This window comes from Pedobacter psychrodurus, from assembly GCF_004331735.1.
Classification (GTDB): domain Bacteria; phylum Bacteroidota; class Bacteroidia; order Sphingobacteriales; family Sphingobacteriaceae; genus Pedobacter; species Pedobacter psychrodurus.
Map to the genome: position 1 here is coordinate 288357 of NZ_SJSO01000002.1, position 57671 is coordinate 346027.

52 protein-coding genes and 5 tRNA genes (1 of these 57 only partly in view) are annotated in these 57671 nt (G+C 37.3%); 36 read left to right on the forward strand and 21 right to left on the reverse strand.

Annotated features, from left to right (window positions below; genetic code table 11):
- The first annotated feature begins 109 nt into the window (after positions 1 to 109).
- From rpsU to EZ456_RS03120, 23 genes are all read left to right on the forward strand, one after another.
- Positions 110 to 304 (forward strand): 30S ribosomal protein S21, encoded by a 195-nt coding sequence (gene rpsU, locus EZ456_RS03010; protein ID WP_025143268.1) that lies wholly within the window; start codon positions 110 to 112, stop codon positions 302 to 304.
- 160 nt (positions 305 to 464) lie between these two features.
- A complete protein-coding gene (locus EZ456_RS03015) occupies positions 465 to 1349 on the forward strand; it encodes a tyrosine-type recombinase/integrase (RefSeq protein WP_131527197.1) in 885 nt (294 codons plus the stop codon).
- Between the two features lie 14 nt (positions 1350 to 1363).
- Positions 1364 to 1711 (forward strand): ribosome hibernation-promoting factor, HPF/YfiA family, encoded by a 348-nt coding sequence (gene hpf / locus EZ456_RS03020; RefSeq protein ID WP_131527199.1) that lies wholly within the window; start codon positions 1364 to 1366, stop codon positions 1709 to 1711.
- A 512-nt stretch (positions 1712 to 2223) separates the two neighbouring features.
- Positions 2224 to 2296: transfer RNA gene (locus EZ456_RS03025), tRNA-Thr, on the forward strand.
- A gap of 39 nt (positions 2297 to 2335) precedes the next feature.
- Positions 2336 to 2418: transfer RNA gene (locus EZ456_RS03030), tRNA-Tyr, on the forward strand.
- A gap of 81 nt (positions 2419 to 2499) precedes the next feature.
- Positions 2500 to 2575: transfer RNA gene (locus EZ456_RS03035), tRNA-Gly, on the forward strand.
- Positions 2576 to 2655: 80 nt separating this feature from the next.
- A tRNA-Thr gene (locus EZ456_RS03040) sits at positions 2656 to 2727 on the forward strand.
- Between the two features lie 127 nt (positions 2728 to 2854).
- Positions 2855 to 4042 (forward strand): elongation factor Tu, encoded by a 1188-nt coding sequence (gene tuf, locus EZ456_RS03045; protein WP_123205454.1) that lies wholly within the window; start codon positions 2855 to 2857, stop codon positions 4040 to 4042.
- An 82-nt stretch (positions 4043 to 4124) separates the two neighbouring features.
- Positions 4125 to 4198, forward strand: a tRNA-Trp gene (locus EZ456_RS03050).
- A 90-nt stretch (positions 4199 to 4288) separates the two neighbouring features.
- On the forward strand, positions 4289 to 4486 hold the full coding sequence (secE, locus tag EZ456_RS03055) for a preprotein translocase subunit SecE (protein WP_029279332.1): 198 nt from the start codon (positions 4289 to 4291) through the stop codon (positions 4484 to 4486).
- Positions 4487 to 4495: 9 nt separating this feature from the next.
- Positions 4496 to 5035 carry a transcription termination/antitermination protein NusG gene (gene nusG, locus EZ456_RS03060; protein ID WP_025143263.1) on the forward strand — a complete coding sequence of 180 codons (540 nt, stop codon included), beginning with the start codon at positions 4496 to 4498 and terminating at the stop codon, positions 5033 to 5035.
- A 404-nt stretch (positions 5036 to 5439) separates the two neighbouring features.
- Positions 5440 to 6528: a hypothetical protein gene (locus EZ456_RS03065; protein ID WP_131527201.1), complete on the forward strand. Its 1089-nt coding sequence runs from the start codon at positions 5440 to 5442 to the stop codon at positions 6526 to 6528.
- 128 nt (positions 6529 to 6656) lie between these two features.
- Positions 6657 to 7193 carry a hypothetical protein gene (locus EZ456_RS03070; protein WP_131527203.1) on the forward strand — a complete coding sequence of 179 codons (537 nt, stop codon included), beginning with the start codon at positions 6657 to 6659 and terminating at the stop codon, positions 7191 to 7193.
- A 208-nt stretch (positions 7194 to 7401) separates the two neighbouring features.
- Positions 7402 to 7845: a 50S ribosomal protein L11 gene (rplK, locus tag EZ456_RS03075; protein WP_010601094.1), complete on the forward strand. Its 444-nt coding sequence runs from the start codon at positions 7402 to 7404 to the stop codon at positions 7843 to 7845.
- A gap of 20 nt (positions 7846 to 7865) precedes the next feature.
- Positions 7866 to 8564 (forward strand): 50S ribosomal protein L1, encoded by a 699-nt coding sequence (gene rplA / locus EZ456_RS03080; protein ID WP_116250007.1) that lies wholly within the window; start codon positions 7866 to 7868, stop codon positions 8562 to 8564.
- A gap of 2 nt (positions 8565 to 8566) precedes the next feature.
- A complete protein-coding gene (rplJ, locus tag EZ456_RS03085) occupies positions 8567 to 9088 on the forward strand; it encodes a 50S ribosomal protein L10 (RefSeq protein WP_029279314.1) in 522 nt (173 codons plus the stop codon).
- 64 nt (positions 9089 to 9152) lie between these two features.
- Entirely contained in the window at positions 9153 to 9530 is a 378-nt protein-coding gene (gene rplL / locus EZ456_RS03090) for a 50S ribosomal protein L7/L12 (RefSeq protein ID WP_029279312.1), read from the forward strand.
- Positions 9531 to 9687: 157 nt separating this feature from the next.
- A complete protein-coding gene (gene rpoB, locus EZ456_RS03095; protein WP_131527204.1) occupies positions 9688 to 13491 on the forward strand; it encodes a DNA-directed RNA polymerase subunit beta in 3804 nt (1267 codons plus the stop codon).
- A gap of 74 nt (positions 13492 to 13565) precedes the next feature.
- Entirely contained in the window at positions 13566 to 17852 is a 4287-nt protein-coding gene (gene rpoC, locus EZ456_RS03100) for a DNA-directed RNA polymerase subunit beta' (protein WP_131527205.1), read from the forward strand.
- 98 nt (positions 17853 to 17950) lie between these two features.
- Positions 17951 to 18187 carry a hypothetical protein gene (locus EZ456_RS03105; protein ID WP_131527206.1) on the forward strand — a complete coding sequence of 79 codons (237 nt, stop codon included), beginning with the start codon at positions 17951 to 17953 and terminating at the stop codon, positions 18185 to 18187.
- A gap of 406 nt (positions 18188 to 18593) precedes the next feature.
- Complete coding sequence (locus EZ456_RS03110; RefSeq protein WP_029279713.1) at positions 18594 to 18905, forward strand: DUF3467 domain-containing protein; 312 nt, start codon at positions 18594 to 18596, stop codon at positions 18903 to 18905.
- A gap of 77 nt (positions 18906 to 18982) precedes the next feature.
- Positions 18983 to 20206, forward strand: coding sequence for an OmpP1/FadL family transporter (locus tag EZ456_RS03115; RefSeq protein WP_131527207.1), 1224 nt, complete (start codon positions 18983 to 18985; stop codon positions 20204 to 20206).
- An 11-nt stretch (positions 20207 to 20217) separates the two neighbouring features.
- Complete coding sequence (locus EZ456_RS03120) at positions 20218 to 21519, forward strand: SGNH/GDSL hydrolase family protein (protein WP_131527208.1); 1302 nt, start codon at positions 20218 to 20220, stop codon at positions 21517 to 21519.
- Between the two features lie 44 nt (positions 21520 to 21563).
- Here EZ456_RS03120 and miaA read toward each other — a convergent pair whose 3' ends face one another.
- The 4 genes from miaA to EZ456_RS03140 form a co-directional block, all read right to left on the reverse strand.
- A complete protein-coding gene (miaA, locus tag EZ456_RS03125; RefSeq protein ID WP_131527209.1) occupies positions 21564 to 22478 on the reverse strand; it encodes a tRNA (adenosine(37)-N6)-dimethylallyltransferase MiaA in 915 nt (304 codons plus the stop codon).
- A gap of 70 nt (positions 22479 to 22548) precedes the next feature.
- A complete protein-coding gene (locus EZ456_RS03130) occupies positions 22549 to 23199 on the reverse strand; it encodes an IS1096 element passenger TnpR family protein (RefSeq protein ID WP_131527210.1) in 651 nt (216 codons plus the stop codon).
- A gap of 99 nt (positions 23200 to 23298) precedes the next feature.
- On the reverse strand, positions 23299 to 24705 hold the full coding sequence (locus EZ456_RS03135) for a CCA tRNA nucleotidyltransferase (RefSeq protein ID WP_131527211.1): 1407 nt from the start codon (positions 24703 to 24705) through the stop codon (positions 23299 to 23301).
- A 99-nt stretch (positions 24706 to 24804) separates the two neighbouring features.
- Positions 24805 to 25371, reverse strand: a complete 567-nt coding sequence (locus EZ456_RS03140) for an L-threonylcarbamoyladenylate synthase (RefSeq protein WP_131527212.1) — start codon at positions 25369 to 25371, stop codon at positions 24805 to 24807.
- 321 nt (positions 25372 to 25692) lie between these two features.
- Here EZ456_RS03140 and EZ456_RS03145 point away from each other — a divergent pair, with 321 nt between their 5' ends.
- Positions 25693 to 26250: a DUF4136 domain-containing protein gene (locus EZ456_RS03145; RefSeq protein ID WP_131527213.1), complete on the forward strand. Its 558-nt coding sequence runs from the start codon at positions 25693 to 25695 to the stop codon at positions 26248 to 26250.
- A gap of 378 nt (positions 26251 to 26628) precedes the next feature.
- On the opposite strand, the gene EZ456_RS03150 is transcribed toward EZ456_RS03145, so the two are convergent.
- The gene (locus EZ456_RS03150) at positions 26629 to 27828 is read right to left on the reverse strand and encodes a glycosyltransferase family 4 protein (RefSeq protein ID WP_131527215.1); all 1200 of its coding nucleotides are present in this window, start codon (positions 27826 to 27828) and stop codon (positions 26629 to 26631) included.
- Positions 27829 to 27843: 15 nt separating this feature from the next.
- Positions 27844 to 28662 carry a 2,3,4,5-tetrahydropyridine-2,6-dicarboxylate N-succinyltransferase gene (locus EZ456_RS03155; protein WP_205945013.1) on the reverse strand — a complete coding sequence of 273 codons (819 nt, stop codon included), beginning with the start codon at positions 28660 to 28662 and terminating at the stop codon, positions 27844 to 27846.
- 186 nt (positions 28663 to 28848) lie between these two features.
- On the opposite strand from EZ456_RS03155, the gene EZ456_RS03160 reads away from it, so the two are divergent.
- The gene (locus EZ456_RS03160; protein WP_131527219.1) at positions 28849 to 29250 is read left to right on the forward strand and encodes an RNA-binding S4 domain-containing protein; all 402 of its coding nucleotides are present in this window, start codon (positions 28849 to 28851) and stop codon (positions 29248 to 29250) included.
- On the opposite strand, the gene EZ456_RS03165 is transcribed toward EZ456_RS03160, so the two are convergent.
- On the reverse strand, positions 29251 to 30024 hold the full coding sequence (locus EZ456_RS03165; RefSeq protein WP_131527221.1) for an EcsC family protein: 774 nt from the start codon (positions 30022 to 30024) through the stop codon (positions 29251 to 29253).
- Positions 30025 to 30134: 110 nt separating this feature from the next.
- Here EZ456_RS03165 and EZ456_RS03170 point away from each other — a divergent pair, with 110 nt between their 5' ends.
- The gene (locus EZ456_RS03170) at positions 30135 to 32060 is read left to right on the forward strand and encodes a redoxin domain-containing protein (protein ID WP_131527223.1); all 1926 of its coding nucleotides are present in this window, start codon (positions 30135 to 30137) and stop codon (positions 32058 to 32060) included.
- A 51-nt stretch (positions 32061 to 32111) separates the two neighbouring features.
- Here EZ456_RS03170 and EZ456_RS03175 read toward each other — a convergent pair whose 3' ends face one another.
- Together EZ456_RS03175 and EZ456_RS03180 are read right to left on the reverse strand one after the other, a co-directional pair.
- The gene (locus EZ456_RS03175) at positions 32112 to 32588 is read right to left on the reverse strand and encodes a nucleoside deaminase (protein WP_131032660.1); all 477 of its coding nucleotides are present in this window, start codon (positions 32586 to 32588) and stop codon (positions 32112 to 32114) included.
- 83 nt (positions 32589 to 32671) lie between these two features.
- On the reverse strand, positions 32672 to 33271 hold the full coding sequence (locus EZ456_RS03180) for an OmpH family outer membrane protein (protein WP_131527225.1): 600 nt from the start codon (positions 33269 to 33271) through the stop codon (positions 32672 to 32674).
- Positions 33272 to 33886: 615 nt separating this feature from the next.
- Here EZ456_RS03180 and gyrB point away from each other — a divergent pair.
- Complete coding sequence (gene gyrB, locus EZ456_RS03185) at positions 33887 to 35845, forward strand: DNA topoisomerase (ATP-hydrolyzing) subunit B (RefSeq protein WP_131527227.1); 1959 nt, start codon at positions 33887 to 33889, stop codon at positions 35843 to 35845.
- Between the two features lie 400 nt (positions 35846 to 36245).
- On the opposite strand, the gene EZ456_RS03190 is transcribed toward gyrB, so the two are convergent.
- The 9 genes from EZ456_RS03190 to mdh form a co-directional block, all read right to left on the reverse strand.
- Positions 36246 to 37172, reverse strand: a complete 927-nt coding sequence (locus EZ456_RS03190) for a bestrophin family protein (protein WP_131527229.1) — start codon at positions 37170 to 37172, stop codon at positions 36246 to 36248.
- Positions 37173 to 37195: 23 nt separating this feature from the next.
- Complete coding sequence (locus tag EZ456_RS03195; RefSeq protein ID WP_131527231.1) at positions 37196 to 37693, reverse strand: hypothetical protein; 498 nt, start codon at positions 37691 to 37693, stop codon at positions 37196 to 37198.
- Between the two features lie 242 nt (positions 37694 to 37935).
- Entirely contained in the window at positions 37936 to 39288 is a 1353-nt protein-coding gene (locus EZ456_RS03200; RefSeq protein ID WP_131527233.1) for a sensor histidine kinase, read from the reverse strand.
- Positions 39289 to 39966: a response regulator transcription factor gene (locus tag EZ456_RS03205; RefSeq protein WP_131527235.1), complete on the reverse strand. Its 678-nt coding sequence runs from the start codon at positions 39964 to 39966 to the stop codon at positions 39289 to 39291.
- A 388-nt stretch (positions 39967 to 40354) separates the two neighbouring features.
- Entirely contained in the window at positions 40355 to 40891 is a 537-nt protein-coding gene (locus tag EZ456_RS03210; RefSeq protein WP_131527237.1) for an SRPBCC family protein, read from the reverse strand.
- Between the two features lie 64 nt (positions 40892 to 40955).
- The gene (locus tag EZ456_RS03215) at positions 40956 to 41351 is read right to left on the reverse strand and encodes a group III truncated hemoglobin (protein WP_131527239.1); all 396 of its coding nucleotides are present in this window, start codon (positions 41349 to 41351) and stop codon (positions 40956 to 40958) included.
- Positions 41332 to 41775 carry a hypothetical protein gene (locus tag EZ456_RS03220; protein WP_131527241.1) on the reverse strand — a complete coding sequence of 148 codons (444 nt, stop codon included), beginning with the start codon at positions 41773 to 41775 and terminating at the stop codon, positions 41332 to 41334. Before EZ456_RS03220 ends, EZ456_RS03215 begins: the two co-directional genes overlap by 20 nt.
- A 64-nt stretch (positions 41776 to 41839) precedes the next feature.
- On the reverse strand, positions 41840 to 42265 hold the full coding sequence (locus tag EZ456_RS03225) for an aspartyl protease family protein (protein WP_131527243.1): 426 nt from the start codon (positions 42263 to 42265) through the stop codon (positions 41840 to 41842).
- Positions 42266 to 42509: 244 nt separating this feature from the next.
- Positions 42510 to 43448, reverse strand: coding sequence for a malate dehydrogenase (gene mdh, locus EZ456_RS03230; RefSeq protein WP_131527245.1), 939 nt, complete (start codon positions 43446 to 43448; stop codon positions 42510 to 42512).
- A gap of 150 nt (positions 43449 to 43598) precedes the next feature.
- On the opposite strand from mdh, the gene EZ456_RS03235 reads away from it, so the two are divergent.
- The 8 genes from EZ456_RS03235 (at position 43599) to EZ456_RS03270 (ending at position 53655) form a co-directional block, all read left to right on the forward strand.
- Complete coding sequence (locus EZ456_RS03235) at positions 43599 to 44051, forward strand: lipocalin family protein (protein WP_131527247.1); 453 nt, start codon at positions 43599 to 43601, stop codon at positions 44049 to 44051.
- Positions 44052 to 44118: 67 nt separating this feature from the next.
- Entirely contained in the window at positions 44119 to 44799 is a 681-nt protein-coding gene (locus EZ456_RS03240; protein WP_131527249.1) for a type 1 glutamine amidotransferase domain-containing protein, read from the forward strand.
- Positions 44800 to 45016: 217 nt separating this feature from the next.
- On the forward strand, positions 45017 to 49450 hold the full coding sequence (gene dnaE, locus EZ456_RS03245) for a DNA polymerase III subunit alpha (RefSeq protein WP_131527251.1): 4434 nt from the start codon (positions 45017 to 45019) through the stop codon (positions 49448 to 49450).
- A 154-nt stretch (positions 49451 to 49604) separates the two neighbouring features.
- Positions 49605 to 49925, forward strand: coding sequence for a thioredoxin (gene trxA, locus EZ456_RS03250; protein WP_029275428.1), 321 nt, complete (start codon positions 49605 to 49607; stop codon positions 49923 to 49925).
- Positions 49926 to 50052: 127 nt separating this feature from the next.
- Positions 50053 to 51270, forward strand: a complete 1218-nt coding sequence (locus EZ456_RS03255) for a PQQ-dependent sugar dehydrogenase (protein ID WP_165501223.1) — start codon at positions 50053 to 50055, stop codon at positions 51268 to 51270.
- 417 nt (positions 51271 to 51687) lie between these two features.
- A complete protein-coding gene (locus EZ456_RS03260; RefSeq protein WP_131527253.1) occupies positions 51688 to 52605 on the forward strand; it encodes a DUF58 domain-containing protein in 918 nt (305 codons plus the stop codon).
- A gap of 66 nt (positions 52606 to 52671) precedes the next feature.
- A complete protein-coding gene (locus tag EZ456_RS03265) occupies positions 52672 to 53133 on the forward strand; it encodes a redoxin domain-containing protein (protein WP_131527255.1) in 462 nt (153 codons plus the stop codon).
- A gap of 3 nt (positions 53134 to 53136) precedes the next feature.
- Positions 53137 to 53655 carry a DsbA family protein gene (locus tag EZ456_RS03270; protein WP_131527257.1) on the forward strand — a complete coding sequence of 173 codons (519 nt, stop codon included), beginning with the start codon at positions 53137 to 53139 and terminating at the stop codon, positions 53653 to 53655.
- 297 nt (positions 53656 to 53952) lie between these two features.
- Here the strand turns inward: EZ456_RS03270 and EZ456_RS03275 are convergent, their stop codons facing one another.
- Positions 53953 to 54423, reverse strand: a complete 471-nt coding sequence (locus EZ456_RS03275) for a hypothetical protein (RefSeq protein WP_131527259.1) — start codon at positions 54421 to 54423, stop codon at positions 53953 to 53955.
- A gap of 126 nt (positions 54424 to 54549) precedes the next feature.
- Here EZ456_RS03275 and EZ456_RS03280 point away from each other — a divergent pair, with 126 nt between their 5' ends.
- Positions 54550 to 55350: a TonB family protein gene (locus EZ456_RS03280; RefSeq protein ID WP_131527261.1), complete on the forward strand. Its 801-nt coding sequence runs from the start codon at positions 54550 to 54552 to the stop codon at positions 55348 to 55350.
- Between the two features lie 297 nt (positions 55351 to 55647).
- On the opposite strand, the gene hppD is transcribed toward EZ456_RS03280, so the two are convergent.
- Both hppD and EZ456_RS03290 read right to left on the reverse strand, forming a co-directional pair.
- Complete coding sequence (hppD, locus tag EZ456_RS03285) at positions 55648 to 56778, reverse strand: 4-hydroxyphenylpyruvate dioxygenase (RefSeq protein ID WP_131527263.1); 1131 nt, start codon at positions 56776 to 56778, stop codon at positions 55648 to 55650.
- A gap of 101 nt (positions 56779 to 56879) precedes the next feature.
- Positions 56880 to 57671: the 3' portion of a homogentisate 1,2-dioxygenase gene (locus tag EZ456_RS03290; RefSeq protein ID WP_131527265.1), read on the reverse strand. 375 nt of this gene lie beyond the right edge of the window; 792 of the gene's 1167 nt are visible here — the last part of the coding sequence; the start codon falls outside the window, past its right edge; it ends in the stop codon at positions 56880 to 56882.

Genomic DNA, 57671 nt, shown 5'->3' on the forward strand with positions numbered 1-57671 from the left:
ATAAATTTTCTTTTTATAAAATCTTTCTCATTTTCAATATTTTACTTACATTTGCATCCCCGATAACAAGGGAAAATTTAAAAACCACGAGAGGAGGTATTTCAGCGTTATGATCATTATCAACATTAAAGACGGCGAATCATTAGATAAAGCCCTTAAACGTTTCAAGAAAAAGTTTGAAAAAACTGGTGTATTGAGAGAACTACGTAGTCGCCAAGCATACGAGAAAAAATCCGTTGCTCGCCGTACTGAAATTAAACATGCTGTTTACATTCAGAATATGAATCTAGATACAACTTCATAGTTGTTACGATATAAATACATTAAAGTCTCCCAATATAAAATCGGGGGACTTTTTTGGTTTTAAAAGAAATCGAAAACTTTACAATAAACAATTAATTAATGATTTCTTTATATCAAAACTATTTGTAACTTCATATCAATGCCTCCCAAAAAGATATTGAATGTTGCTAAAAAGTTTTATCACCTATTTAACTCATGAGAAGCGCTATTCTCAGCATACCATTACTTCTTATCAAACAGATTTAGATCAGTTTGTGGAGTATATCAATATCACATTAGAGCTAAGCCTTCTAGAAATTAAGCATACCCATATTCGCAGTTATATGGTAGATTTGATGGAGCATAAAACATCAGAAAATACCATCAACCGGAAAATTTCTACTTTAAGAAGTTTTTATAAGTTTTTATTGAGGGAGGGAAAGATTGATCAAAACCCTACTGTTTTAATTAAAGCGCCAAAAATACCTAAAAGACTTCCTGTGTTTGTTGATTCGCAAAAAATGGATCAGCTATTGGATTCTGAGCAGTATTTTAATGAAAGCTTTCCCTCCGTTCGCGACCATCTGGTAATCGAACTGCTTTTTGGTACCGGCATGCGTTTAACCGAGTTACTTCAGTTAAAAGATACCGATATTGATGTGTATTCGGGAACGATCAAGGTGTTGGGGAAAAGAAATAAGGAGCGGATTATTCCTATAAATAAACAGCTTATTAATCAGGTAAATACCTATATTGAATTAAAAAAGTTGCAAAAGTTTAATAACAATTTACTTATATTAATCGTTACCAATACAGGTGCAGCGGCATATCCAAAATTAATATACCGTATTGTTACCTCATACCTAAACCACGTATCAACCAATGAAAAGAAAAGTCCCCACGTGCTTCGGCACAGTTATGCAACAAGTCTGCTAAATGCGGGAGCAGATTTAAATGCAATTAAAGAACTTTTGGGCCACGCGAGTTTAGCAGCAACCCAGGTTTACACCCACAATTCGATCGAAAGATTAAAAACAATTTATAAACAAGCCCATCCAAAGGCGTAAAAAAAGGAGGAAAAATGAAAATCGGAGTTCAATCAATCCACTTCAGTGCAGACAGTAAGTTGTTAGATTTTATACAGAAGAAAGTAAACAAGCTAGATCAGTTTTTTGATCAGATCATTAGCGGAGAAGTATATTTAAAGTTAGAGAACGTAGATAATGAGGCCAATAAGATCAGCGAAATAAAACTCATTGTGCCGGGTGGTACACTTTTCGCTAAAGAACAATGTAAATCATTTGAAGAAGCCACAGATCTGGCAATTGAATCGTTGAGAAAGCAGATCACTAAACATAAAGATAAAACACGTACAAAATTAAGTGAACATAAAGCAATTTTAAGCGAAAGCGAAGCTGCTGATTACTAAAATAGCATACCCATTTAACCAAACGGCAACATGATTCATCATCGTGTTGCCGTTTTTTTATGAATTATGCCAGTTGGATGGGGCATTTTATTCCTATCCGTTGTTTTTGAAAGAATAAGAGATTTAAATGTAACAAGAGGCATACGGGCTAATAATTGGATGGGCTAGGTAAATAAAGAAAAGAACAGTTATAGCTAAAAACCAGTTCACATTAATTAGAACGTATAAAAAGTTAAAAATAATATTCGGTTTTTATGTCAAAGCAAAGCGACTGATTATGAAGTACCTATTATGCTAAATCATCTATATTGAGTTAAAGGGCTAAAAAAGTTCGCTATTTTTTTTCAAATTTATTTTGAAGTGAAATATAAGTGTGTATATTTGCATTCCCTTTCGGAAACGGTGTTAGGCCAGGAAGAAAAGGGTTGTTCTTTAAAAAGATAAAAGTTTTAAAAAAACACGTTAATAGTATGAAAAATGAAGATTTTTCGTATCATTGCACAAAATTTAAAGCCTCCTTAGCTCAGCTGGTAGAGCAACTGACTTGTAATCAGTAGGTCATTGGTTCGATTCCGATAGGAGGCTCTTTTTATTTTAAAGTGTTAGCATTTTGAAGTAAAAAATGGGGAGATTCCAGAGCGGCCAAATGGGACAGACTGTAACTCTGTTATCGCAAGATTTCGAAGGTTCGAATCCTTCTCTCCCCACACTTTAAATGAATGACCAAATGTTTTAATGATAGAATAAATCTCTCATTCTTTCATTCAATCAATCACTAGTTTTTAAAAGCGGAAGTAGCTCAGTTGGTAGAGCGATAGCCTTCCAAGCTATAGGTCGCGAGTTCGAACCTCGTCTTCCGCTCCAATAAAATTAGAAAAGTGGGCAGTTATTGGTTACAGTTTTAAATTGTTTAAAACTAAAAGACTGGAACTGGAAACTAAAAAGCCGACTTAGCTCAGCGGTAGAGCACTTCCTTGGTAAGGAAGAGGTCATGGGTTCAATTCCCATAGTTGGCTCAGGATAATAAAGCTTTGTTAAATCTGTTTAATATGCAGTGTAGACAAGGTTTTTTGTGTTGCATTGCATCAAAACAATAAATAAAAAATTAATAAAAAGTTAACCTACTAATTAGTTATAAATAAAATGGCAAAAGAAAAATTTGACCGTAGTAAACCGCACTTAAACATCGGTACAATCGGTCACGTCGATCACGGTAAAACAACTTTAACAGCAGCTATTACAAAAGTTTTAGCTGATGCAGGTTTATCTGAGGCACGTTCATTCGATTCAATTGACTCAGCTCCTGAGGAAAAAGAAAGAGGTATTACTATTAATACTGCGCACGTTGAGTATTCAACTGCAAACCGTCACTACGCACACGTAGATTGTCCAGGTCACGCGGATTATGTTAAAAACATGGTTACAGGTGCGGCTCAAATGGATGGTGCTATTATCGTTGTTGCTGCTACTGATGGTCCAATGCCACAAACTCGTGAGCACATCTTATTGGCTCGTCAGGTTGGTGTACCTTCATTGGTTGTATTCATGAACAAAGTGGATATGGTTGATGATCCTGAATTATTAGAATTAGTAGAAATGGAAGTTCGTGAATTATTATCGTTCTACGATTTCCCTGGTGATGATATTCCTGTTATTCAAGGTTCTGCTTTAGGTGGTTTGAACGGAGATGCTAAATGGGTTGGAAAAATTATGGAGTTAATGGATGCTGTAGATAGCTACATTCCAATTCCTCCACGTTTAACTGAACTTCCATTCTTAATGCCTGTTGAAGATGTATTCTCGATCACTGGTCGTGGTACTGTAGCAACTGGTCGTATTGAGCGTGGTGTAATCAACTCTGGAGATCCAGTTGAAATCTTAGGTATGGGTGCTGAGAACTTAAAATCTACAGTTACTGGTGTTGAGATGTTCCGTAAGATATTAGATTATGGTGAAGCTGGTGATAACGTAGGTTTATTGTTACGTGGTATTGAGAAAACTGATATCCGTCGTGGTATGGTAATCTGTAAACCAGGTTCAGTAACTCCTCATACTGATTTCAAAGCTGAGATCTATGTATTATCAAAAGCAGAAGGTGGTCGTCACACTCCATTCTTCAACAAATACCGTCCACAATTCTATTTCCGTACTACAGATGTTACTGGTGAAATTTCACTAGCTGAAGGTACTGAGATGGTAATGCCAGGTGATAACGTTACAATTTCTGTGAAATTGATCAACGCAATCGCAATGGAAAAAGGTCTACGTTTCGCAATCCGTGAGGGTGGTAGAACAGTAGGTGCTGGTCAGGTAACTGAAATTGTAAAATAAAACCCCAAACCCCTTAAGGGGCTTTAGGAAGAATAAAGAAAGCTAAGTGCTTGAGATAACTTAAGTACTTAGCTTTTAAATTACGGGAATAGTTCAACGGTAGAATAGAGGTCTCCAAAACCTTTGATCAGGGTTCGAATCCTTGTTCCCGTGCCAAAAACAATGATTGAATTAGTGAATGTTTTAAATGATTGAATGTATTTTACATTCTCTCACTCACTAACTCAATCATTTAATCGTTATAATATGGCTAAAGTAGTTGAGTTTATAAAAGAATCGTACGATGAAATGACCCAGAAGGTTACATGGCCTACTTGGGGCGAACTGCAAAGTTCGGCAATTCTTGTATTAGTGGCTTCTTTAATTATTGCATTGGTTATTTTTGCAATGGATAAAGGATCGACATTCGTGTTAGATACTTTTTATAAATCACTTTCTAATTAATATTTACGAATGAGCGATCTAAAGTGGTACGTTGTAAGGGCTGTTAGCGGTAAAGAAAAGAAAGTAAAACAGTACATTGATGCTGAGATCAGCCGTTTAGGTTTCTCTCATTTGGTTCCTCAGGTTTTAATACCAATGGAAAAATATTACCAAATGAAAGATGGTAAAAAAATTGCCAAAGAGCGTAACTTCTATCCTGGATATGTTTTAATCGAAGCTACATTAGATGGCGAATTAGAGCACATCATTAAAGGAATTAACAGTGTTATTGGTTTCTTAGGCGATAAAGCGGGTAATCCAATCCCAATGCGCCAGGCAGAAGTTAACCGTATATTAGGTGTAGTTGATGAAATGAGCGAGCAGGGTGAGACCATGAATGTGCCTTACTATGTTGGCGAAGGCATCAAAGTTATGGATGGACCTTTCAATGGTTTCTCGGGTATTATCGAAGAGGTAAACGAAGAGAAGAAAAAACTGAAAGTAATGGTTAAAATCTTCGGTCGTAAAACACCACTTGAGCTTAACTACATGCAAGTAGAAAAAGAATAAGAAATTATTTTGAGATATTCAGAAGCCCCGATTAATTCGGGGTTTTTTTATGTCTTCATTTTTTAGATACGTTTTTATCTTATTTATTTGTAGTTTTAAATTTATTGCTATACTAGTTCATCTCATCTCTCACATAATTATTAATTGGTTAAATCTAAATTAACAAAATGAAGAAAAATTACGCCTTATTAAAGCAGTGTTTGCTGGCTTTAACTTTATTATTAACAACAACTATTGTTATTTATTCTTGTAAAAAGGACAAACATAATGACCTTTCTATCTCCGAGATTGAAAATTTAAAACATTTGTATAAAACTATGAATTCAAATAATTTGAATACGAATCTACTTGCGTCATTAAATCCAAAATGAGAAACAATCAAAGAGTCTAAAATAGGCGACACTTTGATTTACGAAGCTGATTTTGATAATCCAAAAGGTGTTTTTATAAGTAGGTATGATATTAATCTGGAGCAGGGTAAAGAACTTTTTTCGAAAAATTTATTTAAGCTCCTCTTTATTAAGAATTTAAAGAATAATGTAACAAAAGGGTATTACATGAGTATTATTTCGGATAACAAAACTGATTTACATGATATGCATTTTAGAAATGTAGGTAAGTTCAGCGGAGATATCAATTTTTACAGTCTTAATGGGACGTTTTTGAATGGCTGGAAGTATCAACATGGAAAAACAACGACTTTTCGAAGAATCAAAAATACCCAAAAAACATTGCAAATGGGAATAGGTCCAGATAAATTTTCTCAGTCTTGTAGTATTTTTGGTTATCCGGTTTATGCCACAATTTGCTTTGAGCGAGAAGGAAGCTATGAAGCATGTTTCCCAAAATTAACAGGCTACTCGTATAGTATTAGTTGCTCCGGTGCTGGTGGTGGTCAGTACGAAGAGGTAGATGTTGAACCCGAGGATGGTTCTCCTGATCCTTATGTTGATTGCAACGGTAATGTAAATGGTTCTGCCATTGAAATACCAAATTGTGGTTGTATTGGTGGGAATACAGGAAAAGTTAGTTGTACTGTAAAAGAGTTAAAGGATAGTATTGACAACACATGTATAAAAGAGCAATTATCACTTGCTCAGACTGCTAAAACAACAATTAGAAATATGTTAAATGATGAATTTGGTACTAATAACTTCAATGATCGTGATATCGTTTTTTATGACATTACTACCTTACCAGATACAGTTGCAGGCACCACACATGGTAATAGCGCATACTCGTTTATAATTAATCTAAATGAAAATACATTACCACAAAGGTCTAAAGAATATATTCTGTCAACAATATACCACGAGATTTTGCATGCTTACATGGATACTCAAATTGGAAAGAATGCTTCAGGTAAGTATTTGATAGCTAATCAGCACCAAACTATGGCAGATAAATATCTGTTTTTGATGACGGGTGCGCTAAAGGTTGCATTTCCAAATCTTAGTGATAGAGACGCCTGGGCATTGTCTTGGGGGGATTAGAAGATACTCCATTTTATAACACAAAATTATCAGAAGCTGAACGTGTAGAAATTCAAAATTTGATGAATAGGCACAGAAAGAACACGGCTGCAAATTTGAGACACGGTACTTATTGTAATTAATCGAATATGAAAGGAATAATTTTTACTGTATGCTTCCTGCTATGTCTTGTAAGCGTATCTTTCTCACAGGAATCGAACAGTGTTGAATCTTCATCAATACTCATCACTTTTCCGAAACAGAAAAAAGATATAAGAATTTTAGTTCTTAAAAAATTGGATAAATATATCAACAGCAAGGAGCTATTTAGTAAGCAAAAGAATAACGTTTTTTTATTTTCAATTGGTCTTTCTGTTGATTCACTGGGAAATGTTGATGATATTTTCTTTTCAGATAGTGTAACAAAAAATAAAACCAAAATTATTATTGTAAATGAGCACTTAATAGCTGATTTTAAAAAAATGCATTTGGATGATTTTGGCTATAGAAGTAAGATATTAATTCTACCAATACTTTTTAAGCGACCAGATGATGATAAAATTTCTAATTTGAATGAGTTTTTAAGTGGTTTTTCATCGTTATGGCCAATATTCGCCACTGATTCTATGCATAAGGTAGTTTTATTAGAACCCTTGATAAATAATTTTTTTGATCCAATTAATTAGATGTGATATTAATAGAAGGTTTTGAAAAATTAATGTGCTGATCTAGCTTGGGTTTAAGTTTATAAAATATATTTCTCTCCATCTATTGTGCATCTGCAAGATTATCCATATCTTTGCAGTCCTTTTAGTTTTATAGGAACATAAAGGAATTAAATGTTACATGCTTCCAATATTTAACATTGAGTTTTAAATAAACAAAAAACACAAAATGGCAAAAGAAGTCAGTGCAATGATCAAATTACAGATCAAAGGCGGAGCGGCAAATCCATCGCCACCAGTAGGACCTGCATTAGGTGCTAAAGGGGTGAACATTATGGAGTTTTGCAAACAGTACAACGCTCGTACCCAAGATAAAGCAGGTAAAGTATTGCCAGTTGTAATTACTGTTTATGCTGATAAGTCATTCGATTTCATCATCAAAACCCCTCCTGTAGCTATCCAGTTAAAAGATGCTACTAAATTACAGAGTGGTTCTGCTGAGCCTAACCGTAAAAAAGTTGGATCGGTGACCTGGGACCAGATTAAAGTTATTGCTGAAGATAAAATGCCTGATTTAAATGCATTTACAATCGAATCTGCAATGAGTATGGTTGCTGGTACAGCACGCAGTATGGGAATCACCGTTTCTGGTGACGCACCCTGGAACAATTAATTAAAAAACAGTTTACAACAGTGGCGAAATTAACTAAAAATCAAAAAAAGGCACACGCTAAAATAGAAGCTGGTAAAGCTTATACTTTACAGGCTGCTGCTGCTTTGGTAAAAGAAATCACTACCACTAAATTCGATGCATCAGTTGATATTGATGTATCTTTAGGTGTTGATCCACGTAAAGCGAATCAAATGGTACGTGGTATTGCTACTTTACCACACGGTACAGGTAAAACTGTTCGTGTTTTAGCTTTAGTAACTCCTGATAAGGAAGAAGAAGCAAGAGCAGCCGGCGCAGACTTCGTAGGTTTAGACGAATATGTGGCTAAAATTGAAGGTGGTTGGACCGATGTAGACATTATTATCACAACACCAGCTTGTATGGCAAAAGTAGGTAAATTAGGCCGCGTTTTAGGTCCAAGGAACTTAATGCCAAATCCAAAATCTGGTACAGTAACTAACGAAGTTGGTAAAGCTGTAACAGAGGTTAAAGCAGGTAAGATTGATTTTAAAGTAGACAAAAGCGGTATTATACACGCTTCAATAGGGAAAGTATCATTCCCGGCAGATAAAATTTATGAGAATGCACTTGAAATCATTCAGGTAATTTCAAAATTAAAGCCATCTGCTGCTAAAGGAACTTATTTTAAGAGCATTCACGTGTCTTCTACAATGAGTCCTGGAATTGCAATTGAAACAAAATCAGTAGCGGGGATTTAATCATGAACAGAGAAGAAAAAAACGAAGTAGTTTTAGAACTACAAGGACAAATGCAAGAGTATGGCAATTTTTATATTGCTGATACCTCTAGCCTTTCTGTTGAGCAGATTAATAACATCCGCCGCAAATGTTTTGAAGGTGATATCATCATGAAAGTTGCTAAGAACTCTTTAATCCGCAAAGCGATTGAAGGTTTAGATGGCGATGCTTCTGAGATATACGAAGCCCTTAAAGGTTCATCATCATTATTATTCTCAAAAACAGCAAACGCTCCGGCTAAGTTGATTAAAGCTTTGAGAAGAACATCTGATAAACCATTGCTTAAAGCAGCATTTATAGATTCATCAGTATACGTTGGCGATGACCAATTGAATAACTTAGTAAGCTTAAAATCGAGAGAAGAGCTTATTGGCGATATCATTGGATTATTACAATCACCAGCTAAGAATGTTATATCTGCGCTTAAATCAAGCGGAGGCAAAATTGCAGGAATTGTTAAAACTCTACAAGAAAGAGAAGGTTAACGAACACCTTAAGTTCGCAATTAAACAAAATTATTTTTACGTAAATTTTTAAAATCTTAATAAAATGGCAGATTTAAAATCGTTTGCTGAGCAATTAGTAAACTTAACCGTTAAAGAAGTTAACGAATTAGCTCAAATCTTAAAAGACGAGTATGGTATCGAGCCTGCAGCTGCTGCTGTAGTTGCTGGTCCTGCTGCTGGTGGTGATGCACCTGCTGCTGCTGCAGAAAAAACATCTTTCGATGTAATTCTTAAAGAAGCTGGTGGCGCTAAATTAGCAGTTGTTAAACTTGTTAAAGACTTAACTGGCCTTGGTTTGAAAGAAGCAAAAGACTTAGTTGACGGAGCACCAAAAGAATTAAAAGCTGGTGTTACTAAAGACGAAGCAGAAGCTCTTAAAAAACAATTAGAAGAAGCTGGAGCCGTAGTTGAGATTAAGTAATCACTTAACTTAGCTAAGCTAAAAATGTATTAGACACCGACTGAAAATGTCGGTGTCTTTACCTGTTTATAAACATCTCATTTTGTTTGGTTAATGAGCTTGTTTGAAATCTGAACCAAACAAATAGTTTATTCTTAAACTAAAATCTTTTAGTCCATTGGCAAAGACAGTCGAACAAAGAGTAAATTTTGCAACTAGTAAGCACATTATAGACTATCCGGATTTTCTGGATGTGCAATTGCAATCATTCAGAGAATTTTTCCAGATAGATACCACATCAGACGATCGCTCTAGCGAAGGTTTGTTTAAAGTGTTTGCTGAAAACTTTCCAATAACAGATTCAAGAAATATCTTCGTATTAGAATTTCTTGATTATTTTGTTGATCCGCCACGTTACGATATACATGAGTGTATTGAGCGTGGATTAACCTACAATGTTCCATTAAAAGCAAAGCTGAAACTTTCTTGTAATGATGTTGAACATGAAGATTTTGAAACCATTATCCAGGATGTGTACTTAGGTACTATCCCGTATATGACACCAAAAGGTACATTTGTTATCAACGGTGCAGAACGTGTTATCGTTTCGCAATTACACCGTTCTCCAGGCGTGTTCTTCGGTCAAAGCCGTCACACCAATGGAACCAAATTGTATTCTGCGCGTGTAATTCCTTTCAAAGGCTCATGGATCGAGTTCGCTACAGACGTTAATAACGTGATGTATGCTTATATCGATCGTAAGAAAAAATTCCCGGTTACCACTTTATTACGTGCTATCGGTTACGATTCTGATAAAGATATCTTGGAACTTTTCGATCTTGCTGACGAAGTAAAAGTTAGTAAATCTGGTTTAAAGAAATACATCGGTCGTAAACTGGCTGCAAGGGTATTAAAAAAATGGGTTGAAGATTTTGTTGATGAAGATACTGGAGAGGTAGTTTCTATCGACCGTAATGAAGTGATTCTTGAAAGAGAAACCGTTCTAGAAGACGAACACATTGATATGGTTATCGAAGCTGGCGTAAAAAGCATCATCTTATCAAAAGAAGATGGCGCAAGTCAGGCAGATTATACCATTATATATAATACATTACAGAAAGATACATCAAACTCAGAAAAAGAAGCTGTAGAAAACATCTATCGTGCTTTGCGTAACGCAGAACCACCTGATGAGGAAACAGCCCGTGGTATCATTGATCGTTTATTCTTTTCAGATAAACGTTACGATTTAGGAGATGTTGGTCGTTACCGCATCAACCGTAAATTGAAAATGAATACCCCTGATGAGGTTAAAGTATTAACAAAAGCAGATATTATTGCAATTGTGAAATACCTGATCAAATTGATCAACTCAAAAGAAGAGGTAGATGATATCGATCACTTATCAAACCGTCGTGTACGTACGGTAGGTGAGCAATTGTACGCACAATTTGGTGTTGGTTTAGCCCGTATGGCCAGAACAATCCGTGAGCGTATGAACATTCGTGATAACGAGGTGTTTACACCAACTGATTTGATTAACGCCCGTACGTTATCATCGGTTATTAACTCTTTCTTTGGTACTAACCAGTTGTCTCAGTTCATGGATCAAACGAATCCATTGGCAGAGATCACGCACAAACGCCGTTTATCGGCTTTAGGTCCAGGTGGTTTATCACGTGAGCGTGCCGGTTTCGAGGTACGTGACGTTCACTATACGCACTATGGTCGTTTATGTACTATTGAAACTCCAGAGGGACCAAACATTGGTTTGATTTCATCACTTTGTGTGCATGCAAAAATCAATAATTTAGGTTTCATTGAAACACCATACAAACGTGTTGAAGATGGTAAAGTAGTTGTAGATTCAGACGTTATTTATTTATCTGCAGAAGATGAAGATGGTAAAACCATCGCTCAGGCTAATGCAGAATACGATGATAAAGGTGTATTTACAACGCCACGTGTTAAAGCACGTTACGAGGGTGACTTCCCGATTATTGAGCCTGAGAAATTAGACTTAATGGACGTTGCGCCTAACCAGATTACTTCAATTGCTGCTTCGTTAATTCCGTTCTTAGAACATGATGATGCGAACAGGGCTTTGATGGGATCGAACATGCAACGTCAGGCCGTACCATTGTTACGTCCTGAAGCACCAATTGTTGGTACAGGTTTAGAAGGTCGCGTTGCACGTGACTCAAGAACTTTGATCAATGCAGAAGGTGATGGTGTTGTTGAGTATGTTGATGCTAACGAAATCACGATTAAATACGAGCGTAACGAAGATGATCGTTTAGTTTCATTTGAGGGTGATAGCAAAACTTACCGTTTAATTAAATTCAAAAAAACCAACCAGAATACTTGTATCAACTTAAAACCAATTGTTAAGAAAGGTCAGAAAGTTACTAAAGGACAAGTGCTTTGCGAAGGTTATGCAACTCAAAACGGTGAATTGGCATTGGGTAGAAACTTGAAAGTGGCTTTCATGCCTTGGCAAGGTTTCAACTTTGAGGATGCGATTGTAATCAACGAACGTATTGTTCGTGATGACGTTTTCACTTCATTGCATATTGAAGAGTTTGAATTAGAGGTGCGTGATACTAAACGTGGAGAAGAGGAATTAACACCAGATATCCCTAACGTTTCTGAAGAGGCTACTAAAGACCTTGATGAAAATGGTATTATCCGTATTGGTGCTGATGTAAAAGAAGGTGATATTTTAATTGGTAAGATCACTCCAAAAGGAGAATCTGATCCTTCACCTGAAGAGAAATTATTACGCGCAATTTTTGGTGATAAAGCAGGTGATGTTAAAGATGCGTCTTTAAAAACTCCTCCTTCAATCCAAGGTGTGGTAATTGATACTAAATTATTCAGCCGTGCTAAGAAAACTACAAAAGCTGAAGAGAAATCGGCAATTGAGAAATTAGACAAAGGATATAACAATATCACGGAGAAATTAAAAGCAGAATTAGTTGACAAATTATTCACTATCGTAAACGGCAAAACATCTCAGGGTGTATTTAACATTTACAAAGAATTATTGGTTGCTAAAGGCGCTAAATTTACTCAGAAAATTTTAGCAGAACTTGAATTTGCTCACATTAGCCCTAACAAATGGACTACTGATGACGACAAAAACGAGATGATTAAAATGTTGCTTCACAACTACGGTATCCGTGTTAACGAAGAACTTGGTGCTTACAAACGCGATAAATTTGCGATCAGTGTAGGTGATGAGCTTCCTTCAGGAATCGTACAGATGGCAAAAGTTTATGTAGCTAAAAAACGTAAATTAAAAGTAGGTGATAAAATGGCGGGTCGCCACGGTAACAAAGGTATTGTTGCACGTATTGTACGTGATGAAGATATGCCTTTCTTAGCTGATGGTACTCCGGTTGATATCGTGTTGAACCCACTGGGTGTACCTTCACGTATGAACCTTGGTCAGATCTACGAAACTATTTTAGCTTGGGCAGGCCAAGAATTAGGTGTTAAATTTGCAACACCGATTTTTGATGGTGCTACCCACCAAGAAGTAGAAGAGTGGATTGCTAAAGCGGGAGTTCCTGCTTCAGGAAAAACCTACTTATACAATGGTTTAACAGGTGAGCGTTTCGATCAGACTACAACTGTAGGTATTATCTACATGTTGAAATTAGGTCACATGGTTGATGATAAGATGCACGCCCGTTCAATCGGACCATACTCATTAATTACACAACAACCATTGGGTGGTAAAGCCCAGTTCGGTGGTCAACGTTTTGGTGAGATGGAGGTTTGGGCATTAGAGGCATTCGGTGCGGCTAATATTCTTCAAGAGATCTTAACCGTTAAATCGGATGATGTAATCGGAAGAGCCAAAACTTACGAAGCCATTGTTAAAGGTGAAAACCTACCAACGCCAGGTGTACCAGAATCGTTCAACGTATTGGTACATGAGTTACGCGGTTTAGGTTTAGATATTACATTAGATTAATTAAGCCTAAAGCATAAAGACTAAAGCTCAAAGCGGCTTTGGTCTTTAAGCTTTCCGCTTTAACCTTAAAAAGTATGTCTTACAAAAAGGATAATAAATTAAAAAGCAATTTCACATCAATCACGATTAGCTTATCGTCTCCAGAAATTATTTTGGAACGTTCGAGCGGTGAGGTGTTGAAACCAGAAACCATTAACTACCGTACTTACAAACCTGAGCGTGATGGTTTGTTCTGTGAGCGTATTTTTGGTCCGGTAAAAGATTACGAATGTCATTGCGGTAAATACAAACGTATCCGTTATAAAGGTATTGTTTGCGATCGTTGTGGTGTTGAAGTAACGGAGAAAAAAGTACGTCGTGAGCGTATGGGCCACATTGCTTTGGTGGTTCCTGTTGCACACATCTGGTACTTCCGCTCTTTACCAAATAAAATCGGTTATTTATTAGGTTTACCTACTAAAAAATTAGATTTAATTATCTATTACGAGCGTTACGTAGTTATTCAATCAGGCTTAATGGCTGAAGAAGGTATCAACTATATGGACTTCTTAACGGAAGAAGAATATTTAGATATCTTAGATAAATTACCTAAAGAAAACCAATACTTAGATGATAAAGATCCTAATAAATTCATCGCCAAAATGGGTGCTGAAGCATTAGAAGATTTATTAAAACGTATTGATTTAGATACTTTATCTTATGATTTACGTCACCAGGCTGCTAACGAAACTTCTCAACAACGTAAAAATGAGGCTTTAAAACGCCTTCAGGTTGTTGAAGCTTTCCGTGGTGCTAATACACGTATTGAGAATCGCCCTGAGTGGATGATTGTTAAAATCGTTCCGGTTATTCCACCAGAATTACGTCCTTTAGTACCATTAGAAGGTGGTCGTTTCGCTACTTCAGATTTAAATGATTTATACCGTCGTGTAATTATCCGTAACAACCGTTTAAAACGTTTGATCGAGATTAAAGCGCCAGAAGTAATTTTACGTAACGAGAAACGTATGTTACAGGAAGCTGTAGATTCGTTATTCGATAACTCACGTAAAGTTAACGCGGTAAAAACTGAAGGTAACCGTGCTTTGAAATCACTTTCAGATATTTTGAAAGGTAAACAAGGTCGTTTCCGTCAGAACTTATTAGGTAAACGTGTGGATTATTCAGCTCGTTCGGTAATTGTTGTAGGGCCTAGCCTTAAATTACACGAGTGCGGTATTCCTAAAGATATGGCTGCTGAACTTTACAAACCGTTCATTATTCGTAAGATGATTGAGCGTGGTGTGGTAAAAACAGTTAAATCTGCTAAGAAAATCGTTGATAGAAAAGATCCATTAGTTTGGGATATCTTAGAAAATGTATTAAAAGGTCACCCGGTATTATTAAACCGTGCACCTACCTTACACAGATTAGGTATTCAGGCTTTCCAACCAAAATTAATTGAAGGAAAAGCAATTCAGTTACACCCATTAGTTTGTACTGCATTCAACGCCGATTTTGATGGTGACCAGATGGCTGTCCACTTACCGTTAGGTAACGCAGCAATTTTGGAAGCCCAGGTTTTGATGCTTGCGGCACATAACATCTTAAACCCTGCAAACGGTACGCCAATTACAGTACCATCACAGGATATGGTTTTGGGTCTTTATTACATTACTAAAGGCCGTAGAACAGATGAAACTCGTGTTGTAAAAGGACAAGATTCGAATTTTTATTCTCCGGAAGAAGTAATTATTGCTTATAACGAGAAAGAATTAGACTTGCATGCATTTATCAAAGTAAGGGTAAATGTTAAGCAAAATGATGGATCGATCGTTAATAAATTAACTGAAACAACTGTTGGTAGAGTATTATTCAACCAGATGGTTCCTGAAGAAGTTGGTTATATCAATGAACTATTAACCAAGAAATCTTTAAGAGATATTATTGGTGAAGTAGTGAAAATGACTGGTATGGCTCGTGCTTCTCAGTTCTTAGATGATATCAAAGAATTAGGATTCCGTATGGCATTCCAGGGAGGTTTATCGTTCAACTTACAAGACGTAAACATTCCGGTAGAAAAACATACTTTATTAGAACAGGCAGCTGCAGAAGTTGAAGAGGTAAGAAACAACTATAACATGGGTTTCATTACCAACAACGAGCGTTACAATCAGATTATCGATATCTGGACCCGTATCAACAACAGGTTAACTACTTTCGTTATGACTCAGTTATCTAGCGATAACCAAGGTTTTAACTCAGTTTACATGATGCTTGATTCAGGAGCACGTGGTTCGAAAGAGCAGATTCGTCAGCTTTGCGGAATGCGTGGTTTGATGGCAAAACCTCAAAAATCTGGTTCAGGTGGTGATATTATTGAAAACCCGATCTTATCAAACTTTAAAGAAGGCTTATCGGTATTAGAGTACTTTATCTCTACCCACGGTGCGCGTAAAGGTTTGGCGGATACAGCGTTAAAAACAGCTGATGCGGGTTACCTAACCCGTCGTTTACATGATGTTGCACAGGATATGATTGTTAACTCGGTTGATTGCGGTACTTTAAGAGGTATGTACACAACTGCGTTAAAAGATCAGGAAGATATTGTTGAGCCATTATACGACAGGATCTTAGGACGTACTTCATTACATGATGTTTATAATCCTTTGGATAACACATTATTGGTGAGTGCAGGTGAAGATATTAACGAAGATGTTGCTAAATTGATCGAAGAATCTCCATTAGAAGGTATCGAAATTCGTTCGGTATTAACTTGTGAGAATAAACGTGGTGTTTGCGCATTATGTTACGGTCGTAACTTAGCATCTGGTAAACGCGTTCAAAGAGGTGAGGCAGTTGGTGTAATTGCAGCACAATCAATCGGTGAGCCGGGTACACAGTTAACACTTCGTACTTTCCACGTGGGTGGTACTGCATCGAACATCGCTGCAGAATCTAACATCGTAGCTAAGTTTGATGGTGTAATCGAATTCGAAAATATCCGTACTGTTGATACACAAACAGAAGAAGGTACAGTTCAGGTAGTATTAGGTCGTTCAGGTGAGTTCAAAATTGTTGAACCAGGAACCGGACGTATCATTGTAACCAATAACATTCCTTACGGTGCATTCTTATTCGTAAAAGAAGGTGATAAACTTTCAAAAGGTGATAAAATCTGTTCTTGGGATCCGTACAACGCGGTTATTCTTTCAGAATTTGCCGGTAAAGCACAATTTGATGCCATTATTGAAGGTGTTACCTTCCGTGAAGAATCAGATGAGCAAACTGGTCACCGTGAAAAAGTAATTATCGATACACGTGATAAAACTAAAAACCCTTCAGTTCAGATCGTAGATAAAAAAGGTGAATTCATTAAAGGTTATAACATTCCGGTAGGTGCCCACGTTTCAGTTGATGAAGGTGAAGCCATCCAAACTGGTCAGATTATCGCTAAGATTCCTCGTGCAACTGGTAAAACCCGAGATATTACAGGTGGTTTACCTCGTGTAACGGAATTATTTGAAGCACGTAACCCATCTAACCCAGCTGTAGTAACTGAGATTGATGGTGTGGTAACTTTAGGTGGCGTTAAACGTGGTAACCGTGAAATCACAATCGAATCGAAAGATGGTGAAGTTAAAAAATACCTTGTTCCATTGTCTAAACACATCCTTGTACAGGATAATGACTTTGTGAAAGCGGGTATGCCGTTATCAGATGGATCAATTTCTCCTGCCGATATCTTATCAATTAAAGGCCCTGCAGCGGTTCAAGAATACTTAGTAAATGGTATTCAAGAGGTTTACCGTTTACAAGGTGTGAAAATTAACGATAAGCACTTCGAGGTAATTGTTCACCAGATGATGCAGAAAGTTCACATTGAAGATCCAGGTGATACTATTTTCTTAGAAAATAATGCTGTCGATCGTTGGGATTTTGCCGACGAGAATGATGCCATGTACGATAAGAAAGTGGTAGAAGATGCAGGTGATGCGACAGATATCAAACCAGGTCAGATAGTTTCGTTACGTAGATTAAGAGACGAAAATTCTCAATTGAAACGTAAAGATTTAAAACAGATCACGGTTAGAGATGCAAGACCAGCAACTGCAAGTTCTATCTTACAAGGTATTACACGTGCATCATTGGGTACTAAATCGTTCATTTCTGCGGCTTCGTTCCAGGAAACTACGAAAGTATTAAATGAGGCAGCAATTGCAGGTAAACGCGATAATATGTTAGGCTTGAAAGAAAACGTGATCGTTGGTCACTTAATCCCTTCAGGTACTGGTGTACGTGGTTACGAAAGAATCATTGTTGGTTCTCAAGAAGAATACGATAAATTATTAGCTTCGAAACAAGAAGAAGTAGAAGCTTAGATTTTAATCTAACAGTAATTTTTAAGCCCCCCGATATAAAATCGGGGGGCTTTTTTTGTATGGCAAAGATTTTGTATTTTTATATAAATTTATTTAACATGAGTGTTACTGAAATTCAACTTTTAAAAGCTAAACTCGGAGAGCAAGAGGCTGAGCAATTGGTTTCGTATGTAAAAGCTGAAGTTAAATCTGAATTTGAAAACAAGCGTGAAGTTTTAGCTACTAAAGAAGATTTAGCTAATTCGAAGGCTGATATAATAAAATGGATGTCTATTTTTTGGGTTGGCCAAATAGCAGTCACCATTGGATTTATTTTAATGTTTATTAACAAGTAGCTATATCAGCATTTAAAATATATTGATTCTATTCAATCAGTCTAAGTTCTTATCGATAAAATTATTAAGCCTTTAAAAAAAGGCTTTTTTGTTGCAATTTCTTATAATTTATTTCGTATCCATATCATTACACTCTATCAAACGTTTGCGTAATCGCGGCCTACCAATTCATTAATTTATTGTGCAAGGTTTAATTCCACGGACCCATTATTTCAAAAAGGCAGTTTCAGCAAAATATGTACAACTAAAAGCAACAGCTATTGCCGACAATAAAAAAATATTAGCTATTGCAGCGTTAGATTTTTTAGAAAAATAACTTTTTGAAGCGCTACTAAATTAATTTTATTTCAAACATTATATTTTAATTCCGCTGTTAAGCAGCGGAATTTTTTATTTTTGAGCTATTATGGAAGAACAACAAAACGAGAATCAATTAAATATAGAGTTATCAGAAGAAATCGCAGAAGGAATTTTCTCTAACTTAGCCATCATTACGCATTCTAATACCGAATTCGTATTAGATTTTATTCGTGTAATGCCTGGAATTCCAAAGGCAAAAGTTAAATCAAGGATTATCTTAACGCCAGAACATGCAAAGCGTTTATTATCAGCATTGGAAGATAATATTCAGAAATTCGAAGCCGTAAACGGACGTATTAAAACTCAAGAAGAACCACCTTTTCCTATGGGCTTCGGCGGACCAACGGCTCAAGCGTAAGACTATTCAAAATCTTACAAACAAATGTTTGTTTGCTATGTTAGCATAGTATATATTTGTTCTTTAACCATATATAGATGAGAAAAATTTTATTGAGCGCATTACTTTCTGCCCCACTTTGGGTTTTGGGGCAGGGTTTCCAGGTTAATTTACAAGGACAAAAACAAATTGGTATGGCTGGTGCAGGTTCTGCATTGGCTTTAGATGAGGCTTCCGTATTTTACAATCCAGGTGCAGTAACTTTCTTGGAGAAAAACTCAGTTTCAGCAGGTGTTAACCCATTATTATTTAAGTCAGCTTTTAAACAAACAGGTTCGAATGTTACAGAGGATGTAAAGAACAAAATAGCGCCTCCTTTCGAATTTTATGCTGTTTGGGGCCCCAAATCAAATAAATGGAAGTTAGGATTAGGTGTGTATACACCTTTCGGCGGTTTGGTAGATTGGGGCGATAATTGGTCTGGTAAGTATGCTTTAACCTCATTAAATTTAAAAGCAATCTATTTTCAACCAACTTTAAGTATAAAAATTACCGATCGTATTGGTATAGGCGCTGGTTTTGTTTATAACCATGGCGATGTAAATCTTCAAAGAGCTATTCCTGTAAATTTTCCTGACGGTCGTTCGGGAAAAGCAACCTTAGATGGTACCGGATCGGGTTATGGGTGGAATGCGGGTTTATATATCAAAACATTAAGCAATATTTCTTTTGCACTCGTACATAAATCAAAGGTAATTACGAAGCTTAACGGTGGTTCAGCAGAATTTGAAGTTCCTGGCTCATTAACATCATCTTTTCCAGCTGGAAATACATTTAATGCCGAATTGCCTTTACCAGCAACTACAAGTTTGGGGGTAGGTATTCCCTTGTCAAAAAGTACAGTTTTAGCTTTTGATGCAAGTTGGGTACAATGGCATATTTATCAGGATTTGTCTTTTGATTATGCTACCAATACACCCGCGCTCGTTGATACAAAATCTGCACGCAATTATCGTGATGGATCTTCGTTTAAATTAGGTATTAACCATCAGGCATCAGAGAAATTAGCATTAAGAGCAGGTGTTGGTTATGCCTTTTCTCCAGTACAGGATGGATACGTAACGCCTGAAGCTCCTGATGCCGACCGTTATATTTTAAGTGCTGGTTTAGGTTATACGCCTACCCGCCATTTTGAAGTTAATGCATCGTTCTTTTTTGAGGATGTTAAATCGCGTAAACAAAAGAATATCGAAACGGGCCTAGATGGTACCTTTAAAACTTTGGTTTATGCACCAGGTATTTCGTTAACTTATAAATGGTAGGAGAATTTTAGATGAAAAGATACATATTGAATAGTTTCGTTGCTGCTATCATCCTTTTTGCAGCAGCTTGTAAACCCGAAATAGAAACTCCTGCAGGATCAACCGCCGGACAAGCTAATTTTAGTAAATACATTGCAGTAGGTAACTCCTTAACTTCTGGCTTTGCCGATGGCGGTTTATATTTAGAAGGACAGAAAGCGGCTTACCCTAATTTAATGGCAGCCAAAATGGCTACTGTTGGTGGCGGAGCTTTTACCTCTCCGTTTTTTAGTGAAGAACATTTAAATGGCTCAGGTTATATTTCTTTAACCGCACTGGTTAATGGTACACCAACGCTAACGCCTGTAATTGATAAACTGGGCATAAGAGATGCAGCAAAACATTTAGACAAATATAGCGGTGAAATTCAAAACTTGGGTATACCAGGAATGCGAGTAGATCTGGCCTTCGATCCGACGTTTACTTTCAGTGCTGCAAATCCTTATTTCGAACGTTTGTTAACAGATGCTCAGGTAGGTAAAACCAATTATTTTCAGTTTATTCAAGGAAGAAACCATACATTTTTCTCGCTTTGGTTAGGAAATAATGATGTATTGGGTTACGCCTTAAACGGTGCCGTTACAGTACCTACCGATCCTACAACGGCTTTAACAGATAAAGTTACTTTTTCTTCTTTATATGCTAATTTTTTAAATGTTTTAACTGCCGGTGGCCAAAAAGGTATAGTTGGTACTATTCCTGATGTAACTGCTGTTCCTTATTTTAATACGGTAACGGTGGCGGCTTTATTAAATGCCGCTAAAGCAATTAATCCAGCCGCGGCAGCTGTTTATATCCAAACTGGAACAGGTACGATAAGGCCTGCAACTGCAGAAGATTTAATCCGTTTGCCATTTCAATCAGAAGGCTTATTTGGAAAACCAAACACTGCTGGTATTCCTTATGGTTTACACCCCTTAAATCCAATCGAAAATAAATGGGTATTGGATAAGGATGAAGTAATTAAAGTGAAAGATTATGTAAATAGCTACAATAGCAGCATTAAATCTTTAGCCACAAGCAAAGGTTTGGCTGTAGCAGATACTTATACTTATTTTAATCAGGTTAAAACAGGAATAAATATTCAGAGTGTTGGTATTAATGCTGCATTTATTACGGGTGGTGCATTTTCGTTGGATGGTATTCACTTAACTCCACGTGGAAATGCAGTAATTGCGAATGTATTTATTGATGCCATTAATGCTAAATATGGCTCTACCATTCCAACAGTTGATATTACACAGTATAGAGGTGTAAAATTTCCGGATAAATAATAAGACTTTTAATCGTATAAGAAAGGAGCATTTATGCTCCTTTCTTATTTCGCCGTTATTTTATCTTCTACAAAGCTTATAATTTCTGCACTTTGATTGGGTTCAAACCACTTTAATTGCTCATCTCTTCTAAACCACGTTAACTGACGCTTGGCAAAGCGACGGGTATTTTGTTTAATTGCAGTAATGGCATCCTCAAGAGATAATCTTCCGTCTAGGTAATCGAAAAGCTCACTATAACCTACTGTGTTTAAAGCATTATATTTTTTAAATGATATTAGCGATTTTACTTCGTCTACTAAACCATCAGCAATCATTTTATCAACTCTTCGGTTAATTCGGTCGTATAGAACAGCACGATCGGTATTAAGCCCGATTTTGATGATATTAAATGGTCTTTCCTTTTTTGTAGCCGATAGCATTGACGAAAGTTTTTGGCCTGTTGATAAAAATACCTCCAAACCCCTGATCATTCTTTGTGGATTTTGTTGATCTACCTTTGCGAAATATTCAGGATCTAATGTTGCCAGCTGTTTTTGAATACTTGTTAATCCTTCATCTTCAAGCTGTTTATTCAGCCTTTCGCGTATCGCTAAATCAATATCAGGCATTTCATCTAAACCATTAATTAAGGCATTTACATATAAACCCGAGCCCCCAACCATAATGGCCAGGTCGTGGTCTTTAAAAATTCGATTGAGCGTTCTTAAAGCTTCTATTTCAAAATCGCCTGTGCTAAACAGTTGTGAAGCCGAATGTGAATTAATGAAGTGATGTTTGGCTGCAGCTAACTCGTCTGCAGCAGGTTTTGCCGTGCCTATAGCCATTTCCTTAAAAAACTGACGGGAATCGGCAGAAATAATTTCTGTACCAAAATGTTGAGCCAGTTGAATAGCCAGGGCTGTTTTTCCAATTGCTGTCGGACCAACGATGGATATTAAGGTTTTTGGGTGATGCATAGGGGTATAAAATAAAAGCTGCCAAATTTAAATATTTGGCAGCTTTTTGCATTTATTATTTTGTTGCTAATTAATAATCATCTTTGTGACTATCATCTTCGAAGTTGTCGCTATCAGAAAACTCATCTCCAAATTCATCGCTTTCGCTCTCATTTTCTTCGTCTCTTTCTTCTTCATTGATTCCCATTTCGCCCATGGCTTCCAGTTCATCTGTATCTTCAGGAACAAAATTCATTTCGTTTAAGAAATCAAATTCACCTGCCACTGCACCAACAGTTGCTCCAGGATCGGCGATAGGTACATTGCTGCTTTCGAAAATTTTAGGTGCTTCGCCACTGCTTTTGGCCAAAAATGGGTATTCGATATTTGGATCGGCATCTAAAATTATTTTTACCAGTTCCACATGAAAATCATATGGGCGATCGAAATTATAGATATAATAAAACTTTTGATGTGGATCTTCAATAAAACCACTTAGTTTAGAATTCTCCATCAAAACTACGCGGTCTTTTTTACGTTCGCTTGGTAAATAAGCAATTTCATCACCCTTTAACCAATTATCGGTGCTTACGTAAAAAGAGGAAGATTTTTCAGCATTATAACCCGTAGATCTGTGGATAGCCTTATGCAGGTCTTCAAATGTTTGGTTTGATTTAATGTCGATCTCTCTCACAACATCATCAAAATCTTCGAAAGTAATTCTAAATTTATAAATAGCCATTATAGTGTTTTGGAACCGTAAAAATAAAGTTAATTTATAATTACCACAAATATCAAATGCCATAAAAGACATCTTAATTACAGTGTTTTAGCAATTAAATTATTTATTAACAGGATTTAATCCCATTTGTTTTGCCAGGTTTAGCATAAAATTAAATGCTTCTTGATAGTCGTTTGTAATCTCGCCCTCTAATATGGCTTCGCGGATGGCATTTTTAATTAGGCCAACTTCTTTTCCCGCATCAAGATCGAAAGTTTCCATGATATCGTTTCCTGAAATAGGGGGTTGCCAATTTCTAATTTTATCGCGTTCTTCTACATCTTTAAGCTTTTGTTTAACCAGTTCAAAGTTGTTTCTGTATTTCGTTTTTTTGTATTCGTTTTTGGTGGTTACATCGGCATTGCAAAGCAACATCAAACTTTCAATTTCTTCTCCGGCATCAAAAAGTAATCGCCTCACGGCAGAATCTGTAACGGTTTCCTGCGCCAGAACAATTGGGCGTAAATGAAGTTGCACCAATTTTTGTACGTACTTCATCTTTTCGTTTAGCGGAAGTTTTAGCTGTGCAAATATTTTAGGAACCATTCTGGCTCCTCTGTCTTCATGTCCGTGGAATGTCCAGCCATGACCTTCTTCAAAACGTTTGGTAGCAGGTTTGGCAATATCGTGTAAAATTGCAGCCCAACGCAACCATAAATCATCAGTATCAGCACAGATGTTATCCAATACTTCCAGCGTATGGTAAAAATTATCTTTATGCCCCTTTCCTTTAATAATCTCTACACCATAAAGCTGTGCCATTTGAGGGAAAATGAGCTGTAATAAGCCTGTATCAAAAAGGTGTTTAAAGCCTACCGAAGGTTTTTTAGAGAGGATGATTTTATTCATCTCATCCGTAATCCGCTCTTTTGATACAATGATAATACGCTGCTTTTGCGTTTTAATGGCATTTAGGGCAGCTGGATCGATGTTAAAATTAAGCTGCGAAGCAAAGCGGATTGCACGCATCATGCGCAACGGATCGTCAGAAAAAGTAATTTCTGGATCAAGTGGGGTACGGATCAGCTTATTTTCTAAATCTTTAATGCCTTCAAATGGATCTAACAGTTCGCCAAAATGATCAGCGTTTAAATTAATGGCTAAAGCATTAATGGTAAAATCTCTGCGCAGCTGGTCATCTTCTAAGGTGCCATCTTCAACAATTGGCTTACGCGAATCAGAACGGTAAGATTCTTTTCTGGCGCCTACAAATTCGACTTCTAAATCCTGATATTTAATATTTGCTGTACCAAAATTTTTAAAAACAGCAACTTTGGTGTTTAGTTTTCTGCCTACCGCTTCAGCATATGCTATTCCACTGCCCACAACAACCACATCAATATCTTTTGAAGGACGATCTAAAAATAAATCGCGAACAAAGCCTCCGATTACATACGCTTCGGTATTGTGCTTATCGGCAATTGAGGATAAGGTTTTAAATATGGGGTTTTGTAGGTGTTGCTGCATAAAAATTGCTTCGTCATGCTGAGCTTAGAAAGAGTCTGTAAGCTTTAAACAGATCCTTCGTGCCTCAGGATGACAATAAGAATTACAAAAGTAATAAAATTACTTCCTAATAAACTCAAATTGTCCGCTAGGAGAAAGTTTCATAATAGTTGATGGTTTTCTGTTGGTTCGATTTTCTTGTTCGAAATCTACCACATAATCAACAGCATCAATAATTTCAGGTGCTATATCGTCAAAGAATTTTGGCGATGGCTGTCCGCTTAAATTTGCAGAGGTAGAAACAATGGGTTTTCTAAAGCGTTGGATTAATGGTGTGCAAAAATCGTGTTTAACAATTCTGATCCCCACGCTTCCATCCGCATTGATTACGTTTGGTGCTAAGTTTTTTGCCCCAGAGAAAATAATGGTTAAGGGGTTTTCTGCATATTCAATTAAATCATAAGCCACATCAGGGATTTCCGCTACATAACTTTGCAGTTTGCTATCTACATCCAATAATACGATTAAACTCTTTTCGGCAGGGCGATTTTTTATCTTTAGTAATTTATCTACTGCCTCAGGGTTACTTGCATCGCAGCCCAAGCCCCAAATGGTATCCGTTGGATATAGAATAACTCCTCCTGATTTTAATACTTCAAAAGCTTTATTAATCTCGTCTCTTAACATGTTACAAAGTTAATTTATTCGACGAAGTTTATAAGGAAGTGATAGAGGAAAAACTTCGATACACATTTTACCATTCTAATCCTAAGGCTGACAGCTATCTGATGGCTGTAAAACAGATCTTGTCAGAATACCCTCCATTTACTTTTCAACGATTTAATCCAATTGTAAAATATTTATTCATAGATACATAGCGTCAAAACATAATCAAACAGAAATCGTTTTACAGATAACAATCTGATTGTAAAAAATGTTAAATGATTTGCCGTTTGGTTCCCAAAATCGTTATATTTATGTCAGGTTATTTATACAACAGCGCACAAAATGAGAACAACACAAAAATTATTAATACTTTTTACAGTGGTATTGGCATTAGCAGGATGTACAACACTCCGCACCGCATCAGATTACGATAAAAATGTTGATTTAAGCGGCTACAAAACTTACAACTTTTACGATAAAGGTATTACAAGGGTTAAGCTTAATAATCTGGATAAACGCAGATTAATTGCTGCGGTTGAATCTGAAATGAATGCAAAAGGGTTTACCAAATCAGATCGACCTGATTTATTGGTTAATTTGGTGGTGGTTGCCCGAGAAAAAACAGATGTTTATGGACCAGGTTACTATGGTGGCTGGGGATGGGGCTGGCGTGGCGGCTGGGGAAATCCATTCTGGGGCGGCGGTGGAACCTACGTAAACCAATATATTGAAGGTACAATTATTATCGATTTCTTAGATCCTGCTAAAAAGATTTTATTCTGGCATGGACAAGGATCTGGTTTTAATCTGGATAGCTTTAATAAAAGAGAAGAGCGCTTATACACAGGTGTAAAAGAAATATTGGCACAATATCCGCCAAACGTTACAGCTGCTAAATAAAGTTTAGGCTGTTACGTTAAAAGATCTAAATAGCAACGTATGAATTGCTGATGATTAAGGGCTGAACAATTTCAAAAGAAATTGCAGCCCTTTTTCTTTATTAGGGCCCATAAGATTTTATTGTTTTTAATAAAAAGAACTATCGATTTGCTGAAATTGAGTTTTTTATATTTGAAAAGCAGGGGTAGTGCTACTATCAGTCGTTAGTCCTGCCAATGCTCCAAGTCCTCATCCGATGCTAGTTTAGTGCCGATTCATCGGTAAAGGATCGGATTGTGGGCTTTCCGCGAATGTCAGGTTTAAATTGGGACAGATTGTAGTGATAACTTAGAAATGGTATCCCTATGGCAGTCACCTTGAGCGTAGTGGAAGGGGATTTTAGAGCGTTAAATAGCAATCCATTAATTGCTGAGTAACTACAGGACTGTTGAATTTTTGAACAAATTCCAGCCCTTTTTCTTTCATTTCTTTTTGAAGCTGAGGATTTTCTACAATCTGATTGATCGCTTTAGCTAAAGCATTGGCATCTGTTGGTGAGATGTATAAACTATCAGGGCCGCCAGCTTCTTCCAGGCACGACCCGGTTGCTGCAACTACAGGAACCGAAGAATATAGGGCCTCAATAATCGGGATGCCAAAACCTTCGTAAAAGGAAGGATAAACAAAAACACCTGCCATTTGATAAATACCAGGCAGATCGGCAAAAGGTATATTTTTTAAGAATAAGATCCTGTTTTTAAGGCCAAGCTTTTCTATTTCTTTTTCAACTGTTTTAAAATAAGCTGTTTGTTTGCCTATCACTACTAACTTATAATCTTTATTTACCTCTTTTAGGGCCTGAACAGCCAATTTTAGATTTTTCCGTTCTTCAATGGTACCAACGTTCAGAATGTATTTCTCAGGCAGCTTATAGGTTGCCCTAATTCTGCTCAATGTTTCTTTCGGGAAGGGTGTTTTAAAACTATCATCGCAGCTTTGGTAAATCACTTCGATCTTCTCTGGATTAATTCCATAAAGATCAATGATATCTTCCTTTGTTTTTTCGCTGATGGCGATAATCTTACTAGCCCGTTTGCAAGCAGACTTGCTTTTCCATTCATATAATTTCCTGTCGATAAATTTATAATACTGAGGAAAACGAAGGAAGATTAAATCATGGATGGTAACGATCGCTTTAATCCGGGTATGCTCAATGGCGAAAGGGATTTCATGACTGAGTCCATGATAAATCTGAACCTCATCACGAACGAGATCTTTTAAGATATTTAAGCTCCTCCAAAGGAAACTGCCATTTTGAGGTAATTTAAGCTCGATATTATCTTTTTCGAAAAAAGCATCAATCTGTTTAGCTGATTTTACTTTTGGAGCGTACACCAAATATTGGTGTTGAGGAAATTGATGTGCCAAATGCTCAATTAAAGACCGGCTGTAATTACCTAATCCTGTTAAGTTATTCGCCGCACGCTTGCCATCGTATCCTATTTTGAGTGGAAAGCTTAAAGCCGAAAGACTAAAGCTTGATTGCTCAAGTTCGGTACTTTCGGCTTTTTGAGTTTGAGTTTCGCTTTCAGCTTTCACCTTTTTGCTTTCAGCTTAAACCGCTACATTATTTTCTCTTAACGCGTCGTTAAGCGAAGTTTTCTTATCTGTACTTTCTTTACGTTTACCAATAATTAAAGCACAAGGTACCTGAAATTCGCCAGCAGGGAATTTTTTAGTATAACTTCCTGGTATTACAACCGAACGTGCAGGAACAATTCCTTTATATTCTACTGGGGTAGGGCCAGTAACATCAATGATTTTAGTTGATGCTGTTAACACCACATTTGCGCCCAAAACAACTTCTTTTTCTAATTTAACTCCTTCTACAACAATAGCTCTTGAACCCAAGAAACAATCATCTTCAATAATTACAGGAGCAGCTTGTACAGGCTCTAATACACCACCAATACCCACACCACCACTTAAGTGAACGCGTTTACCAATTTGTGCACAAGAACCAACTGTTGCCCAGGTATCAACCATAGTACCTTCATCAACATAAGCGCCAATGTTTACGTACGATGGCATCATGATTACACCTTTTGCTAAAAACGAACCATAACGTGCACTTGCCATAGGCACAACACGTACACCAGTTGTTTTATAATCGGTTTTTAAATCCATTTTATCGTGGTAAACAAAAGGACCGCTTTTAATTTCTTTCATCTCGCGAATTGGGAAATATAAAATTACCGCTTTCTTTACCCATTCATTAATGCCCCAAGAGTTTAAAACTGGCTCAGCAACACGGATTTCACCTTTATCAAGGCCCATAATAACGGCTTCAATGGCTTCGCAATAGTTACTGTATTTTAAAAGGGTTCTATCCTCCCAAGCGGCTTCAATTAATTTCTTTAAATCTGAATACATGATGTTTTTAAATTTTACGCAAAATAAATCAATTTTTGCTTATTAAATGGTTAATTGTTTAAATTGTTTTGTAGATAGGTTAATTGTTTAAATCGTTTAAACTAGTTAATTGTGGTTAGGCGCATATAACAGTTAACCAATTAACCAGTTTCTACAATTAACCTAAATATGTATTTTTGAAACTTTATGACAGAGACAGAAAAACTTAGGATAGATAAATATTTATGGGCAATCAGGTTATTTAAAACACGGAGCCTGGCTACTGATGCCTGTAAAGCGGGTAGGGTGAAACTCAAAGGGCAGAATATTAAGCCTTCGGCTATTGTAAAAGTGGGTGAAATTTATCAGGTATCGAAAGGGATCGAAAAGAAAATTATCGAGGTGGTAGAACTTTCGTATAACAGAACAGATTCGCCAACGGCTTTAACAAAATACAAAGATTTAACGCCAGTTGAAGAAACGCATGCTTTTAAATCGATGTTTCATGCACCAAATCTAAAACGCGATAGAGGTACTGGCCGTCCGACTAAAAAAGATCGACGGGAAACAGATGACCTCATTGGCGGAATGTTTGAAGAAGAGGATTAGTTAGTCTCCAGTCTTGAGTCTAAAGTCGTTAGTCGACTCATGACTAAGGACTATAGACTGAAGACTAAAATACCGCATCCGGTAACTCATCATGGCTGTTTTGCCCAGTTTTTCAATTAGTTTATAATTGGCAACTGCACCAACTGCTGCACCCACAAATGGAAGCATTTGCGCAAGTTTTGCTAAATCAATATAATCACGGTATTGCTGTTGGAAGGTAAGCCAGTCAAATTCATCAATGTTGGTTGGCAATTGATGGGCTTTATCATCCCAATCCTGCATTTTCATGAAAATATTCTGGCTTTCTTCTTTACTTGAAAAAGCCAGTTGGAAGATATGTAAAATATATAAACGTTCGCGGTAATCTTTAACATCGTATCCATAAACGGCAGCAATATCAAAAAGCATCTTCATCTTTATGCCCAGCAACAGTGGAAAATCAGCCAGGCTCATTAAAAAACCTCCTGCACCTGTAATTCCACCTTCAGCAGCACCTGTTTTCTTATAATTTTCTATCTTTTGCTTAATTAATGCTTCGCGGTGCATCAAGGTTAAATTGATAACGGGTTTTGATGTGGTGAATGTTGAGCCAAAAAGCACAGCTTTAACCATCTGTTTTATGGCGGAGGTTATGGCGTTATGAACCTTATCAGGGATATAACTGTTTATTTTCTTCTGAACTTTATCGGTTACCTTATTAAAAAGTGAAGGTTTCTGCAAGGTTTTAAACTTCCAGAAATCTAATTCGCCCGTTATTTTTTGTTCGTAGTTCATGTTTAATATACTACAATAATTATTCCTTAAAATTTAACACAAATTAACTATGAAAAATGAATATTAAACTATATATTTAGTTAACCTAATTAAAACTTAATCCTTTCATTATGAAAACCTTAAAATTACTTTTCTTACTGGTGTTTGCTGCGGGAGCAGTAAATGCACAGGGTGTACAATTTTCTGCTGATAAGCCTGCGGCAGGGAGTACCGTTAAATTTACTTACGAACCAAAGGGAACCAATCTCGAAAATCTTGCAGATGTAAAATGTACTGCTTATACCTTTTTCTCAAAATCCAACCCTAAAAATACCAAGATAGAATTGGTTAAGGAAGGTTCGGTTTATAAGGGAGAAGTTTCTACGCCTGATAGTGTTACAATAGTTGGGCTTGCTTTCTCTGTTGGGGATAAAAAAGATGAAGCACCTGCTGGTTATATTTTAGAATTCACCAAAGCAGGAAAAGTACCCGCTGAAGCTTATCTTAACGAGGCTTTTTTATATGGATTAGCTGGGAATTACTATCTCGGGCTTACAATTGATCCTGAAAAAGCAGTTTCGTTATATAAACAAGCTTTTGCTTTAAAGCCCGAATTGAAAAAGAAAAACCTAAACCAATACCTGTCGCTTGAGTTCAAAGCGGATAAAGACAACGGAACGAAACTAATCAATGAGAATATTTCTGCATTATCGAAACTAAAAGAACCAAAAGAAGAAGATTTGGGCACAGTAATAAGTCTTTACTCACTATTAAAGAAAAAAACTCAGGCCGATTCGGTTAAAACTATTGTTCTCAAAAAATATCCTACTGGGAATTATGCTTGGAATGACGGGATGAATGCACTTTACGGCACAAAAGATTTCACAGCACAAGGTCAAAAAGCCGAAGAAATGATCGCTGCCTTTAAACTTGATCCAAGTAAAAAAGTAGATTTAAGTAGTTTGAACTCAATTTATAGCATGCTGGCTAACAGTGCTGTAAAAGCTAAGGATCTGGGGAAATTTCAGGATTACGCCAAAAAAGTTACCGACAAAATGACTAGGGCAAGTTTGTATAACAATAGTTTTGCATGGCCTTCTGCTGAGAAAAAAGAGAATATAGCGCTTGCAGCACAACTTTCAAAGCAATCGCTAGAGCTGATAGAAGCATCAAGAAATGATGAGATGCCAAAATATTACAACACTAAAGAAGAATACCTCAAATATTTAGACGGCGCTTATGGTATGTATGCTGATACTTATGGGTTGCTACTTTATCATCAGGGGAAATTTAAAGAAGCGCTGGCCATGCAGGAAAAAGCTATACCCTTGTATGCTAATGTTCCGCCTGATGTATCTTCTCGTTATGTAACTTATTTAATTAAGGATGGCCAAGATGATAAAGCTTACAGTGAGGCCGAAAAATTGATTAAAGATGGTAAAGGCAACGATTCGTTAAAGACCGAATTTAAAATGCTTTATACTAAACTAAAGAAAGATGGAACTTATGAAACTTATCTTGCCAATTTAGAAAAAGCAGCATTAGAAAAAGAGCGGGCAGAATGGACAAAAAAAATGATCAATATTCCAGCGCCTGCATTTTCATTAACTAACCTTAAAGGAGAAACGGTAAGTTTAGCCAGTTTGAAAGGAAAGATTGTAATTTTAGATTATTGGGCAACCTGGTGTGGACCATGTGTGTCTTCTTTCCCAGGGATGCAAAAAGCCTTGACCAAATACGCCAGTAATCCAAATGTAGTGTTCCTTTTTGTAAATACTTGGCAAACCGAAGACAATAGAGAAAAATTGGTAACTGATTTTATTACTGCGAAGAAATACAATTTTAATGTGCTGTACGATACCAAAAACGTAAAAGACCCTTCCAAATTTGATGTGGTAAGCGCCTATAAAGTTGATGGAATCCCAACCAAATTTGTGATTGATGGGGATGGCAATATCAGGTTTAAAGCTGTGGGCTTCTCTGGCTCTGATGATGGTGTGGTGAAAGAAATAGATTCGATGATTAGCTTACTGGGCCCAAAGGAATCGAGCAAATAAATAAATCATTTTTAACTAGAAAAGATGCTGGTTGTCCAGCATCTTTTCTAGTTAATATTCTATCCTCATTGGTGAGGTTTCCCATAATTTAAAGGCTGCCAAGGCTTCGTCACGCATTAGTTGGATAACCGGCAGACTTCTGTTTTCCATGGGCTTGTCTAGCTCTTCGTATATAAATTTATCACTAAAACCAATGTGCTCGGCATCAGCCTTGGTATTTGCATAATAAATCGTGTCGATTTTTGCCCAATAAATTGCTCCTAAACACATTGGGCAAGGCTCGCAACTGGTGTAAATTACGCAGCCGCTTAAATCGAAAGTATTTAATTCGGTACAGGCCAGCCTGATTGCCGAAACCTCCGCATGTGCAGTTGGATCGTTGGTGGAAGTTACCTTATTTGCCGATTTGGCAATCAACTTCCCATCTTTTACTACTACAGCTCCAAAAGGCCCACCAATGCTTTCACTCACATTTTGCACAGATAACTCGATTGCCATCTGCATATATTCCTGATGTTGATTGTCCATATTAATCTAATCTTTTTTTAAAATATAGTACAAAAAAAATGCCCCGATTTATACGGAGCATCTATATTTTAATAGCTATTCGCTTATTTTTTGCTGTATTCTGCGTTTAAGCCTTTAATTACTTCTGAAGTAACGTCTAAACTTTCGTCGGCAAATAAAATAGCGCTGTTACCTTTTGAGTAAGTTAAAACCATTTTATAACCTTTTTCCTTGGCGTAACCTTTTAAGTAATCGGCAACTTTATCATAAAGTTTTTCATTCTCAGCAGCTTGCTCATTCTGTAAAGCACCACCAGCATTTTGTTGGTAAGTTTGTAGTTCTTGTTGTTTACGTGCTAAACGCTCTTCAGTGCTTTTACGTTGATCGGCCGATAAAGTTTGTGCCGATTGTTGGTATTGTGCAACCTCTCTTTGAAAAGCCTGACCTTTAGCCTGCATATCTGCTTGAGCATTTTTGGACTTACCTTCAAATTTCACTTTAAGATCTTTGAAGTATTCGTATTTTGTAAGTAACGAGTCGGAGTTTACGTACACAATTTTCTCAGCTGGAGAAACTGCTGCAGTAGTACCCTCAGTTTTTTTAGTTTCAGTAGTTTTAGTGTCTTTGTTCTGGCATGCAGAGAAAGCAGTTATCAAAGTTGCTGTTGCAAGTAAACCAAAGGTTTTAAAGGTTCTTCTTTCCATTCTTGTTTAATAAATTTTAGCAAACTTATATAAATTAGTTTTTATATCCAATTTAAAGCCAATCCGATAAATATAAGCGATTGTAAAATACTAATGTTTTTGATTGAGGAAAGCAATTGCGGTATTTCATTTTAATGTTACACCCGCTGTTCGCTTTATTTCATGCCCGCTGCCATCGGGTTTAGGTGGCACGGCTAGCATTGCTATTTGGGGTTGCAGGGTGGCAATAGCAAATTTCATAACACCAAACGTTCCTACGGAACGAAAAAAATATTTCATTTTTTTCTACCCATGAGTCGTTCCTACGGAACGATTTGTAATTTGGAAACTAATCATTGCCGTCCCAGCGGGACGACTCATGGGTAGCCAATTGAATAATTGGCGTTTTCGTTCCATGGGAACGTTTGGTGGGTGGCTAGTGAGATAGTCGTTTAATACCTATTTGCAAGGTTTGCTTTGCTTTTCAAAACCTTCCTTAAATAATCTTAACCTGCTTTATGTTTAATGCTTTAGTGCAGAGACTTTATCGCTTTTTCACAGTCTAAAACTTATCCACATATTGGGTTAAATGCCAAAATTTCCGTATTTTTGATACTTATTGTTTTTAATTAAAATATGAGCGAAGAACAGGATTTAAAGTCAAATTATTCGGCAGATAATATACAGGTTTTAGAAGGTTTAGAAGCGGTGCGTAAGCGCCCTTCAATGTATATAGGTGATACTGGTGTGAAAGGTTTACACCATTTAGTTTATGAGGTTGTAGATAACTCAATTGATGAGGCTTTGGCCGGTCATGCAGATACAATCGACGTTAGAATTTTAGAGGGTAACTCCATTAGGGTAGAAGATAATGGTCGTGGTATTCCGACTGGGATTAATACAAAAGAAAATAAATCGGCTTTAGAAATCGTAATGACGGTTTTACACGCAGGTGGTAAATTTGATAAAGATACTTACAAAGTTTCTGGTGGTTTGCATGGTGTTGGGGTAAGTTGCGTTAACGCATTATCTACGCATCTAAAAGCAGAGGTTCACCGTGAAGGTAAAATCTGGATGCAGGAATACAATATCGGTAAACCTTTATATGATGTAAAGGAAACTGGTGTTACCGATAAGCGCGGTACCATTGTAACTTTCAGTCCTGATGCAACCATTTTTACACAAACAACTGAATATAAATACGATACTTTAGCTGCTCGTTTGCGCGAATTGGCTTTCTTGAATAAAGGAATTAAATTAACCTTAACAGATGAGCGTGAAGCTTTAGAAGATGGAACATTCTTATCAGAAGTTTTTCAATCTGAAGGTGGCTTAAAAGAATTTGTTTCCTTTTTAGATGGCACAAGAGCTTCTTTCCTGCCTGAGCCTATTTATATTGATGGAATTAAAAATGGTGTTCCTGTGGAGTTGGCTTTCCAATACAACGATAGCTACTCAGAAAATGTTCACTCTTATGTAAACAATATCAATACACACGAAGGCGGTACACACATTGCAGGTTTTCGTAGAGGTTTAACACGTACGCTGAAAAGCTATGCCGATAAATCTGGCTTATTGAAAAACCTGAAAATGGAAATCACTGGCGATGACTTTAGAGAAGGTTTAACAGCTGTGGTTTCGGTTAAAGTACAAGAACCCCAATTTGAAGGGCAAACCAAAACCAAATTGGGTAATACCGAAGTAATGGGTGCGGTTGATATTGCTGTTGGTGAAGCTTTAGGCGCTTATTTGGAAGAAAATCCAAAAGAGGCTAAAATGATCGTTAACAAGGTGATCTTAGCTGCTACGGCCCGTGCTGCAGCACGTAAAGCACGTGAGATGGTTCAACGTAAGAGTGTGATGGGCGGTTCTGGTTTACCAGGTAAACTTGCCGATTGCTCAGATAGTGATCCAGAAAAATGTGAGATTTACCTGGTAGAGGGTGACTCTGCGGGTGGTACCGCTAAGCAAGGTCGTGATAGAAACATTCAGGCTATTTTACCACTAAAAGGTAAAATCTTGAACGTAGAAAAAGCGATGGAGCACAAAATCTATGAGAACGACGAGATTAAAAACATGTTTACGGCAATCGGTGTGAGTATTGGTACACCAGAAGATGATAAAGCGTTAAACATGACCAAATTACGTTACCACAAAATCGTAATCATGACGGATGCGGATATTGATGGTTCTCACATTACCACTTTGATTTTAACATTCTTCTACCGTTATATGCGGGCATTAATCGAAGCTGGTTATGTTTATATTGCATCACCACCGCTTTACCAGGTTAAAAAAGGTAAAGATTTCGAATATTGCTGGAATGATGTACAACGCGATGCGGCTGTACAACGTATTAAAGGTAATGGAAAAGAAGATAGCGTACACATCCAACGTTATAAAGGTCTGGGTGAGATGAACGCTGAACAACTTTGGGATACTACATTGAATCCTGCTACACGTACTTTATTACAAGCTACAATCGAAAGTGCAGCAGAATGTGATCATACTTTCTCTATGTTAATGGGCGATGAAGTTGCTCCACGTAGAGAGTTTATTGAGCGTAATGCAAAATATGCGAAAATTGACGCTTAACCCCTAAATCCCCTGAAGGGGACTTTAAAATACGAACAAACCCTCTTCAAGTTAAATCTTGGAGAGGGTTTTTTATTCGATTGTGGTGGAAGATGTTACCATCTTACACTATATTGAGTTTTTCTCATTTGTATAAATTGTGATGAGTCAGATGGTAACATCTGACTTTACTGAGCACAACGTTCGCTGGTAAAACCCAAAGCATTAAGATTGCTTCTCCGAAAAGTCGGAGCAGGCAATGCCTCTCAATGACGATCATTTGATTAAAAACAAAGCCATTCCGTTTACGAATGGCTTTGTATCACTATAAACCTTTCAAAATAATTTGTGCTATCCAGTGCAAATACATTTTGATTAACTAACCATCTCAAATGATGAGATTATTTTTAGGCAAGAAGTATTACAGGATGTAATATGACCCCACAGGTGCCAATTCGGTTTGAGGTTTGTCCTCGTATATTTTATTATCATCCAACATTTGGCACAAATCTCTTTCAATAGTTCTGCAAATTGTTGTAGTTGGTGTATCGGTAGGTTTATTCTCGAAAGGATCCTGAAGGTGAACTGCCATTTTTTCAACCAATAAAAAGAATGCAGCAATAGCAACCACTAGTGGAACTTCCATATAGCCAAAATATTCAATTAGGCCAAAAGGCAGTAGTACGATGAACAAATGGATAGACATATTGATGTATTTGCTATAAGTAACCGGAAAAACGGTGTTTTTTATTCTCTCCGATCCGCCCATATGGTTACATAAAGCCGTAATGGTTTTGTCAATTTCTATTTGCTGGTATTTATTTATCCAGCCCTCCTGTAAGGCTTTTTTCAGATCCATGGCATGCAGTTCCAATATAGTGGCAGTTACATTTTTGCGTTTTTTAATAAAAGCAATTTCTTCTGCAGAAACGTACTCCTCTAAACCTTTGCGCGGATTAAAGCCCCTTAACGCCTGACTTAAGGCATAACACCAGGCAATCTGTCTTTTGATAAACCTCGCCTTAAATTCTTCAATTTCATCTAATCCGTAAGGATTTTCAACGAAAGATAATATTTGGCGGGAAAGGGTTCTCGAATCGTTAACTATGGCGCCCCATAGAATCCTGGCCTCCCACCATCTATCGTAAGCTTGGTTAGACCGAAACGCCAATAGCAGCGAAATGATTGTTCCTAATAAAGCTGGTACAGCAACAGGAATAGAAATGCGTGTAACATGAAAGTTTTCATACAGTACCACAATACCTATAGAGTAGCCAATAACAAACAGAAGTTCTTTTTTGATCTTTCCGAATATATAAGTGAGCGGAATATTATTTCGTAACAGCATAGTATTTAGTTTAAAATTGATGATTAAGCGTTTGCTTCTTGCAGTTGCGCTTCGTGTATTTTTGTGTCAATTAAGTTTTCTGAGGCATGAACAGTCAAAGTATTTAATTGGATTACTTCGCAGCCTGCACGTTCTGTTAATATTTTAGGGTCGATGCTGAATTTATTTATCGGCGTAAAATTGTACTCTTTTAAATAGGCAATATGCTCTACATCAAAAGCTTCGATAAAATTTTTGAAAGCGGCTACTGTACTTCCGTAAAAATATTCGATCCCAATGGTATTGATTTGACTAGGGTATTTTGCCTTGGCTTGATTTATCTGCTGATAAAATTCGTCGCTAACATTTTCGTAATCACGGCTGCGGCGGCTCAACATTAACATATCAGTTATAGAATCTGATAATTTAAAGGCATGTACAAAAATGATATTTAAAGTTTCATTTTTTTGGTGCTGAACAAGCGCATCAATAATTTTAATGCTTTCTAATTTAAAATCGGTCGGTACTAATACAGTTTTCATCGCTATAACTTGTTTAAATGAATGGAAAAATTATTTATACAAGTTTAGCGCGATGATATTATAGCGAAATAAGAGCGCGATTAGAATGAGATTAGAGCGCACTCCTTTTTGGAGTAATTATTGATTAACTGTGTAAAATGGTTAATCGGTTAACTAAAAATAGGATAACGGAATACTAGGTTGATAAATTGTTTGATTGTTGGGATTGATTTCACAATTAACCAGTTTAAACAATTAACCGATTAACCCTTCGTTGGCAATAAAACCTTAATCTCTGTGCCAACCCCTTCTTGCGATTTAATGGCAATACTACCTCTATGCAGACGGATGATATTTAGAGAAAGGGGTAAGCCAACGCCATATCCCTTAAAATCATTGGTGTTCGATGCACGATAAAAGGGTTCAAATATATGCTGTATATCTGTCTGTGGTATTCCAATTCCTCTATCCGTTACGGCAATTGATAGCATATTGGCATTGCTTTCGATACTAATACTTACCAGATTTTCATTTGAGTATTTACAGGCATTGTTTACAATATTGCTGATGGCAAGTTTAATCAGGTTTTTGTTTACACGCAGTGTTAGCAATTCTTCATCATCAGGCAGTTTGGTAAAGTCGATTTCTATCTTACTGTTGGGGTGTACCTGGTTAACCGATTCTTTAATTTCCCATAACAGTTCGTCCATCCGTACCTCTTCCCAAGGTTGGTTTTTTCCATTAAAGCCAGATTGTGCCAGGCCCAATAAACTGGTTAGGATATGTTCTAATCTTTCTGCCTCATCTTTAATTTTCGCTAAAGCTTTTTCCTGTTTTGCGGTATCTTCAATAGTCTTCATCGCCAGTTCAACCTCACCACTAATAATCGTTAATGGTGTTCTTAACTCGTGCGAAGCATTGCTGATAAAGTTATTTTGCGTTTCGAAAGCTGTTTCTAAACGGTTAAGCATGTTGTTAAAGGTTTGGGCCAATTGCGACATTTCATCATTGCCTTTTTTTACATCCAGCCTCAGGTGTAAATTTTCTGCTTTTATCTTCTTTACACTTTTAATTATATTTCTTAATGGCATTAACATGTAGTTAGAAAATTTCCAGCCAACAACAAACGATAAAATAACAGAAAGGAAAAAACCGATAATCAAAATTCTTTGCAGGTCTTTTAGTTCCCGAAAGCCGAAGGGATCGTTTGCCGAAACAATCACAATATATCCAGCATCGTGATTTTTAAAGAATTTCCCTGCATAAAAGTGGTTTTCAATACGATAACGTGCTACATATCCGGCATTTATTCGGTTGTAAAAACTAGCCGGTAGCTCTCGGTCCAATTTATCGGTTGGCTTCCCAGCTTCTATTATATATTCTTTTTCTGAAGGCAACCGCTCAAGGTATTGATTACGCATTTTAGCGTAAACCTTATTGTTTTCGTCTTCGTATAATTTAATCTGGGCAGCGATATTAACCCTGGCCTCTAAACGTTTATAAAAATCTTCAAAAGCGAAATCGTTAGAAAAATACCAAACAAAACCACTTAATAAAGAGATAATGATTGCCGATAAAATGGCGAAAAGTAAAGTGATTTTCTTGGCTATCTCCATTTATTTTTCCTTTAATATATAACCTAAGCCTACTGCGGTGTGGATAAGCTTTTGATCAGAATTTTTATCTATTTTTTTGCGAAGATAATTAACATAAACATCAACCACATTGGTGCCAAGGTTAAAGTCGATATCCCAAACATTTTCCAAGATATCTATCCGAGATAAAATTTTGGATTTATTTTTAGCCATATATTCAATCAGGCGATATTCTGTGGCGGTGAGTACAATTTCTTGCTGATTACGCTTTACCGTTTTTGCGCTTAAATTAATCTGGAGGTCTGCTATGGAAATAATCTGATCTTGTGAAACCACGCCATGATATCGCCTCAACAGCATCCTGATCCGCGCAAAAAGCTCGGCAAATTTAAAAGGTTTGATCAGGTAGTCATCTGCGCCATTGTCTAACCCGTTTACCACATTTTCTGTAGTACCCAGAGCGGTAAGCATAATAATAGGTGTATTTGGTTTTTGTTCTTTAATGATCTTGCAGAGTTCCAATCCATTTATTCCAGGTAGCATGATGTCGAGAATAATCAGGTCGAACTGATTTTCTATAGCCATCTGTTTCCCGATTAAACCATCAGGAGCTATACTCACGGTAAATCCCTCATCGCTTAAACCTCTCGAAATTACAGATACAACGCTCGGTTCATCTTCTACAAGTAATAAATTCATTTTGTTGGCAAGTAATCTAAAAAATAGGGAATTACAAAATATTAATTAATGGTTTAGCTGGTTTTAATGCTTTTTTAACGCTAAGCCGACACAATTGTTTGGATGAATATAAATTGAAGCATAAAAAAGCCTCTCAAACGAGAGGCTTTAAATAATTTTTAAGTGGTCTTCGACTACGCTCAGACTGACATATTATAATAGAAGTGTCGTTGCGAGGAGGAACGACGAAGCAATCTTTCATGCTAGGAATCTTGCTATAAAGATTGCTTCCCCGAAAATCGGGGCAGGCTGTCGGCTGAAAAAGCCTTCTTATAATGACGATTCTACGCAGCCTTTAACCTCACGCTAATGTTTTTCTAAGAAGGAATTCCTTAGGATCACTCATTAACTAAACTCCTTTTTCTGATTTTTCTTTCAAGAATTTTAGCCCATCTTCAAAATCTTTACCGATCATTTTATCCATGCTCACAAACACACACATCCATTTACTGATCAGGTTATTTTCTCCACTCATTGTCCAGCTTACCTTATTGCTACTTCCTTCAGGTTGAATGTCGAATTTTGTATCCGCTAAACTTTCAAAAGGCTCAATAAATTTTAATTCAATATCTACCTCTTTATTAGGGGTTACACTTTTTATTTTCATATAGCCACTACCTGTTTCCTTACCTTTCCATTCGTATAAATGCCCTGGCTCGCCTGCAACGCCACCGTATGTAGTTTTTGCCGTAGGTTCCATTTTTGCCCAAGGATTCCATTTATAGAATTCTTTAAAGTCGGCAATGTTCTTGTAAATTACGCTGTCTGGAGCATTGATTACTGTAGACCGACTTACTGTATAGCTTTTAGGCAAGAAGAAGCCACCCACAATAATGATTATTGCCAATACGACAATAATGCCAATAAGGATTTTGAGAAATTTCATGATTTGAATTTAGTTTGGTTAACTAAATTTATAAAGAAACCAGCTTAAATCAAAGCAAAATTTACTAAACAATCTTAATCTTTGATTGTGGAGCATTGATCTTAAAATGCATTAAATCGGCAATGGATTGTGCTTTTTGTTTAATCAGATCTGCATTTTCTCCCGTAAAAAGATCGTCAACAGTTTTGAAAAAGAGGTGTTTCCAGGTTTCAAATGCTTCAGTTTGCAGGGGTGTTCGTTCATTCAATGCAAAATGGGTAAGCATAGGGTTGCCTTTGTAAATTGCCTTTCCGAAAACGATACTTTCCCAGAAATTGTACATTTTTGGAAGGTGATGTGACCAGTCTACTTTGGCAACATCGGTAAATATTGGCCCTATCTGTTTGTTGAGCGCAACCTGTTTATAAAAGGTATCTACTAAAAGGACAATATCTTCTCTATTATGAATATCTTTTTTCATGGTGCAGTGATTTTAAACTTAAAAAACCTAGAACAATCAACAATAGGAATTTGATGGCGTCGACAATGATGTACAAAATATGATGATAACTTTTGATTGGAGCATTGCAAGCCAAAACCAGTTTTGCCCTTTCATCGAGCAATGGCAGTAGCCAAAAAGTATCTGCCATTAAAAGAACGGTAATCGAGAAAAGTAAAATGCTGCTGATATTTTTTAAAGGTGCTGGTAGGGAGCAGGCTAAAATGATAATGACTAATACGACCTCTATTTTATTAAGCGCCTGAAAAACCAATTGACCAATACCTAAACCAAGTGGAATTGTAATCCTGGGTGCCTGGAATTTTAGCGGAGCTTCCAAAAAACTGATTCCACCAATTAGCCCTGCCCAAAAAATAACACAAAAGATTGTGATCAACTTTTTCATCAGGTTCAAATATCATTTAAAAGAGCTTAATAAAAATGATTAAGGTCATAAAATGAGATTACGCTTATCTATAAAGCCTAAGGGTCGTTTTCTTATAATCAATAACGGCTTTATATTGCATTAAGATATCTCCACCAATAATACTCATAATAGGTGGGTGGCCAAATTGTTGATAAGTTTCGCTAACCGATTGCAGATCAAAAGCCACGGTTTCATAATTCTTGATCTTTAACGATCCGATTTTTAGTTCAGGAATTGTAGCCTGGATGGTAGTAGTGGTGGTAAAAAGAGTGGCTGCATTAATTTCGTCAGATACCTGCAGGGTTTCTGATAGGTGTTGCTCAATTAACGATTTATCGAATACACTTCTTGAGGCGCCAGTATCTAAAACAGCAAAATTTTTTTCCTTAAAAACAACAACTTCCACCAAAAGGTGGTAACCGTCATCCTGTAAGTTTATCAGTTTAAGCGGGATGGAAATTGATTTCATTGTTTATTTATGTTGTACTGAAGAACGAACAGCTCCTAGTTATCAATTACTGGATAGCCCTATTAAAATTGCTAACAGATCGTTATAAAATAGACGGATGTAAAAGAACGGTCGTCATTCTCGCGCAGGCGGGAATCTTAAATCCTATTGCATTAAGATTCCCAATCGAGTTGGGAATGACGCACCGAGGAAACCTATTTTAGTAATTTAATGCTTTCGTTAAAAATTAATCTTCAGAATGATATTAAACCAACTTCATTTCTGCCAGTACACTATTCATATTTCTTACTGCATCGGCACTTTTGTTAAATGCAGCCTGCTCATCATCGGTTAATTTAAAATCGATGATTTTTTCCCAGCCACTGCGGCCAATAATTACCGGTACACCTAAACAGATATCTTCTTGTCCGTATTCTCCTTCAAGAGAAACACAGCAGGTAAACAATTTTTTCTCATCGCGCAAAATGGCTTCAACCAATGCAGCGCCTGCGGCACCTGGAGCATACCAGGCTGAAGTTCCGATCAGGCCAGTTAAAGTAGCACCACCAACCATGGTATCAGCTGCAACTTTATCAAGCGTAGCTTTATCCAATAAATTGCTCACCGGTAAACTTTGGTATGTAGCTAAACGGGTTAAAGGAATCATGGTGGTATCGCCATGTCCACCAATTACAAAACCTTGTAAATCGTTCGGGTTACAATTTAAAGCCTGCGATAAATAAAATTTGAAACGCGAGCTATCTAACGTTCCACCCATGCCGATAATACGGTTTTTAGGTAGACCTAAAGATTTTAAGGCCAGGTAAGTCATGGTATCCATCGGATTACTGATCACAATGAAAATGGCTTCTGGAGAGAATTTTAGAATATTTTCTGCAACACCTTTAACAATACCAGCATTAATACCAATCAGTTCTTCTCTGGTCATCCCTGGTTTACGGGGCAAGCCTGAGGTAATTACCACCACATCAGAACCAGCGGTTTTGCTGTAATCGCCAGTTACACCAGTAATTTTGGTATCGAAACCCAAAAGGGTTGCAGTTTGCATCATGTCGATGGCTTTGCCTTCAGCAAAACCTTCTTTAATATCTAACAGGACAAGTTCGTTTGCCAATTCTTTGCGGGCAATATTATCTGCACAAGTGGCACCAACTGCGCCTGCGCCAACAACCGTTACTTTCATATATTTTATTTTAATGGTTTGCGTATCGTTAAATATTTAATCGAAGGTAGAAATAAATATAAGGTTTAAAAATCCTTTTCAAAACTTTATAATTTGATGATGGTTTACTTAATATGTTCAAAAGCATAAGCATTAAAGCAAAGCCCAATTATGGAAAATAAGCCCATTTCAAATATCGATTATAAAGCCTTTGAAGGTAAATGGTATTCATTATATTCTATCCCAACTTTATTGGATAAACATTGGAAACAAACCACCGAAACCTACACTTTGGCCGATAATGATCATTTCGATGTGTATACCACTTATCATAAAGAAGGAAAGCCTGAAGAAAAATCGATCACTTCAAAACTGTTTTTCGACGAAGAAAAGCATGCTGGCGAGATGAAAGCACAGTTTTTATGGCCCTTTAAAATCGGTTATTGGATTATCGAACTTGCAGATGATTACAGTTATGTGGTTGTGGGTCATCCCGATGAAAAATACCTGTTTATTATGGCACGCGAACCCAAAATGGAAGCTGACTTATTGGTGCATATTATCGAGCGGTGTAGACAAAAGGGATATAATGTGACTGAATTGGTCAGTCAGGAACATTTTTGAAATTAATAGGTAAGTCTGTCAGGTTTTAATCTGATGGTTGTTAGTAAACATAAATAAAATTATAATAATGAAAATACTAATGGTTTTAACATCCCACAGCGAGTTGGGAAATACCGGTGAAAAAACAGGTTTTTGGATTGAGGAATTTGCTGCACCGTATTATTTATTGGCTGATGCCGGAGTAGAAATAACATTAGCTTCTCCAAAGGGAGGACAGCCACCCATCGACCCGAAAAGTGATGCCCCTGATGCGCAGACGGAAGCAACGAAAAGATTTAAAGCTGATGAAAAAGTACAGGAAATTTTGGCAAACACTGTTCAGTTAAATACGGTAAATGAAAAGGATTTTGATGCGGTATTCTATCCAGGAGGTCATGGCCCGTTATGGGATTTGGCAAACGATGAAAAATCCATTGCGCTGATTGAAGAATTTTATAAAGCTAAAAAACCTGTAGCTTTTGTATGTCATGCACCTGGAGTGCTTATTAAAGTTAAAGACCAAAATGGGGATCCTTTAGTAAAAGGTAAGGCAGTTACTGGGTTTTCAAATTCGGAAGAAGAAGCTGTTAAGTTAACAGATGTTGTTCCTTTTTTATTGGAGGATGAATTTAAAAAACTTGGGGGCCATTATAGCAAAGGTGCCGATTGGGGTTCTTATGTAAAAAAGGATGGTTTGCTTATTACCGGACAAAACCCAGGTTCATCAGAAGAGGCAGCAAAAGTTTTATTAGAGACTTTGAAAGGGTAATTTCTAGTGATTTAAACTTTGTAAGTTTTTAAAATTCCCGAAGTTTTTTAAGACTTTAATCCCGAAATCATTTATTGTCCGGGATTTCTTATTTAAAAAACCTGATAGGTTTGTTCGTCATATTTTTGTTGATAAAATCTGACAAAACCACCTGTCAAAATTCTTATTTTTGAAGAACCGTTATTATTCTAAAACGGTTAATTCTTTGCCGCACAATATGTACTTAATTTTTGATACTGAAACCACTGGTTTGCCACGTAATTATAACGCACCCATTACCGATACGGATAATTGGCCACGTTGTATACAAATTGCATGGCAACTGCACGATGAGATGGGGAGATTGGTTGAACATCAGGATTATCTGGTTAAGCCAGAGGGGTTTAATATTCCGTATGATGCAGAAAGAATCCACGGTATCTCCACCGAACTCGCTGCCGAACAAGGTATCGGTTTCGATGAGATGCTGGCCAAGTTTAACGAAGTTTTAAACAAAGCCAAGTTCATTGTAGGGCAAAATGTTGGCTTCGACGTGAACATTATGGGCTGTGAGTTTCACCGCTTTGGTGTGGCCAACCGTTTGGCAGAGATGCCCGTTTTGGATACCTGTACGGAAGTTACCGCCCAACTTTTACAATTACCCGGCGGTAGAGGCGGCAGGTTTAAATTGCCAACCTTAACCGAACTGCACGCTTATCTGTTTGGCGCTCCTTTTAACGAAGCGCACAACGCTACTGCCGATGTGGAAGCAACTACGCGTTGTTTCTTGGAGCTGGTAAAAAGAGAAGTTTTTAAAAAAGAAGAATTACAGGTTGATGTAGAATATTTTCCTCGTTTTAGGGAGGTAAATCCTGCTACAATTGAAGGTGTTGGTTTAAAACACATCAATTTAAAAGCAGCATCAGATGAAATTCGCAAGCGTATACAAAAAGCTGAAGGTGGGGGTATTTCCAAACAAGAACTTGCCGGAAATAAACAGGAGCTTGCAGCAGCGACTTTTGTGCATTTGCATAACCATACCCAGTTTTCGGTGCTTCAAAGTACCATTAGTATTCCCGATTTGATAAAAGCTGCTGCGGCTCAAAAAATGCCAGCAGTAGCCATGACCGATCATGCGAATATGATGGGGGCTTTCCACTTCGTAAACAATGTTTTAAACCACAACAAAGCTGCCGAAGCGAAAAATGCAGCAGCAATAGAAGCCGACGAACGTCCAACGGAAGTGGTAATGACACCAATTGTTGGCGTTGAGTTTTTTGTTTGTGGCAATCACCTCGATCGGACAGCAAAAGATAACGGTTACCAGATGGTGTTGCTGGCGAAGAACAAAAAAGGCTATCACAATTTAGCTAAAATGTCTTCTATTGCTTATACCAAAGGGTTTTATTACGTTCCACGTATCGATAGGGAGGTAATTGAACAGTATAAAGATGATATTATCGTTTTATCGGGTAACCTTTCTGGAGAGATTTCGAACAAACTTTTAAACATGGGCGAAACCCAGGCTGAAGAAGCACTGATCTGGTGGAAAAACATGTTTGGCGATGATTTCTATGTAGAGGTAATGCGCCATAACCAGGAAGATGAAGATCGCGTAAACGAATCGCTGATTGCTTTGGCACACAAACATGAGGTTAAATTGGTGGCTACCAATAATACCTACTACATTAACAAAAAGGATGCGAATGCGCACGATATTTTGCTTTGTGTAAAAGATGGCGAAAAACAGGCAACACCAATTGGCCGTGGCCGCGGTTATCGGTATGGTTTGCCCAATCAAGAATATTATTTCAAATCTGGCGATGAAATGAAATCGCTTTTTGCCGATTTGCCAGAGGCGATTGTAAATATTAAAGAAATTGTAGATAAGATTGAAATCTATAAACTTGCCCGCGAAGTACTCTTACCTAAATTCGATATTCCTGAAGAATTTTTGGTTGCTGAGGATGAAGCCGACGGTGGAAAACGTGGAGAAAATAAATTTTTACGTCACCTTACTTACGAAGGTGCCAAGAAACGTTATGGTGTATTAACCCCTGAGGTTATCGAACGTTTAGATTTCGAATTGCAAACCATTGAGAAAACTGGTTATCCGGGTTATTTCCTGATTGTACAGGATTTTATTGCCGAAGCCCGTCGCAGGGATGTTTCGGTAGGTCCAGGTCGTGGTTCTGCAGCCGGATCGGTGGTTGCTTATTGTTTGTGGATCACGAATATCGATCCGATTAAGTACGATCTCCTTTTTGAGCGTTTCTTAAATCCCGATCGTGTTTCCATGCCCGATATTGATATCGATTTTGATGATGAGGGCCGTGGCCGTGTAATGGAATACGTAATCAACAAATACGGTTCCAGCCAGGTGGCGCAGATTATCACTTATGGAACCATGGCTGCCAAATCTTCTATCCGCGATACAGCGAGAGTGTTGGATTTGCCACTTTTTGAAGCAGATAAGATTGCAAAGCTGATTCCGAATATGAAGCTCGCAAAAATCTTCAATCTAGATGAAAAAACCTTGAAAGAATCTTTGCGCCCTGATGAATATGAGCGTGTAGTAGAATTGAAAAACCTTGGTGCATTAAAGGATTTGAGTGCCGAAACCATTCAACAGGCACAGATTTTAGAAGGCTCTTTACGGAACACCGGTATCCACGCCTGCGGGGTAATTATTACGCCAAGCGATATTACCAATTTCGTTCCTGTTGCTACAGCAAAAGATTCTGATTTATACGTTACCCAATTTGATAACTCGGTTGTAGAAAGCGCTGGTTTATTAAAGATGGACTTTTTGGGCTTAAAAACCCTTACCCTGATCAAGGATACCGTAAAACTGGTTAAAAAAAGGTTTAATATCGATCTCGATCCAGATACTTTCCCAATCGACGATGTATTAACTTACGAACTTTTCCAACGTGGTGAAACCATTGGGATTTTCCAGTACGAGAGTCCCGGCATGCAGAAATACATGAAGGAGCTGAAACCAACGGTTTTCGACGATTTAATTGCGATGAACGCATTATACCGCCCAGGACCGATGGAGTACATTCCGAGTTTCGTTCGCCGTAAAAATGGCGAAGAAGAAATTAAGTATGATTTAGATGCCTGCGAAGAGTATTTGAAAGAAACTTATGGAATTACCGTTTATCAAGAGCAGGTAATGCTTTTGTCGCAGAAACTGGCTGGCTTTACCAAAGGTGAGGCCGACGTTCTGCGTAAGGCAATGGGTAAGAAACAGAAAGAGGTTCTGGATAAAATGAAACCAAAGTTTGTGAAACAAGCGGCCGAAAAAGGTCACGATGCCACAACTTTAGAAAAAATATGGAAAGATTGGGAAGCATTTGCATCCTACGCTTTCAACAAATCGCACTCTACCTGTTATGCATGGATTGCCTATCAAACGGCATACTTAAAAGCACATTACCCGGCCGAATATATGGCTGCGGTACTGTCGAACAACATGAGTGATATTAAACAAGTAGCCTTCTTTATGGAAGAATGTCGCCAGATGAGTGTTACGGTATTAGGCCCTGATGTAAACGAATCTGACCTCAAGTTCTCGGTAAATGCCAAGGGCGAAGTTCGTTTCGGCATGTCGGCAGTAAAAGGTGTGGGTGAAAAGGCGGTAGAAAGTATTATCGAAGAAAGATTGGCAAATGGGCCTTATGGCAATGTGTACGATTTCGCCAAGCGTTCCAACACCCGCATTGTAAATAAAAAAGCTTACGAGAGTTTTGTATACAGCGGCGCTTTCGATGCCTTTGGGGGACATAGGGCGCAGTATTTTTATATTGGCCCGAACGATAAAATGAATGGTATTGAAAAGATTATTAAGTATGCCAACGATTTTCAGAACAATGAAAGCACCTCGCAAGCATCTTTGTTCGGGGGCTCTAAAGCTGATCTGATTTTAGAACCAAGTTTGCCAGTTTCGCCAGAATGGGCGTTAATGGACAGGTTGAAATACGAGAAAGATGCCATTGGAATTTTTCTTTCTGGCCACCCTTTAGATAATTATAAACTCGAACTCGATAAATTCTGTACACACGGCGTTAAGCAACTGAGCGTGATCAACAAGGTGCGTATGGGCGATAACAATGAAGAGGTTCTGGCCGAATTTGAAAAACTAAAAAACCGTGAACTTTGTGTAGGTGGGCTGGTGGTAACCGCATCGCAAAGGATTACCAAAACGGGTAAGCCATTTGGTACTTTTGTTTTCGAAGATTATGAGGATGCAAGCGAAATGGCCTTGTTCGGAGAAGATTTTTTAAAGTTTAAATCGTTTTTAACAGAAGGATATTTCTTACAGATTAGAGGCCGGGTTGGTGAGCGTTTCGGTAAAGCCGGCGATTGGGAATTTAAAATTACCGCCATTAACTTAATGTCTGAGCTGAGGGATAAATTAGCTAAAAGTTTAACTATCCAGGTGCCAATTGAACGGGTTAACGATCAACTGATGCGCGAGATTGAAGCCATATTAGCAGACAATAAGGCAAGCTCTGAGCAGCAAAACTGCCAACTTAACTTCGCTATTTTTGATCGGGAAAAGGAGATTATGTTGGATATGCCTTCGAAAAATCTCAAAATAAACCCGAACAATAAGTTTTTGGAACAATTACTCGGGCTTAATGTTGTAAATTACAAGTTAAACTAGCGTTTGGCGCTTGGCGCCAAGCGTTTAGTCCTATCGAACATAAAACGCCTTACGCCTACCGCTCTGCGCTTTTACCAAAATAATGTCAAATTGACATTACAGATGGGTTGGCATTACAATTGAATACATATATTTGAACATAAAAAAAATAATTATGGCATTAGAAATCACAGATGCAAACTTCGAGGAGCTTGTATTAAAATCAGATAAACCCGTATTAGTAGATTTTTGGGCAGAATGGTGTGGCCCTTGTCGCATGGTTGGTCCAGTAGTAGAAGAAATCGCAAAGGAATATGATGGTAAAGCGGTAGTTGGAAAAGTAAACGTTGATAACAACCCTCAAATTTCAATGCAGTTTGGTATCCGTAACATCCCAGCTTTATTATACTTTAAAGATGGTCAGGTTGTTGACAAACAAGTTGGTGCTGTTCCAAAATCAGTATTAGCAGAAAAATTAAACAAGCAATTGGCTTAGTTTAAGCTTAAAGCATGAAGACCAAAGCCTAAGGGCTTGTAACATATTTAAAACCCAAGTTCATTTAATGGATTTGGGTTTTTTATTGCAAACATAATTTTGTTTCTTTAATAAAAAACTAACAATCATGTCTATTAACTTATTTAACAATAAAACTTTAGGTATTTTATTGGCAGGTTTAACCCTAAACTGTGCGAATATTGCATGTGTATCGGCACAAAACCCTGTTGAAACGAACGAACCCTCTGCAGATTATAAACCAGCCTTTGCAGGACAGACCAGAATTGCAGGTGTAAAGACCAAAACCCCTCTGGATATTACAATTATTAATGAAAAGTTAGAAAATCCATGGGCCATTTCAGTTCTTCCTAACGGTGGTTTTCTAATTACACAAAAACAGGGTACCATGGTGATTCTTACACCCGATGGAAAATTAAGCAAAAAGATAACGGGTTTACCAAAGGTAGATGCTTCTGGCCAAGGCGGTTTATTAGATGTAACCTTAGATCCAAACTTTGCTAAAAATAGAATGATTTATTGGGCTTATTCAGAGCCACAGGATAAAGGTGTTTTATTGGCTATTGCCAAAGGTAAATTGGCGGCTAATGAAACGACAATAGAGAACCAGACCATTATTTACCGTGCTACACCTGCTTATGGCGGCAAACTTCAATACGGTTCGAGAATTGTTTTCGATAAAAATGGCAATTTGTTTGTAAGTACAGGTGAGCGTTCTGGTAGCGATATCAGAATTCAGGCGCAGTATTTAAATTCTTCTTTGGGTAAAATCTTACACCTTACTACAGACGGCAAGGCAGTGGCGAATGGACCATTTGCAGGCAAGGCAGATGCAAAACCAGAAATTTATGCATACGGACTCCGCAATCCAGATGGTTTAGCTATTAATCCTTTAACTGGTGATTTATGGGAAGCCGAATTTGGTCCTAAGGGTGGCGACGAGGTGAATATTATTAAACCAGGCAAAAATTATGGATGGCCAATTATTACCTACGGAACCGAATATAGTGGTAAAAAAGTAGGCGATGGTATTCAGCAGAAAGAAGGGATGGAACAGCCGGTTTACTACTGGAATCCAAGTATTTCACCAGGTTGTATTGCATTCTATAATAGCAGTAGTATTGCCGAGTGGAAAGGAAATTTATTTGTAGGCGGTTTAGGCGGTTCGCATATTATCCGTTTGATAATAAAAGATGATAAAATTGTTGGCGAAGAAAGATTGTTGGAAGGTAAAGGCGAACGTTTCCGAGATATGGTAGAAGGAAAGGATGGAGCGCTTTATTCAGTAACAGATAATGGTCATTTGTTTAGAATAGCTAAGAAGTAAAATCATTTAGAAGATATTGATCCCGAATTCATTTTATTGAGTTCGGGATTTTTTGTTTTAAACGATTTTATTTGTTTTTGGAAATGAGGGTTCAGTTTTTTATGGTATTTTCAGTCCCGCTTTCTGTTCAAGGCCTGATGAAGAATCAGGCGCTTTCACTGTCAATCGGGTTTATTTACCACGGATAGTGGCACAGTCGGCGCCACTTAAACCCGACCGTAGCGAGATGCCGATTTTTTCAATCGGCAGAAGCGGGGGCGGGGCTGCACTAGCTTAGAAGTACTGCTATTGCTTTCCCAATCATTTAAAAAATACATATGACTTCAAAACTATGCTTATCGATAAAATATATTTTTTCCATCCAAACCTGATAGCTTTTTACAAGTTTTTTAATAAATCTTTTATTAGCTTTACCGTATGCAGGCTGTAAACTACGAGAACGAAACAAGCTATGGTAATTTAGAATTGCTTGCACAGCAAGTAGTAGAAGGTTTTATTACCGGACTGCATAAAAGTCCGTTTCATGGCTTTTCGGTCGAATTTGCCGAGCACCGTCAGTATAATAATGGAGATAATGTTAAAAATATCGACTGGAAATTATACGCCAAAACTGATAAACTTTACAGTAAACGTTTCGAAGAAGAAACCAATTTGCGTTGTCAGTTTGTGCTTGATGTTTCCTCATCAATGTACTTTCCTGAACCTAAAAATAACAAACTGATTTTCTCCATACAGGCTACTGCATCTTTGATGTACTTGTTGAAGAAACAGCGCGATGCCTTTGGTTTAAGCTTATTTACAGATGAAATACTATTGAATTCGCCAGCAAAGTCGACTACTGTACATCAGAAATATTTATTTACACAATTAGAAGATCTGCTGCATAAACCTAAGGTAAATGCGCAGACTAATTTAAGCGAGGCTTTGCATCAGGTTGCAGAATTAATTCATAAACGCTCTTTGGTAATTATTTTTAGTGATTTATTTAATACGCAAACCAGCACAGATAAAACGGATGAGTTTTTTGATGCCCTGCAGCATTTAAAATTCAACAAACATGAAGTGGTGGTTTTTAACGTGGTGGATAAATCAAAAGAAGTTGATTTCAATTTTGAGAATCGGCCATATCAGTTTATCGATATGGAAACTGGCGATACTATTAAGGTGCACACCAACCAGGTAAAGGATAATTATACAGCAGCGGTTTCTACTTATCGACAGCAGATTGCCCTAAAATGTGCTCAATATAAAATTGACTTAATTGATGCCGATATGAACGAGGGATTTTACCCAGTCCTTCAGTCTTACTTAATCAAACGGCAAAAATTAGGCTAAAATTTGTTGCAAACAACGCGGGGTAAGCGCTGTTTAATAAACGATTTAAATTTTAAACTCCCTAATATGTTAGAAAAAGGCGCTACAGCACCAGATTTCGAATTGAATGCTACTCCCGATCAGAAAATAAAACTTAAAGATTTTAAAGGTAAAAATGTTATCCTGGCTTTTTATCCGGCCGATTGGAGCCCAGTATGCAGCGACCAAATGGCACTTTACAACGAAATGCTAAAATACTTTAATAAGTATGATGCACAGATTTTCGGCGTTTCTGTTGATAGTGTTTGGTGCCACCTCGCTTTCGAAGAAAATAGAAAACTACATTTCCCTTTATTGGCAGATTTTGAACCAAAAGGGGCAGTTTCAAAAGCTTATGGTGTGTATGATGAAGAACTTGGCGAAAGTAAAAGGGCCCTTTTTGTTATTGATAAAGAGGGAAAAATTGCATGGAGTTATTTGTCGCCAATAGCCGTTAACCCGGGCGCTGATGGGATTTTAGATGCATTAGAAGAATTAGATAAGAAATAAGCTATGAGTACCTTACGGCCTGAAATAAATAATCACGATCATATTCAAGGTGATGATTCGGCTAGTATAACCATTGTCGAGTTTGGCGATTATCAATGTCCTTATTGCGGCAATGCCTACCCGATTATGAAGGAAATTGAAGAAACATTTGGCCATCAGATCAAATTTATCTTCCGCCATTTTCCTCTGGCGAACGCCCATGAGTATGCATTTCCAGCTGCCATTGCTGCAGAAGCTGCAGGTTTACAAGGCAAGTTTTGGGAAATGCACGATGCACTCTACGAAAATCAATACCGCCTAAATGGAGACCTGTTCGATGAATTGGCTGAAACGATTGGTTTAGATTTGGAGCAATTTCAGCAAGACAGTACTTCAGAAGAGATCAAAAAAAAAATAGAAGATGATTTTGATAGTGGTGTACGGAGTGGCGTAAACGGAACACCTTCATTTTATGTAAACGGAAGTAAATTTGATGGAGGCGCAACAGACCTTTATCAAATGCTTAAAGAAAGTGCCGAGTAATGCACCAAAGAAGTCAAGTTTTTAAAACTTGACTTCTTTAAAACAAAAAACCTCATGTATTTTGCAATACATGAGGTATCAGATAAGGGTAACCGGAAAACTAAAAAACTAATTATGAGTTTTTAGAATTTAACAAAATTGAAATCGCTTCGTGTTTTGTTATTTCAAAGGTGCACTTCAATTATGAAGTTTTAGTGAAGAAAAATCACCTTATCGCTGTTACACTACTTATGTTACAAATGAAAATAAATATGAAAAGCCAGAAATATCTTCCTGGCTTTCGGCTTATTAAGCCCATTACTTCTTCGAATAAATCCCTTGCAGGTGGGTTAATGCCGCTATCAATTTATCTTCATCGCCTGCTAAACAATAATACTTAATTCCATTTTTATCGTTATTTGGCTCATCTTCACGTTTGTCGAAAACCGGATAGATTGATTTAATCTTTGTGCTTGTTTGTTCCGGACTAACCTTGAATCCTTTCCAGGTGTTTATTTGCGATTTGTTGGAGGTTTCTTCTTTGGCATTATCTGAACTGGCAAAGGTTTTTCCAACTGTAAAAACCCCGAAATTCATTTCCTCATCAATGGAAAATGAATTTGCTGTAATTTTAAACATGGTTTCTGTTCCCTTGCGTAAAATGTGATCAGTTCCGCCAATGGCTTTTGCCAACAGTTGGTTAATGGTTTTAACAGTTTCGGCCTTTGTTTGAGCGAAGCAATGAATGCAGGTAGCCAGCAATAAGGCCAGCGTTAATTTTGTTTTCATAATTCTTTAAGGTTAAATATTTGTGTGTATCTAAATTTAAATAATTATTCGTCACTAACATTATTTGAAAAATTTTAAAAGGATGGTGAATGAAATGATATATTTACGTTTTTAAAAAAAATTACAATGAATTACCGCAAACTCTTCACTTTAAGTGTACTATTCTTATTTTTAATCACGTCTTTACCAATATTTGCTCAAAATTTATCTGATTCGAAAAAAGAACAGCAAAAAAGTCAGTTTGTAGGTCTTTATAAATATTTGGCCAGTAAAGTGCAATATTCATCTAAGGCATTATTTAGTAATCTACAGGGTAAAACTACTTTTCTTTTTAATATAGAAAATGGCCAAATACAAAACGTAGAAACGGCCTTAAATTTAGAAGGACTAAGTGAAAATGTTAAAAATTTAATTGCAGCTTACACCGGGCTATCCAAAACGATAAATGGAAAATACAGTATTAGCATCATATTTCAAATGGAAGGCATAAGAAACGCCTTGGTTCAGGAAGAGGTAGTTATTCCGGCTGATTATATTAAGTTAAGTAGTGTTAATATTATGGCGATGGGTGGCCCGTCGAAGCAAAATGTACCCGACAATTCTACCTATAAGAGTGAGGAAGTAGACACGCCACCTAATTTCCCGGGAGGATATAAAGCGCTGCAAGAATATTTCTATAAAAACATTAAATATTCAGAAGAAGCCTTAAAAAACAAAGTAGAAGGAAAAATATACTTTAGTTTTAAAATAGATTACGATGGAAATGTTAAAGACGTTAAAATTGTAAGAGGTTTAGGGTCTGGGTTGGATGAAATAGTAAAAAAAGTAATAAAAGACTGCCCAAAATGGAATGCAGCTATCAAAAATGGCCAAACCGTAAGTACAAAATTTAGCTACTTTGCAGAATGCAGATTACCAAATCCTTAAATTCTTTATAGTACCCGAAAATAAAAAGAGATCTAATATATAGTATTGTCATGTTTAGGGTTAATTAATTTCATCAATATAATGATTGGGGATTTTAGTAAATCTATAGACTGTGAGGAATCGTCATTCCCAACTCGATTGGGAATTATAATGTAATAGGCATTAAGATTCCCGCCTGCGCGGGAATGACGTCTACCAAATAGAAATCTGTCAATGGAAGCTTATCGCAGAGCTTCGTTAAATAATAAAATTAACAAGGCAACCAGATTTTCTGATTGCCTTGTTAATTAAGTAACCTTACAGATTACCTCTCAATTCCTGTTCGCGCTCTAACGATTCAAACAAAGCTTTAAAGTTACCCGCACCAAAGCTTTGTGCGCCTTTACGCTGAATAATCTCGAAGAAAAGGGTAGGACGGTCTTCAACTGGTTTGGTGAAGATCTGTAACAGATAACCTTCTTCATCGCAATCGACCAAAATGCCCAGGCTTTCTAGTAGTGAGATTTCCTCATCGATTTTACCTACACGCTGTGGCATCATATCGTAATAAGCTTCTGGTGGAGCACTTAAAAACTCTACACCACGTGCTTTTAGTTCTTTAACCGTGGTTACAATATCCTTTGTGGCTACTGCAATATGCTGAACACCTTCACCTTCATAATATTCCAGGTATTCTTCAATCTGCGATTTCTTTTTACCTTCAGCAGGTTCATTAATCGGAAATTTAGAAAAACCGTTTCCGTTACTCATTACCTTGCTCATTAATGCCGAATATTCGGTGTTAATCTGCTTATCATCAAAAGATAAGATGTTTACAAAACCCATTACATCTTCATACCATTGTACGGCTTCATTCATGCGGTTCCAGCCCACGTTGCCTACGCAATGATCAATATACAAAAGGCCAGCATCGGCAGGTTGATAATCACTTTCCCATACACGATAACCAGGCATAAATGTTCCGGTATAGTTTTTACGCTCTATAAACATGTGTACGGTTTCGCCATAAGTGTAAATGCCACTCATCCTAACCTCACCATTTTCATCTGTTAAAGTTTTAGGCTCCATATAAGGTTTAGCGCCACGTTTTGTGGTTTCTTCGAATGCGCTGTAAGCATCATCCACCCAAAGGGCTAATATTTTTACACCATCGCCATGTTTTTTTACATGCTCTGAGATTGGGTGATCTGATTTTAATGCTGTAGTTAAGATTAATCTGATTTTTCCCTGTTGCAATACATACGATGAACGGTCGCGTACGCCTGTTTCTGGTCCGGCATAAGCCAGGCTTTGAAACCCAAATGCAGTTTTGTAGTAGTGCGCCGCTTGTTTGGCATTGCCTACATAAAATTCGATATAATCTGTTCCGTTAATAGGCAGAAAGTCTGGTGCTTTTGATATTTTTTCTGCAAATGTTTGTGTTTCCATTGTTGTTGTTATTATTAAGTCCGAGGTCGGTTGTCCGAAGCCAGGGGTTATGTGTTTTAGTTATTAATCTTCGGACCTCGGTCTCCCGACTTCCGACTAATTTACTCTACGTTTATCTGCCAGCTCTTGTGGTAATTTTCATCTTCAATATCCAATGCATCCTGTGTAAGCATTAAAGGTTTAAAAGGATCGATCATTACCGCCAGTTCATCCGTTTTTTCTTTTCCGATTGATTTTTCTACAGTACCAGGATGTGGGCCATGTGGAATACCACCAGGGTGTAAGGTAATCTGCCCTTTAACTACGCTCTTGCGGCTCATAAAATCACCATCTACATAATAAAGCACTTCATCGCTATCTACATTGCTATGGTTGTATGGCGCAGGAATAGAATCAGGGTGGTAATCGTACTTGCGGGGAACAAAAGAGCAAACCACAAAATTGTGTCCTTCGAAAGTTTGGTGAACCGGAGGTGGTTGGTGCAAGCGGCCTGTTATCGGCTCAAAATCGTGAATAGAGAAAGCGTATGGATAATGATAACCGTCCCAGCCTACATAATCAAAAGGATGTGTACCATATGTATATGGATAAATTAACCCTTGTTTTTTAATCAGCACTTTAAAATCGCCGTATTCATCAAAGGTTTGCAGGTTTTCGGGTAGCCTTAAATCGCGCTCACAATAAGGCGCATGTTCCATTAACTGTCCAAACTGGTTTAAATATCTTTTTGGGGGTCTTAACGGACTAAAACTTTCTACAATGAACAGTCTATTTTGTTCGGTATCAAACTCCATTTGATAAATGGTCCCCCTCGGGATGATCAAATAATCGCCATAGGCGAACTTAATTTCTCCAAATCCTGTTTTCAGCTTTCCTGAACCTTCATGTATGAA

What these genes read in the sequence shown, in the direction of transcription:
- EZ456_RS03015 (WP_131527197.1), top strand. Translation starts at nt 465, where the DNA reads ATGTTGCTAAAAAGTTTTATCACCTATTTAACTCATGAGAAGCGCTAT.
- EZ456_RS03140 (WP_131527212.1), bottom strand. Translation starts at nt 25,371, where the DNA reads ATGTTAAGAGACGAGATTAATAAAGCTTTTGAAGTATTAAAATCAGGA.
- EZ456_RS03135 (WP_131527211.1), bottom strand. Translation starts at nt 24,705, where the DNA reads ATGCAGCAACACCTACAAAACCCCATATTTAAAACCTTATCCTCAATT.
- tuf (WP_123205454.1), top strand. Translation starts at nt 2,855, where the DNA reads ATGGCAAAAGAAAAATTTGACCGTAGTAAACCGCACTTAAACATCGGT.
- EZ456_RS03130 (WP_131527210.1), bottom strand. Translation starts at nt 23,199, where the DNA reads ATGGCTATTTATAAATTTAGAATTACTTTCGAAGATTTTGATGATGTT.
- EZ456_RS03220 (WP_131527241.1), bottom strand. Translation starts at nt 41,775, where the DNA reads ATGAAAAAGTTGATCACAATCTTTTGTGTTATTTTTTGGGCAGGGCTA.
- rpoC (WP_131527205.1), top strand. Translation starts at nt 13,566, where the DNA reads ATGTCTTACAAAAAGGATAATAAATTAAAAAGCAATTTCACATCAATC.
- EZ456_RS03280 (WP_131527261.1), top strand. Translation starts at nt 54,550, where the DNA reads ATGAATTACCGCAAACTCTTCACTTTAAGTGTACTATTCTTATTTTTA.
- rplK (WP_010601094.1), top strand. Translation starts at nt 7,402, where the DNA reads ATGGCAAAAGAAGTCAGTGCAATGATCAAATTACAGATCAAAGGCGGA.
- EZ456_RS03255 (WP_165501223.1), top strand. Translation starts at nt 50,053, where the DNA reads ATGTCTATTAACTTATTTAACAATAAAACTTTAGGTATTTTATTGGCA.
- EZ456_RS03110 (WP_029279713.1), top strand. Translation starts at nt 18,594, where the DNA reads ATGGAAGAACAACAAAACGAGAATCAATTAAATATAGAGTTATCAGAA.
- EZ456_RS03275 (WP_131527259.1), bottom strand. Translation starts at nt 54,423, where the DNA reads ATGAAAACAAAATTAACGCTGGCCTTATTGCTGGCTACCTGCATTCAT.
- EZ456_RS03210 (WP_131527237.1), bottom strand. Translation starts at nt 40,891, where the DNA reads ATGAAATTTCTCAAAATCCTTATTGGCATTATTGTCGTATTGGCAATA.
- EZ456_RS03205 (WP_131527235.1), bottom strand. Translation starts at nt 39,966, where the DNA reads ATGAATTTATTACTTGTAGAAGATGAACCGAGCGTTGTATCTGTAATT.
- EZ456_RS03165 (WP_131527221.1), bottom strand. Translation starts at nt 30,024, where the DNA reads ATGAACTACGAACAAAAAATAACGGGCGAATTAGATTTCTGGAAGTTT.
- EZ456_RS03145 (WP_131527213.1), top strand. Translation starts at nt 25,693, where the DNA reads ATGAGAACAACACAAAAATTATTAATACTTTTTACAGTGGTATTGGCA.
- rplJ (WP_029279314.1), top strand. Translation starts at nt 8,567, where the DNA reads ATGAACAGAGAAGAAAAAAACGAAGTAGTTTTAGAACTACAAGGACAA.
- EZ456_RS03070 (WP_131527203.1), top strand. Translation starts at nt 6,657, where the DNA reads ATGAAAGGAATAATTTTTACTGTATGCTTCCTGCTATGTCTTGTAAGC.
- EZ456_RS03270 (WP_131527257.1), top strand. Translation starts at nt 53,137, where the DNA reads ATGAGTACCTTACGGCCTGAAATAAATAATCACGATCATATTCAAGGT.
- EZ456_RS03170 (WP_131527223.1), top strand. Translation starts at nt 30,135, where the DNA reads ATGAAAACCTTAAAATTACTTTTCTTACTGGTGTTTGCTGCGGGAGCA.
- EZ456_RS03105 (WP_131527206.1), top strand. Translation starts at nt 17,951, where the DNA reads ATGAGTGTTACTGAAATTCAACTTTTAAAAGCTAAACTCGGAGAGCAA.
- dnaE (WP_131527251.1), top strand. Translation starts at nt 45,017, where the DNA reads ATGTACTTAATTTTTGATACTGAAACCACTGGTTTGCCACGTAATTAT.
- miaA (WP_131527209.1), bottom strand. Translation starts at nt 22,478, where the DNA reads ATGCATCACCCAAAAACCTTAATATCCATCGTTGGTCCGACAGCAATT.
- EZ456_RS03120 (WP_131527208.1), top strand. Translation starts at nt 20,218, where the DNA reads ATGAAAAGATACATATTGAATAGTTTCGTTGCTGCTATCATCCTTTTT.
- EZ456_RS03240 (WP_131527249.1), top strand. Translation starts at nt 44,119, where the DNA reads ATGAAAATACTAATGGTTTTAACATCCCACAGCGAGTTGGGAAATACC.
- rplL (WP_029279312.1), top strand. Translation starts at nt 9,153, where the DNA reads ATGGCAGATTTAAAATCGTTTGCTGAGCAATTAGTAAACTTAACCGTT.
- hppD (WP_131527263.1), bottom strand. Translation starts at nt 56,778, where the DNA reads ATGGAAACACAAACATTTGCAGAAAAAATATCAAAAGCACCAGACTTT.
- EZ456_RS03260 (WP_131527253.1), top strand. Translation starts at nt 51,688, where the DNA reads ATGCAGGCTGTAAACTACGAGAACGAAACAAGCTATGGTAATTTAGAA.
- EZ456_RS03160 (WP_131527219.1), top strand. Translation starts at nt 28,849, where the DNA reads ATGACAGAGACAGAAAAACTTAGGATAGATAAATATTTATGGGCAATC.
- mdh (WP_131527245.1), bottom strand. Translation starts at nt 43,448, where the DNA reads ATGAAAGTAACGGTTGTTGGCGCAGGCGCAGTTGGTGCCACTTGTGCA.
- EZ456_RS03235 (WP_131527247.1), top strand. Translation starts at nt 43,599, where the DNA reads ATGGAAAATAAGCCCATTTCAAATATCGATTATAAAGCCTTTGAAGGT.
- hpf (WP_131527199.1), top strand. Translation starts at nt 1,364, where the DNA reads ATGAAAATCGGAGTTCAATCAATCCACTTCAGTGCAGACAGTAAGTTG.
- EZ456_RS03225 (WP_131527243.1), bottom strand. Translation starts at nt 42,265, where the DNA reads ATGAAATCAATTTCCATCCCGCTTAAACTGATAAACTTACAGGATGAC.
- EZ456_RS03215 (WP_131527239.1), bottom strand. Translation starts at nt 41,351, where the DNA reads ATGAAAAAAGATATTCATAATAGAGAAGATATTGTCCTTTTAGTAGAT.
- nusG (WP_025143263.1), top strand. Translation starts at nt 4,496, where the DNA reads ATGAGCGATCTAAAGTGGTACGTTGTAAGGGCTGTTAGCGGTAAAGAA.
- EZ456_RS03200 (WP_131527233.1), bottom strand. Translation starts at nt 39,288, where the DNA reads ATGGAGATAGCCAAGAAAATCACTTTACTTTTCGCCATTTTATCGGCA.
- EZ456_RS03195 (WP_131527231.1), bottom strand. Translation starts at nt 37,693, where the DNA reads ATGAAAACTGTATTAGTACCGACCGATTTTAAATTAGAAAGCATTAAA.
- gyrB (WP_131527227.1), top strand. Translation starts at nt 33,887, where the DNA reads ATGAGCGAAGAACAGGATTTAAAGTCAAATTATTCGGCAGATAATATA.
- rpsU (WP_025143268.1), top strand. Translation starts at nt 110, where the DNA reads ATGATCATTATCAACATTAAAGACGGCGAATCATTAGATAAAGCCCTT.
- EZ456_RS03175 (WP_131032660.1), bottom strand. Translation starts at nt 32,588, where the DNA reads ATGGACAATCAACATCAGGAATATATGCAGATGGCAATCGAGTTATCT.
- EZ456_RS03265 (WP_131527255.1), top strand. Translation starts at nt 52,672, where the DNA reads ATGTTAGAAAAAGGCGCTACAGCACCAGATTTCGAATTGAATGCTACT.
- secE (WP_029279332.1), top strand. Translation starts at nt 4,289, where the DNA reads ATGGCTAAAGTAGTTGAGTTTATAAAAGAATCGTACGATGAAATGACC.
- EZ456_RS03180 (WP_131527225.1), bottom strand. Translation starts at nt 33,271, where the DNA reads ATGGAAAGAAGAACCTTTAAAACCTTTGGTTTACTTGCAACAGCAACT.
- EZ456_RS03190 (WP_131527229.1), bottom strand. Translation starts at nt 37,172, where the DNA reads ATGCTGTTACGAAATAATATTCCGCTCACTTATATATTCGGAAAGATC.
- EZ456_RS03115 (WP_131527207.1), top strand. Translation starts at nt 18,983, where the DNA reads ATGAGAAAAATTTTATTGAGCGCATTACTTTCTGCCCCACTTTGGGTT.
- trxA (WP_029275428.1), top strand. Translation starts at nt 49,605, where the DNA reads ATGGCATTAGAAATCACAGATGCAAACTTCGAGGAGCTTGTATTAAAA.
- EZ456_RS03155 (WP_205945013.1), bottom strand. Translation starts at nt 28,662, where the DNA reads ATGTATTCAGATTTAAAGAAATTAATTGAAGCCGCTTGGGAGGATAGA.